At 58.7% G+C, this 56417-nt stretch carries 54 protein-coding genes (1 of these 54 running past the window's edge); 27 read left to right on the top strand and 27 right to left on the bottom strand.

Going from position 1 to position 56417, the window contains the following annotated elements:
* Positions 1-888 carry the 5' portion of a LysR family transcriptional regulator gene (locus ACFWW4_RS19110; protein WP_411892313.1) on the bottom strand. 18 nt of this gene lie to the left of the window's left edge, so 888 of the gene's 906 nt are visible here — the first part of the coding sequence; it begins with the start codon at positions 886-888; its stop codon lies beyond the left edge, outside the window.
* A 789-nt stretch (positions 889-1677) separates the two neighbouring features.
* Here ACFWW4_RS19110 and ACFWW4_RS19105 point away from each other — a divergent pair.
* From ACFWW4_RS19105 to ACFWW4_RS19080, 6 genes are all read left to right on the top strand, one after another.
* Positions 1678-3270, top strand: a complete 1593-nt coding sequence (locus tag ACFWW4_RS19105) for an ABC transporter substrate-binding protein (RefSeq protein ID WP_411892312.1) — start codon at positions 1678-1680, stop codon at positions 3268-3270.
* 86 nt (positions 3271-3356) lie between these two features.
* The gene (locus ACFWW4_RS19100) at positions 3357-4442 is read left to right on the top strand and encodes a M24 family metallopeptidase (protein WP_411892318.1); all 1086 of its coding nucleotides are present in this window, start codon (positions 3357-3359) and stop codon (positions 4440-4442) included.
* Positions 4436-5443, top strand: coding sequence for an ABC transporter permease subunit (locus tag ACFWW4_RS19095; RefSeq protein ID WP_411892311.1), 1008 nt, complete (start codon positions 4436-4438; stop codon positions 5441-5443). The genes ACFWW4_RS19100 and ACFWW4_RS19095 overlap by 7 nt, the downstream gene beginning before the upstream one ends.
* The gene (locus tag ACFWW4_RS19090; protein ID WP_411892310.1) at positions 5443-6339 is read left to right on the top strand and encodes an ABC transporter permease subunit; all 897 of its coding nucleotides are present in this window, start codon (positions 5443-5445) and stop codon (positions 6337-6339) included. The genes ACFWW4_RS19095 and ACFWW4_RS19090 overlap by 1 nt, the downstream gene beginning before the upstream one ends.
* Before the next feature lie 3 nt (positions 6340-6342).
* Positions 6343-7320, top strand: a complete 978-nt coding sequence (locus ACFWW4_RS19085) for an ABC transporter ATP-binding protein (protein ID WP_411892309.1) — start codon at positions 6343-6345, stop codon at positions 7318-7320.
* Positions 7317-8270 (top strand): ABC transporter ATP-binding protein, encoded by a 954-nt coding sequence (locus ACFWW4_RS19080; RefSeq protein WP_411892308.1) that lies wholly within the window; start codon positions 7317-7319, stop codon positions 8268-8270. Before ACFWW4_RS19085 ends, ACFWW4_RS19080 begins: the two co-directional genes overlap by 4 nt.
* Here the strand turns inward: ACFWW4_RS19080 and ACFWW4_RS19075 are convergent.
* Positions 8267-9559 (bottom strand): cytochrome-c peroxidase, encoded by a 1293-nt coding sequence (locus ACFWW4_RS19075; RefSeq protein ID WP_411892307.1) that lies wholly within the window; start codon positions 9557-9559, stop codon positions 8267-8269. The two genes, ACFWW4_RS19080 and ACFWW4_RS19075, sit on opposite strands and share 4 nt — an antisense overlap.
* A gap of 87 nt (positions 9560-9646) precedes the next feature.
* Between ACFWW4_RS19075 and ACFWW4_RS19070 the strand changes: the two genes are divergently transcribed.
* Positions 9647-10063, top strand: coding sequence for a tetratricopeptide repeat protein (locus tag ACFWW4_RS19070; RefSeq protein ID WP_411892317.1), 417 nt, complete (start codon positions 9647-9649; stop codon positions 10061-10063).
* Between the two features lie 672 nt (positions 10064-10735).
* Here the strand turns inward: ACFWW4_RS19070 and dctP are convergent.
* From dctP to ACFWW4_RS19055, 3 genes are read right to left on the bottom strand one after another with little or no spacing between them, the layout of a single operon-like run.
* Positions 10736-11800 carry a TRAP transporter substrate-binding protein DctP gene (dctP, locus tag ACFWW4_RS19065; protein ID WP_393927048.1) on the bottom strand — a complete coding sequence of 355 codons (1065 nt, stop codon included), beginning with the start codon at positions 11798-11800 and terminating at the stop codon, positions 10736-10738.
* Between the two features lie 23 nt (positions 11801-11823).
* Positions 11824-13362, bottom strand: a complete 1539-nt coding sequence (locus ACFWW4_RS19060; RefSeq protein ID WP_411892306.1) for a TRAP transporter large permease — start codon at positions 13360-13362, stop codon at positions 11824-11826.
* Positions 13362-13961: a TRAP transporter small permease gene (locus tag ACFWW4_RS19055; protein WP_411892305.1), complete on the bottom strand. Its 600-nt coding sequence runs from the start codon at positions 13959-13961 to the stop codon at positions 13362-13364. Before ACFWW4_RS19055 ends, ACFWW4_RS19060 begins: the two co-directional genes overlap by 1 nt.
* Before the next feature lie 479 nt (positions 13962-14440).
* On the opposite strand from ACFWW4_RS19055, the gene ACFWW4_RS19050 reads away from it, so the two are divergent.
* Genes ACFWW4_RS19050 through ACFWW4_RS19040 form a run of 3 tightly spaced genes read left to right on the top strand, consistent with a single transcriptional unit; the run spans position 14441 to position 16643 of the window.
* Complete coding sequence (locus tag ACFWW4_RS19050) at positions 14441-15145, top strand: ABC transporter permease (protein ID WP_393927043.1); 705 nt, start codon at positions 14441-14443, stop codon at positions 15143-15145.
* Complete coding sequence (locus ACFWW4_RS19045) at positions 15139-15846, top strand: ATP-binding cassette domain-containing protein (RefSeq protein ID WP_411892316.1); 708 nt, start codon at positions 15139-15141, stop codon at positions 15844-15846. Before ACFWW4_RS19050 ends, ACFWW4_RS19045 begins: the two co-directional genes overlap by 7 nt.
* The gene (locus tag ACFWW4_RS19040) at positions 15843-16643 is read left to right on the top strand and encodes a substrate-binding domain-containing protein (RefSeq protein WP_411892304.1); all 801 of its coding nucleotides are present in this window, start codon (positions 15843-15845) and stop codon (positions 16641-16643) included. Before ACFWW4_RS19045 ends, ACFWW4_RS19040 begins: the two co-directional genes overlap by 4 nt.
* Here the strand turns inward: ACFWW4_RS19040 and ACFWW4_RS19035 are convergent.
* From ACFWW4_RS19035 to ACFWW4_RS19015, 5 genes are read right to left on the bottom strand one after another with little or no spacing between them, the layout of a single operon-like run.
* Positions 16640-17131, bottom strand: coding sequence for a DUF6505 family protein (locus ACFWW4_RS19035; RefSeq protein WP_393927041.1), 492 nt, complete (start codon positions 17129-17131; stop codon positions 16640-16642). The genes ACFWW4_RS19040 and ACFWW4_RS19035 overlap by 4 nt on opposite strands.
* Positions 17128-17832 carry a DUF4444 domain-containing protein gene (locus ACFWW4_RS19030; protein WP_411892303.1) on the bottom strand — a complete coding sequence of 235 codons (705 nt, stop codon included), beginning with the start codon at positions 17830-17832 and terminating at the stop codon, positions 17128-17130. Before ACFWW4_RS19030 ends, ACFWW4_RS19035 begins: the two co-directional genes overlap by 4 nt.
* A complete protein-coding gene (locus ACFWW4_RS19025) occupies positions 17829-18890 on the bottom strand; it encodes an Mrp/NBP35 family ATP-binding protein (RefSeq protein WP_411892302.1) in 1062 nt (353 codons plus the stop codon). Before ACFWW4_RS19025 ends, ACFWW4_RS19030 begins: the two co-directional genes overlap by 4 nt.
* Positions 18891-19085 (bottom strand): DUF6494 family protein, encoded by a 195-nt coding sequence (locus tag ACFWW4_RS19020; protein ID WP_393927038.1) that lies wholly within the window; start codon positions 19083-19085, stop codon positions 18891-18893. It lies immediately after the preceding gene.
* Between the two features lie 40 nt (positions 19086-19125).
* Positions 19126-21069 carry a 4Fe-4S binding protein gene (locus ACFWW4_RS19015; protein ID WP_411892301.1) on the bottom strand — a complete coding sequence of 648 codons (1944 nt, stop codon included), beginning with the start codon at positions 21067-21069 and terminating at the stop codon, positions 19126-19128.
* A gap of 198 nt (positions 21070-21267) precedes the next feature.
* Here ACFWW4_RS19015 and ACFWW4_RS19010 point away from each other — a divergent pair, with 198 nt between their 5' ends.
* The 8 genes from ACFWW4_RS19010 (at position 21268) to ACFWW4_RS18975 (ending at position 28287) form a co-directional block, all read left to right on the top strand.
* Positions 21268-21873 (top strand): DUF3305 domain-containing protein, encoded by a 606-nt coding sequence (locus ACFWW4_RS19010; RefSeq protein ID WP_411892300.1) that lies wholly within the window; start codon positions 21268-21270, stop codon positions 21871-21873.
* On the top strand, positions 21870-22442 hold the full coding sequence (locus ACFWW4_RS19005) for a DUF3306 domain-containing protein (protein WP_411892299.1): 573 nt from the start codon (positions 21870-21872) through the stop codon (positions 22440-22442). The genes ACFWW4_RS19010 and ACFWW4_RS19005 overlap by 4 nt, the downstream gene beginning before the upstream one ends.
* Positions 22439-23047: a molecular chaperone gene (locus tag ACFWW4_RS19000; RefSeq protein ID WP_411892298.1), complete on the top strand. Its 609-nt coding sequence runs from the start codon at positions 22439-22441 to the stop codon at positions 23045-23047. Before ACFWW4_RS19005 ends, ACFWW4_RS19000 begins: the two co-directional genes overlap by 4 nt.
* A 55-nt stretch (positions 23048-23102) precedes the next feature.
* Positions 23103-23291, top strand: a complete 189-nt coding sequence (locus tag ACFWW4_RS18995) for a twin-arginine translocation signal domain-containing protein (RefSeq protein WP_393927033.1) — start codon at positions 23103-23105, stop codon at positions 23289-23291.
* 103 nt (positions 23292-23394) lie between these two features.
* Positions 23395-26280: a formate dehydrogenase subunit alpha gene (locus ACFWW4_RS18990; protein ID WP_411892297.1), complete on the top strand. Its 2886-nt coding sequence runs from the start codon at positions 23395-23397 to the stop codon at positions 26278-26280.
* A 15-nt stretch (positions 26281-26295) separates the two neighbouring features.
* A complete protein-coding gene (gene fdh3B, locus ACFWW4_RS18985) occupies positions 26296-26892 on the top strand; it encodes a formate dehydrogenase FDH3 subunit beta (RefSeq protein WP_393927031.1) in 597 nt (198 codons plus the stop codon).
* A gap of 83 nt (positions 26893-26975) precedes the next feature.
* Positions 26976-28157 (top strand): formate dehydrogenase subunit gamma, encoded by a 1182-nt coding sequence (locus tag ACFWW4_RS18980; protein WP_411892296.1) that lies wholly within the window; start codon positions 26976-26978, stop codon positions 28155-28157.
* 1 nt (position 28158) lies between these two features.
* Positions 28159-28287, top strand: a complete 129-nt coding sequence (locus ACFWW4_RS18975; RefSeq protein WP_411892295.1) for a hypothetical protein — start codon at positions 28159-28161, stop codon at positions 28285-28287.
* Between the two features lie 3 nt (positions 28288-28290).
* Here ACFWW4_RS18975 and ACFWW4_RS18970 read toward each other — a convergent pair whose 3' ends face one another.
* From ACFWW4_RS18970 to ACFWW4_RS18960, 3 genes are read right to left on the bottom strand one after another with little or no spacing between them, the layout of a single operon-like run.
* Positions 28291-29808 (bottom strand): tripartite tricarboxylate transporter permease, encoded by a 1518-nt coding sequence (locus ACFWW4_RS18970; protein WP_411892294.1) that lies wholly within the window; start codon positions 29806-29808, stop codon positions 28291-28293.
* A gap of 3 nt (positions 29809-29811) precedes the next feature.
* On the bottom strand, positions 29812-30300 hold the full coding sequence (locus ACFWW4_RS18965; protein WP_393927027.1) for a tripartite tricarboxylate transporter TctB family protein: 489 nt from the start codon (positions 30298-30300) through the stop codon (positions 29812-29814).
* A gap of 60 nt (positions 30301-30360) precedes the next feature.
* A complete protein-coding gene (locus tag ACFWW4_RS18960) occupies positions 30361-31347 on the bottom strand; it encodes a tripartite tricarboxylate transporter substrate binding protein (protein WP_411892293.1) in 987 nt (328 codons plus the stop codon).
* A gap of 293 nt (positions 31348-31640) precedes the next feature.
* On the opposite strand from ACFWW4_RS18960, the gene ACFWW4_RS18955 reads away from it, so the two are divergent.
* Both ACFWW4_RS18955 and ACFWW4_RS18950 read left to right on the top strand, forming a co-directional pair.
* Positions 31641-32192 (top strand): biliverdin-producing heme oxygenase, encoded by a 552-nt coding sequence (locus ACFWW4_RS18955; RefSeq protein ID WP_411892292.1) that lies wholly within the window; start codon positions 31641-31643, stop codon positions 32190-32192.
* Positions 32182-34746 (top strand): HWE histidine kinase domain-containing protein, encoded by a 2565-nt coding sequence (locus ACFWW4_RS18950; protein WP_411892291.1) that lies wholly within the window; start codon positions 32182-32184, stop codon positions 34744-34746. Before ACFWW4_RS18955 ends, ACFWW4_RS18950 begins: the two co-directional genes overlap by 11 nt.
* On the opposite strand, the gene ACFWW4_RS18945 is transcribed toward ACFWW4_RS18950, so the two are convergent.
* Entirely contained in the window at positions 34738-35715 is a 978-nt protein-coding gene (locus tag ACFWW4_RS18945; protein WP_411892290.1) for a membrane dipeptidase, read from the bottom strand. The two genes, ACFWW4_RS18950 and ACFWW4_RS18945, sit on opposite strands and share 9 nt — an antisense overlap.
* A 95-nt stretch (positions 35716-35810) precedes the next feature.
* Between ACFWW4_RS18945 and ACFWW4_RS18940 the strand changes: the two genes are divergently transcribed.
* Together ACFWW4_RS18940 and ACFWW4_RS18935 are read left to right on the top strand one after the other, a co-directional pair.
* Positions 35811-36863, top strand: coding sequence for a sugar phosphate isomerase/epimerase family protein (locus tag ACFWW4_RS18940; protein ID WP_411892289.1), 1053 nt, complete (start codon positions 35811-35813; stop codon positions 36861-36863).
* A 2-nt stretch (positions 36864-36865) separates the two neighbouring features.
* Positions 36866-38005 carry a Gfo/Idh/MocA family protein gene (locus ACFWW4_RS18935; protein ID WP_411892288.1) on the top strand — a complete coding sequence of 380 codons (1140 nt, stop codon included), beginning with the start codon at positions 36866-36868 and terminating at the stop codon, positions 38003-38005.
* On the opposite strand, the gene ACFWW4_RS18930 is transcribed toward ACFWW4_RS18935, so the two are convergent.
* From ACFWW4_RS18930 to ACFWW4_RS18915, 4 genes are read right to left on the bottom strand one after another with little or no spacing between them, the layout of a single operon-like run.
* Positions 37994-38551 (bottom strand): membrane integrity-associated transporter subunit PqiC, encoded by a 558-nt coding sequence (locus tag ACFWW4_RS18930; protein ID WP_411892287.1) that lies wholly within the window; start codon positions 38549-38551, stop codon positions 37994-37996. The genes ACFWW4_RS18935 and ACFWW4_RS18930 overlap by 12 nt on opposite strands.
* 3 nt (positions 38552-38554) lie before the next feature.
* Complete coding sequence (locus ACFWW4_RS18925) at positions 38555-40648, bottom strand: intermembrane transport protein PqiB (protein WP_411892286.1); 2094 nt, start codon at positions 40646-40648, stop codon at positions 38555-38557.
* Complete coding sequence (locus ACFWW4_RS18920; RefSeq protein WP_411892315.1) at positions 40645-41277, bottom strand: paraquat-inducible protein A; 633 nt, start codon at positions 41275-41277, stop codon at positions 40645-40647. The genes ACFWW4_RS18925 and ACFWW4_RS18920 overlap by 4 nt, the downstream gene beginning before the upstream one ends.
* Positions 41247-41876 (bottom strand): paraquat-inducible protein A, encoded by a 630-nt coding sequence (locus tag ACFWW4_RS18915; RefSeq protein ID WP_411892285.1) that lies wholly within the window; start codon positions 41874-41876, stop codon positions 41247-41249. Before ACFWW4_RS18915 ends, ACFWW4_RS18920 begins: the two co-directional genes overlap by 31 nt.
* Before the next feature lie 115 nt (positions 41877-41991).
* Here ACFWW4_RS18915 and ACFWW4_RS18910 point away from each other — a divergent pair, with 115 nt between their 5' ends.
* The 4 genes from ACFWW4_RS18910 (at position 41992) to ACFWW4_RS18895 (ending at position 45710) form a co-directional block, all read left to right on the top strand.
* Positions 41992-42678 (top strand): fumarylacetoacetate hydrolase family protein, encoded by a 687-nt coding sequence (locus ACFWW4_RS18910; protein ID WP_411892284.1) that lies wholly within the window; start codon positions 41992-41994, stop codon positions 42676-42678.
* Positions 42679-42776: 98 nt separating this feature from the next.
* On the top strand, positions 42777-43808 hold the full coding sequence (locus ACFWW4_RS18905) for a TRAP transporter substrate-binding protein (protein ID WP_411892283.1): 1032 nt from the start codon (positions 42777-42779) through the stop codon (positions 43806-43808).
* 55 nt (positions 43809-43863) lie between these two features.
* Complete coding sequence (locus ACFWW4_RS18900) at positions 43864-44403, top strand: TRAP transporter small permease (RefSeq protein ID WP_411892282.1); 540 nt, start codon at positions 43864-43866, stop codon at positions 44401-44403.
* Positions 44400-45710, top strand: coding sequence for a TRAP transporter large permease (locus ACFWW4_RS18895; protein WP_411892281.1), 1311 nt, complete (start codon positions 44400-44402; stop codon positions 45708-45710). The genes ACFWW4_RS18900 and ACFWW4_RS18895 overlap by 4 nt, the downstream gene beginning before the upstream one ends.
* A 59-nt stretch (positions 45711-45769) precedes the next feature.
* On the opposite strand, the gene ACFWW4_RS18890 is transcribed toward ACFWW4_RS18895, so the two are convergent.
* Both ACFWW4_RS18890 and ACFWW4_RS18885 read right to left on the bottom strand, forming a co-directional pair.
* On the bottom strand, positions 45770-47398 hold the full coding sequence (locus tag ACFWW4_RS18890) for an alpha-D-glucose phosphate-specific phosphoglucomutase (protein WP_411892280.1): 1629 nt from the start codon (positions 47396-47398) through the stop codon (positions 45770-45772).
* 15 nt (positions 47399-47413) lie between these two features.
* Positions 47414-48067, bottom strand: a complete 654-nt coding sequence (locus ACFWW4_RS18885) for a sugar transporter (protein ID WP_411892314.1) — start codon at positions 48065-48067, stop codon at positions 47414-47416.
* A 193-nt stretch (positions 48068-48260) separates the two neighbouring features.
* Between ACFWW4_RS18885 and ACFWW4_RS18880 the strand changes: the two genes are divergently transcribed.
* Positions 48261-49166 (top strand): YihY/virulence factor BrkB family protein, encoded by a 906-nt coding sequence (locus ACFWW4_RS18880; RefSeq protein ID WP_393927011.1) that lies wholly within the window; start codon positions 48261-48263, stop codon positions 49164-49166.
* On the opposite strand, the gene ACFWW4_RS18875 is transcribed toward ACFWW4_RS18880, so the two are convergent.
* The 7 genes from ACFWW4_RS18875 to ACFWW4_RS18845 all read right to left on the bottom strand — a co-directional run bounded on the left by ACFWW4_RS18875 (position 49140) and on the right by ACFWW4_RS18845 (position 56041).
* Entirely contained in the window at positions 49140-49493 is a 354-nt protein-coding gene (locus tag ACFWW4_RS18875) for a DUF1304 domain-containing protein (RefSeq protein WP_411892279.1), read from the bottom strand. The two genes, ACFWW4_RS18880 and ACFWW4_RS18875, sit on opposite strands and share 27 nt — an antisense overlap.
* Before the next feature lie 21 nt (positions 49494-49514).
* Entirely contained in the window at positions 49515-50273 is a 759-nt protein-coding gene (locus ACFWW4_RS18870; protein ID WP_411892278.1) for an SDR family NAD(P)-dependent oxidoreductase, read from the bottom strand.
* Between the two features lie 296 nt (positions 50274-50569).
* Positions 50570-51175, bottom strand: a complete 606-nt coding sequence (locus tag ACFWW4_RS18865; protein WP_411892277.1) for a histidine phosphatase family protein — start codon at positions 51173-51175, stop codon at positions 50570-50572.
* Positions 51175-52233, bottom strand: coding sequence for an ABC transporter ATP-binding protein (locus ACFWW4_RS18860; RefSeq protein WP_411892276.1), 1059 nt, complete (start codon positions 52231-52233; stop codon positions 51175-51177). The genes ACFWW4_RS18865 and ACFWW4_RS18860 overlap by 1 nt, the downstream gene beginning before the upstream one ends.
* A 6-nt stretch (positions 52234-52239) precedes the next feature.
* Complete coding sequence (locus ACFWW4_RS18855) at positions 52240-53985, bottom strand: ABC transporter permease (protein ID WP_411892275.1); 1746 nt, start codon at positions 53983-53985, stop codon at positions 52240-52242.
* Between the two features lie 71 nt (positions 53986-54056).
* Entirely contained in the window at positions 54057-55178 is a 1122-nt protein-coding gene (locus ACFWW4_RS18850) for an ABC transporter substrate-binding protein (protein WP_411892274.1), read from the bottom strand.
* Between the two features lie 26 nt (positions 55179-55204).
* Positions 55205-56041, bottom strand: a complete 837-nt coding sequence (locus ACFWW4_RS18845; RefSeq protein WP_411892273.1) for a MurR/RpiR family transcriptional regulator — start codon at positions 56039-56041, stop codon at positions 55205-55207.
* Between the last annotated feature and the right edge of the window lie 376 nt (positions 56042-56417).

Here is a 56417-nt window from a genome sequence, read left to right as displayed (position 1 = left end):
AACGATTTTCAGAGCAGAAAAAGCGTTCTTCATGCAATCGATAAAAGCCTCTGTCGCAGGTGATATCGCCGCGCCGAGCGGTGTGAGGATACCATAATCCAGCGTCAATCGGTCGACTAAGGGCCGCACCACGACAGGCCCGTTTGCGCACATCGCGGTAAACTCGTCAGTAATCGTGTATCCAAATCCCTGTGCCACCAGGTTGACCGCGATCAAAGATGACGAGGTGTGCATGCCAATGCGCGGTTTCACATTAGCGACCATAAAGGCTGCGGCGATCTGTTGTTGCAACAACGTATCAGGTGTCAAGGCCAACAAGTTTTCATCAATAAGATCGCTGATCAATACTTTCTCGCGTGCGCCAAGAAAGTGGTCCTTGGGCAGAACAACAACCGCCTGGGTGCTGCCAAGTGGGCGGATATCAAGTTTAACATTTTCAATGGGCAATGGACCAAACCCAACATCAAACTGGCGCCCCGTCAGCCAACGTTCCATTTCGCGACGGTGATGCGTTTCCAGGGTCAACGCGATGTCTGGATTGGCCTCGCGAAACCGAATTGCTGCGCGCGGCAGCACGCTATTTGCCAGCCGGGACATCGCAACAACCCGCACCTGCTGACCAGTGCCCTTCCGAATGTCGCTGGCGATATCGGACAGCTGCTCAATACCGGCAAGAATGCGTTCGGCTTCCTGAAAGAAGCGCCTCGCCTCGTCTGTGGGTCTTAAGGCTCGCCTGTCGCGATGAAAAAGAGTGAAGCCAAGTTCATGTTCAAGATTGGTGATCATGCGCGACACTGCAGGCTGGCTGAGGTTCATATCGGTCGCAGCCCCTACCAATGAACCGCGACGCATGATCAGACAGAATGCATGAAGTGCCTTTGGAACCATCTCGCCATTTAGCGCGAACCAACGTCGGATCGCAAAAACATTCTGCGTGGTACGGATCCACCTTGACCTATGTGTTGGGAAGTATCGTCATGTCCCATTACAAATCAGCGTGGACTAGCCCTTGGATCGTTAAGACGTCCGAGGCATATCATCTGCCAATCATGTTGGTACGATGTCAGCGTTGCTTTCAGCAGCTACCGCTGAATACGCGTGCAGTTTGCTTTAAACCGGCATTCCTTGCAAAGTTGAGGAATACACGAAGCAACCTTTTCGATTGAAGTGCGGAATGGCATTGATGTGATCCCAAGATATGCCGCCGATATTGGAGAGTACGTAGGCTTCGAGAGGCGAAGCCCATTAAGCAGCGTGCTTGGCGCTTTTCCAACAAAGACGCTTGCTTTCGATCAGTTCGAGCGCCGCGTCACCGAAGTTTTTGGCTTCTCACTATACTTCTGCGAGATAAGATCTTTCGCTGCGGCAATGAGCCGTTGCGGGTTGGAAGCGCGATCCGCGTGCCATTGCGAGTGCCACAGCAGGGTAGGCCTGCAAACCCAAATCGCGTCTGCGTCACTGAATCTCATTGCGAGCACAGCACCCGCGTTGACCCAGCGACAATGTGCTTGGCATCGCGGGGCAATCGTGATCGTATGCGATTATTCGCGCGGCGCACCGTTCGCGCGTCAACCAAAAACCGTGGGGGTTCCATTACATCGGGGTGTCACGCCGTACATGCGGCGCAAGACCACGATTCTTGTGCCATCCGCGATAAGCGACAGTTGGAGGAAACAAATGTCTCTTAAACAAAAACTGGCCACAGGGTTGCTGATGGCCGCACTTGGCGCGTCCGCGGCATCCGCGCAATCGCTGGTCTATTGCTCCGAAGGATCGCCGGAAGGATTTGACCCGGCGCTTTACACCGCAGGCACCACTTTTGATGCCTCGAGCCACCCGATCTACAACCGTCTGGCCGAGTTCAAGGTGGGCACGACCGAGGTGATCCCGGCCCTGGCCGAAAGCTGGGAGGTGTCAGAGGACGGCATGACCGTCACCTTCAGCCTGCGGCAGGGGGTTCAATTCCATTCCAACGATATGTTCACCCCGACGCGTGACTTTAACGCTGACGATGTGATCTTTTCGTTCAACCGACAGAAGAACGACGACCATCCCTATAACGGTGTGTCGGGCGGGACATGGGAATATTTTGACGGCATGTCGATGCCCGATCTGGTCGACAGTATCGAAAAGGTCGACGACTACACGGTCCAGTTCAACCTGACCCGTCCCGAAGCACCGTTCATTGCCAACATGGCAATGGATTTCGCATCAATCGTGTCGGCTGAATACGGGCAGGCCATGCTGGATGCGGGCACACCCGAGATGATGAACCAGGCCCCGATTGGCACCGGTCCCTTCAAGTTCCAGGCCTATCAGAAGGACGCCGTGATCCGGTATCTGCGCAATGATGACTACTGGGGTGATCCGGCCAAGGTCGAAGCGCTGATTTTCGCGATCACGCCCGATGCGTCGGTCCGCTATCAAAAGGTGCAGGCCGGTGAATGCCACGTGATGGCCTATCCCAACCCTGCCGATGTGCAGGCCATGAAGGACGCGTCGGACATCGTGGTGATGGAGCAGGAAGGCCTGAACGTTGGTTATCTGGCCTACAACTCAACTCAGGCCCCATTTGACAATGTTAATGTTCGGCGCGCGCTGAATATGGCGATCGACAAGCAGGCGATCATCGACGTGGTCTTCCAGGGCTCTGGCCAGATTGCCAAAAACCCGATCCCGCCGACCATGTGGTCCTACAACGATGCGATTGTCGATGATCCGTATGATCCAGAAACTGCCAAAGCGATGCTGGAGGCCGAAGGGGTTACTGATCTGTCGATGAAAATCTGGGCCATGCCTGTGCAGCGACCCTACAACCCGAACGCCCGACGCATGGCTGAGCTGATTCAGGAAGATTTCAGCAATGTGGGTGTCGAAGTCGAGATCGTGTCTTATGAATGGGGTGAATACCTGTCCCGTTCGCGCGAGTTGGACCGTGACGGTGCCGTACTGTTGGGTTGGACCGGGGACAATGGTGATCCCGACAACTTCCTTGCTGTGCTGTTGGGCTGTGATGGTCGCGAAAATTCGAACCGTGCCCAGTGGTGCCACCAGCCGTTCGAAGACCTAATCCAACAGGCCAAGGTTTTGCCAACGCAGGAAGAGCGTCAGCCGCTTTATGAGCAGGCGCAGGTGATCTTTAAGGAACAGGCGCCTTGGGCCACCATCGCCCATTCGGTCGTCTACATGACCATGCGCCCCGAAGTTGAAGGTTACGTTGTGCACCCGCTGGGTGGCCATATCTTCAACCAGGTTGGTCTGTCGCAATAAGCGATCAAGACATGTTGGGGGCGGCCCGGTTGCCGCCCCCATCCCATTGAAGGCCCTATCCCTTGTTACAGTCTCTTTCAGACCGTATGGCCGCCTATGCCGGCATTGCTGCCGATCTTGGTTTGGACGCCGTGGCGCTTGTGCCCGGCCCGAATTTTACGCGCGCCTTTGAGCATGTGTTCATGAGCCATGAGCGGCCTTTCTTGATGGTTATTCCAACTCAAGGCGCACCTGCCGCACTTGTGCCCAATCTCGAACTGCGAAGCTGGGATCTCGTCGGGTTCGATGGCGCCGTTTTCGACTGGCGCGATCAGGATGGCTATGACGCGGTCTTTGCCGCGCTGATGGATCATCTGTCGATCCGATCTGTTGCCGTCGAAGGGCAGGTGATGCGTGTGTTTGTCCATCACGCGATGCTGAAGGCGCAGCCGGACCTGCAGATCATCGATGCAGAGCGCGAGATTTCCGGGCTGCGAATGATTAAGACGCCGCAGGATATCGCGGCGCTGACAGATGCGATTGCTATTTCGGAACGTGCGTTGGCCAAGACGCTGGACAGCGTCCGGATTGGCCAGACTGAAAAGGAGATCGAACAGACCCTGATCCAGGCGCTTTTTGCCGAAGGGGCCGAGGATCAGTCGTTTCATCCCATTGTCGCCGCAGGTGATGGTTCTGCCCGTCCGCATGCGAAGGCGCGTGCGGATCATGCAGTGAAGGCGGGCGATGCGCTGCTGCTGGATTTCGGCGCGCGCAAACATGGGTTTTGTGCCGATATCACCCGGACCGTGTTTTTGGATCACGCCACTGATGAGGCGCAGGCAGTTTATGACACGGTGCTGCGCGCGAACCTGAAGGGGTTTGAAGTAACAAGGGCCGGCGTGACAGCCCATCAGATCGACGATGCGGTGATCGGCGTGCTTGAGGCGTCACCTTTTGCCGACCGCATCCGCACCAAGACCGGGCATGGGCTGGGCCGAGAGGTGCATGAGGCCCCCTATATCGTGCGCGGCAACCATATGGTTTTGCCTGCCGGGACGGTCTATACAAATGAACCGGGCCTTTATGAGATCGATAATTTCGGCGTGCGGATCGAGGATGATGTGCTGATCACCGATGATGGCTGCACCTCGCTGACGCAATTCCCGAAGGAGCTGACGGTGCTGAAATGCTGAACTATGTCCTGAGCCGTCTGCTAACCTTTGTGCCGACATTTATCGGGGTCACACTGATTTCCTTTGCCTTTATCCGCGTATTACCCGGTGACCCGATCATCGTCATGGCTGGTGAGCGCGGATTGACCGACGAACGTTATGCCGAATTGTCTGCCCAGTTCGGGTTCGACCGCCCGATGTATGTGCAGTTCTGGGAATATCTGACTGGGGTTCTGCAGGGGGATCTGGGCAATTCATTTGTGACCAAGAAACCGGTCTGGGACGAGTTCTTCGCGCTGTTCCCTGCCACGTTGGAATTGTCGATCTGTGCGATGATCTTTGCCGTGGTGCTGGGCTTGCCTGCGGGGGTCATTGCTGCGGTGAACCGTGGCAAATTCTTTGACCGGGCGCTGATGTCCACGGCGCTGATCGGGTATTCGATGCCGATTTTCTGGTGGGCACTGCTGTTGATCATCGTGTTTTCCGGCAATCTGCAATGGACGCCGGTGTCGGGCCGGATTGACCTAATCTACTACTTTCCAAATGCCACGGGGTTCATGCTGATCGACAGCATCGCATCGGGGCAGAGCGGGGCCTTCACGTCAGCTGTGCGTCACCTGATCCTGCCGACAATTGTTCTGGGAACCATCCCACTAGCGGTCATTGCACGCCAAACGCGGTCTGCCATGCTGGAGGTCCTTGGCGAGGACTATATTCGCACCGCCCGCGCCAAGGGGCTGTCGCCCGGTCGGATCAATGGCGTGCATGCGCTGCGCAACGCCCTGATCCCGGTGATCACCGTGATTGGTCTGTCGGTCGGCACGCTGCTGGCCGGGGCGATTTTGACCGAGACGATCTTCAGCTGGCCAGGCATCGGCAAGTGGATGGTCGATAGCATCTTTCGCCGCGATTATCCCGTTGTGCAGGGTGGGCTGCTGCTGATTGCCGTGATGGTGATGATCGTGAACCTGACCGTCGATATGCTGTACGGTGTCATCAACCCCAAGATCAGGAAACGCTGATGACTGTGACCCTGTCAGCCGATACCGCCGAACGGCCCGGACGCCTGCGGGAGTTCTGGTTCTATTTCCGCGAAAACCGGGGCGCTGTGATTGGGCTGTGGATCTTTGCGGCTTTTGCCTTTCTCGCCTTGTTTGGCCCCTGGATTGCACCGCACGATCCTACAGCACAGTTTCGCGATGCCACCTTGCAGCCGCCATTCTGGCAGGAGGGCGGTAGTTGGACCTATCCGCTGGGCACCGATCCGCTGGGGCGCGATATGCTCTCGCGGCTGATTGTCGGGGCGCGGTTTTCATTCTTCGTGGGCATCGTTGTTGTCAGCATCGCAGCCTCTGGCGGGATCATTGTTGGATTAATCGCGGGTTTTGCGCCGAAATGGCTGGACACGATCATCATGCGGATCATGGATGTGATCCTGGCCTTCCCGTCGCTGTTGCTGGCGCTTGTGCTGGTGGCGATCCTTGGGCCGTCACTGACCAATGCGATGATCGCTATCGCCATTGTGTTGCAGCCGCATTACGTGCGCCTGACCCGCGCGTCCGTTTTGGCCGAAAAGCAGAAGGATTACGTGACATCCGCGCGGGTTGCCGGGGCGGGGTTCTTCCGGCTGATGTTTGTCACCGTGCTGCCCAACTGTCTGGCCCCTATCATCGTGCAGGCAGCCCTATCGTTTTCGACCGCGATCCTGGATGCGGCCGCCCTTGGCTTTCTGGGGATGGGTGCGCAACCGCCGACGCCCGAATGGGGTACCATGCTGGCGGAGGCGCGTGAGTTCATCCTGCGCGCTTGGTGGGTTGTCACGTTCCCCGGTCTTGCCATTCTGGTGACGGTTCTGGCGATCAACTTGATGGGTGACGGGCTGCGCGATGCGCTTGACCCGAAACTGAAGCGGAGCTGAGCCATGCCACTTTTGCGGATCAGAAACCTATGTGTCGATTTCGCTACCGCATCCGGCCAGTTCCGGGCCGTTGATGCGGTAGATCAGGATGTGGATACGGGTGAAATCCTGGCCATTGTCGGTGAAAGCGGATCGGGAAAGTCCGTTTCCATGCTGGCGCTCATGGGTCTTCTGCCGTGGACCGCGACGGTGACAGCGGACGAGATTACCTTTGATGGCCGCGATTTGTTGCGCATGGACAAACGCGACCGCCGGCACATCATCGGCAATGATCTGGCGATGATCTTTCAGGAGCCGATGTCGTCATTGAACCCCTGTTTCACGGTCGGTTGGCAGATCAAGGAAGCGTTGCGCATCCATATGGGGTTGGGCCGTGCCGAACGCCAAAAATGCGCCGTCGAATTGATGGAGCAGGTGGGCATTCCCGATCCGGAAAAGCGCCTTTCCGCCTTTCCGCATCAGTTGTCCGGGGGCATGAACCAGCGGATCATGATTGCGATGGCGATTGCCTGCAAACCAAAGCTGCTGATCGCGGATGAACCCACCACGGCGCTGGATGTGACCATTCAAGCGCAGATTTTGGATCTGCTGGCGTCGCTGCGCGAAGAGACTGGTATGGGCCTTGTCCTGATCACCCATGATATGGGGGTCGTTGCAGAAACGGCAGAGCGTGTCAGCGTGCAATATGCGGGTCAGAAGATCGAGGAACAGCCGGTTGGCCCGCTGTTCCGCAATCCGCATCACCCCTACACGGCCGCCTTGCTGGACGCATTGCCAGAGCGCGCGACTGAACAGCTATTGCCGACGATCCCCGGTGTCGTGCCCGGGCAGTTTGACCGGCCTGCGGGCTGCCTGTTTTCGCCCCGCTGCCGTTTTGCTGACGAGACTTGCCGCACCATGCCGCCCAAGCCACGGGGCGAGGATGTGGGGCAGGCCCGATGCCACTATCCGCTGAACGCCGATGAAAGGATCGCGTCATGACAAGTGTGGTCGAGGCGAGCGGGCTGCAAAGACATTACGCCGTCAGCGGTGGATTGCTGAGGCCCAAGCGGACGCTTGAGGCGGTAGCAGGGCTGGATTTCACGCTGGCGCGTGGCAAGACGCTGGCGGTTGTCGGTGAAAGCGGCTGCGGCAAATCAACGCTGGCCCGCATGGTCGCAATGATCGAGGAACCGACCGCCGGATCGCTGATGCTGGATGGGAAACCGGTGCGGCGTGAAGACTGGGCCAGTCTGCGCCAGTCCGTGCAGATCGTGTTCCAGGACCCTTACGGATCGCTTAACCCGCGTCAGTGGATCGGGGCCATTCTGCAGGAGCCATTGGTCATCAACCGACCGAACATGCTTTGGGCCGAACGCGAAGCCAAAGCGCGGGAAATGCTGCAGTTGGTTGGCTTGCGTCCAGAACACTACGACCGCTATCCGCATATGTTTTCCGGTGGCCAGCGCCAACGCATCGCGGTGGCCCGGGCGCTGATGCTAGACCCGAAAGTGCTGGTGCTGGACGAACCTGTTTCGGCGCTTGATCTGTCGATCCAAAGCGCGATCCTGAACCTGCTGACTGAATTGCAGGACCGGCTGCAACTGGCCTATCTGTTCATCAGCCATGACCTTTCGGTGGTGCGCCATGTGGCCGATGATGTGATCGTTATGTATTTGGGCCGTGTGGTTGAGAAGGGGCCGAAGGAAGCGCTCTTTGCCGCGCCGCGCCATCCCTATACCAAGGCGCTTTTGTCCGCGACGCCCCGCGCCAATCCGGATGCCAACAAGGAGCGGATCAAGTTGACGGGAGAATTGCCGTCGCCGCTGGCTATACCCGATGGCTGCCCGTTCGCACCCCGCTGCTGGAAGGCGCAGGATCGATGCCGCACCGAACGACCAGAGCCGGAAAAGACGGCGCACAGCGTCGCCTGTTTTTTTCCAGAGGCCTAGTCGACCGGCAGGCCGCTTGGCACCGTTTCGGGTCGTCCAAGAGGGCGGGTCAGAGCGGTTTCGCCGGTCAGTGCGTTCAGGAACGCGACCAGATCATCGATTTCATCGTCCGTCAGGTTGAGGCCATGCAAATCCTGCGCCCCTGCCTGACGCTGCATCTCGGCTGCGTCCTGCATGATTGCGCCATCCACATGCGCAAGCCAGGGCGCGTCGGGCAACGCCGCATCTGCCAGTGTCCAGCGGGACCGTGACAGCGCAGGGTCCATATGGTGGCGGATCATCGCCTCTAGCGTCGGAAAGGCACCGTTATGCCCGTAGGGTGCAGTTAAAGCCACGTTGCGCAGAGATGGCGTGCGGAATTTATAGGCATCCACCAGCAGGTTTGTTTCGCCCATTCGCCCCACATCGCGCGGGATCGGATCAAAGGGTCGCGTACGCCCGGGGCCGAAGGCGGGCAGGCCGAGCGCATGAAACTCCTGATCAGTGAACAGCGGACCCGCGTGGCAGGATGCGCAGCGATTGTTAAAGAAGAGCTGACGGCCCCGCTCGGCAGCATCGAGCAGGGGCGCGCCGGTGAGCCATTTGTCGTAGGCGCTGTCGTGGCTTTGCCATTCGCTGGCGATGAATGCGCCCAGGGCATTGCCGATCTCTACGATGGTGATGTCGCCGGGTTCTTCAATATGATCAAAGGCTTGGATGAACATGCCCGCGTAGTCCGGGATGGTCCGCACCCGTTTGGCGATGATGGGCCAGCCCCGGTCGATCCGGTTGCGCACGGCACCGATTACATCGTTTTCGCCGGGGTTCCCTGCCATCTCGAACTGGGATGTCATCGGGAACAATGCCTGCGCGGCCAGGAGGTTGTCCAGGCCTTGGGGTAGCCATTCCTCGGCCGGGGAATCGAAGCCGTTGCCGTAGATATCAGATGCGGTCAGGCGACCATCGTGGAACAGAACCCGTACAGAATTATGGCCCAGATTCCAAAGGCTTGGCGCGTTGCGGGGGATCCGTTTGCGGATTGCGTCTAGGCCAGTTCCAGCGGTGCGCTCAGGACCAACGCCAACGCCGCCTTCGCCGATGCCGAGTGACAGACCATCGGTGCCCGCATGATCGTGGTGATGGCAGGTGCCGCAGGAGATATTTTTGTTGCCTGACAGTATCTTATCGTAGAACAGCAGCTGCCCGATGCGGGCTTGTGCGGGATCGACCGGGATGTAATCATCCGCCGAAATCGTCTGGGCGGTGGCGATGCCGGTCCCAGCAATCAGGAGGAAAACAGCGGTATGCAAAGCGTCGGCAAAACGTCGGACTTGCGTCGGACCCTCTGTCTGGCAATCGGGTTTTGGGCCTGTCTGGCGGTCCCGGCGCAAGCCGATATGGAAACGGCGCGCGATCTGATGGAGGCGGGGCAGTTTGAAGAGGCGCGCGCGCTTTTCGAGATTTACGCGCGGTCGGGCAATGCGGATGCCGAAGAACTGATCGGGGTCATGTACGCCATGGGTCTGGGCGTCGAACGCGACGATGAGCGGGCGTTTGACTGGTATCTGCGGGCGTCGATGAAAGGGCATCCGGGGGCGCAATCGGGCTTGGGTTGGTATTACGAAGTGGGCCGGGGATTGCCCGCGCCTGATCTGGTCAGAGCCTATCTGTGGTACGCCCTGTCGGCAATAGGCGGGGACCCTGACGCGCTGGATTCGCTAGAGGAGATTACGCCCCGGCTGACGACGGAAGAACGCGCGCGGGCGGAGGTGCTGGTGGATGACTACCGGGTGTGGATGTATCCGTTTCGGTGAATGACGGCCCGTTTGGACACGCGAGCCATTCATGGTGTCGTGGTCAATGACGACTTCCAGTTGTATCACGCGTCGGCTATAGACAACGTAACGGGGCTTTAGCGCTCGAAATTCAAGGAAAATAAGATGCAAAAGGTATTCGCTAGTGTTTGTTTGGCAATATGCGTCGCTGCGCCTAGCCTTGCTTGGAGTCAGGAAATACAGGGTAATTACTTGTGTCTAACCCAAAACGGCCAGTTTGACGCAAAGCTGGCGTTCAAAGACAATGGTTTGGTAATCTTAGATTTCGTAACGCAAGAGATGGTTGATAACTCGCCAGACTTGGCTGGGAAAATGAACATACCTGGGGAGTACGAAGTCAATGGAGACGTCTTAATCGTATCTTACTTCGACGGCGCCCAGAGGCATATTTTTAGCTTTGACGATGTCTCAATGTTCTCTGACAGCATGGGGCTAACCCAGTGCTTGAGGCAGTCATAGTCCAAGCCGTTCGTTGATCGTGCCGAGAGCTCTTAGGTGAACCATCTGGCAATTTGTACACAAGCAGGTGTTCGCGCAGACTGTGGCATCGGTCAGTAAGGGTTCAATACTGCCATTCCCCAAGGTTTCATATGCACCGGAGATAGAAAAGGGGCCGCCTAGATGGCAGCCCCTTCTAAGTATTCGCGCGACTTAGTTCAGATCGCTTGCATAAGCCCCGTTGATCTCTGCCTCTGCATCACCGACTGCTGCAATTAGCGCGTCGAGGATTTCGTCGCCCCGGTCCACGTTTTCGCGGAACCAGTCCTGTACGGGGGCGGCGGCTTCGGCGAAGGCGGCTTTCTCCTCGGGTGTTGGCACATAGAGGTCACCGCCACCTTCCACGAAGGCCTGGTAGGCTTCGATGGATTTGCGCTTGGGTGACGCGAATGTGGCCTGCTGGAGTTCGGCAAAGCCGTCAACCACGACGCGGCGCAGGTCCTCTGGCATCGCCATGAAGTTTTCGTTCGACATCCACCAGAGCGCACCCATATAGGCGTGCCCGTCCAGCGTCAGATATTGCAGACCCGCATCAGGGAATTTCATGCCCATGATGTCGGTGATCCCGTTTTTGGAGCCGTCAACAACGCCGGTCTGGAAGCTCGTGAAAAGCTCGGGCCATGGGATCGGGGTCGGCGAGCCGCCCAATGCGCGGACCAGTTCCTGCGGAAGGTCGGCAACCACGGTGCGGATTTTCAGACCTTCCATGTCGGATGGTGCCGCGATGCGCCGCTGCGTGTTGGCAAAGTTGCGCCAGCCGCCGGTGTTACCGATCGTCATCAGGCGGATCGTGTTGTCGCTGTCTTCCAGCGCCATGTCCCGCATTGTCCGCACGAAGTCGGATGTCAGCACATGCTCGGCGACCCGGTCATTGGCCATCAGGTAGGGCAGGTCGAGGACCTGCACGTAAGGGAAGATGCCAGCCGCACCGCCGGAGGTGGAGATGTAGACGTCAATCGAGCCTTCGGAGACCCCTTCAAGGCATTCCGCACCCGTCGCGCAAAGCTGGGTGCCGATGAAGAGTTCCACGCCGATCCGTCCGTTTGACGCGGCTTCAACGTAGTTCTTGAACACGACAAGACCGTCATAGTCCTCGTCGTTTTCGTTGGAGTTGGCCGTGGCGCGGATGGTGAATTCCTGGTGCCCGTCCGCCCATGCGGCGAATGGCGTCGCCAGAAGTGCGGCCGTGGCGGCCACTTTGGTTAGTGTTTTCAGCATTATACTCTCCCTGATTTATGCTGTTAGTTTGGTACCGGCGCGGGGCTGATACAAGCGGAGAAACCGACCTCCGGGCCGCAGCCCAGGAAACCGGTCAGGTATGGCACCGTCATCGAAATGGCGGGGACATAGGTGATGAGGAAGATCACGAGGACTTCCACGGCGAGGAATGGCATGATCGCCTTGGCAATCGTTTCGACCTTTTCCTTGGACACCGTACTGGCCACAAATAATACCAGCCCCATCGGCGGGGTGGCCAGCCCGACGGTCAGGTTGACCGACATGATGATCGCGAAATGGACCGGGTGAACCCCCAGATCCACGAAGATCGGTCCCAGGATTGGCCCCAGGATGATGATGGCAGGCCCGGCATCAAGGAACATGCCGACCACGAACAAAAGCAGGTTAATCAGAAAGAGCAGGATCAGCGGATTTTCCGAGAGTGACAGGATGTAATCGGACAGGATTTGCGGGGCGTAGGACAGGCTGACCACCGTCTTGAACGACACCGCAGCCCCCACCAGCAGCAGCACGGCTGAGGTCGATAGGGCGGATTTGGCCAGCACTTCGAGCAGGTCACCGGTTTTCATCGACCGCAGGACGAAAAAGCTGACCACAAGCGCGTAGGCCACGGCAACGGCCGAGGCCTCCGTCGGGGTAAAGACCCCGACAAGGATACCGCCCAGAATGATGATGGGGGTCTGCAGGGGCGCGATGGCTTTTTTGCAGACGATGCGGAAATCATGGCTGACCCGCGCCTTGATGGTCTGCGTAATCACATGAGCGATGGGTAGTGCGATGAGGAAGATCAGCCAGCCATTCACCTCTTGCGGTATGAAGCGGGTGACGATGCCTGAAACGGCGTAAAGCAGGGCGGCGATATTGATCCGGATCAGGAAAAAGCTGACCCAGCTTTCCAATGGCGTGATCGTCTGGTCCTTGCGCACGATCCGTTCAGCCTTGGGCAGGTCGTACCGGTCGGCCATCAGGCGGACCACCAGCATCAGCCCGATCCCGACCATCACGCCGGGCACGATCCCTGCCAGGAATAGCGCCGCGACGCTTTCGCCCATGACATAGGCGTAGATGATCATGATCCCCGATGGCGGGATGATTGGCCCGATGACAGAGCTTGCGGCGGTGACGGCGGCGGCAAATTTGCGGCTGTAGCCGTTCTTTTCCATCGCCGGGATCAGTGTGGAACCGAGGGCCGATGTGTCGGCCACCGCCGACCCTGAGAGGCCTGCAAACAGGATCGACGACAGGATATTCACGTGGGCCAACCCCCCCCGCAAATGTCCCATGAAGGCCTGGCTGAATTCCACGAGGCGGAGCGTGATGCCGCCCCGGTTCATGATTTCGCCGGCCAGCATGAAGAAGGGCAGGGCCATCAGGGGGAAACTGTCCATCCCGGTGTAAAGGTTGCGATAAAGCCCGGCGACCACATTGCGCGTGTCACCTTCGATCATGATGAGCGCTATGGGCGAGGCGAGCAGGGCAAAGACGACCGGCAGGCCGATCATGATCAGGAGCAGGAAAAGCGGCAGGAACCAGAGCAGCATCAGGAAGACCCCGCGATTTCTTCTTCTGGGGTCAGCGAGGTCAGCTTGTTGCCTTGGCCCGCCAGCATGATGATTTGCCGGATGATCAGTTCCAGATTGACGAGGATCAGCAGATTCACCCCAACCCAGAGCGATGCATATTGAAAGCGGTTCTGGAACTTGTCGCCGCATTTGCCGATCTCGATCCCGAATGGCCAGCGCAGGGTGGAGGAACAGCCGCGGCCGGAAATCGTATCAAGATGGTTGTTCAGCCCGCGATCCCACGCCACGAAAAGCACCCACATGGTGATGCACATCAGGATCAGGCCAAGAACGCCGGCAGCGACGCGAGGGAGCGCCCGCCCCAGCATGTCGATTCCAACGAAACCGCCCATCCGGTAAGCCAGCGGCGCCATCAGACCGGTCATCCAGAGCATACCGAACCGCGCGGCTTCCTCGGTCCAGTTCGGGGCGTCGTTCAGGATGTAGCGGAAAAACACCTGTCCTAGGATCAGGCAGACCATGACGGCCAATGCTGCAATGGCGATAAACTTGCCAATGGCAAGCACGACATTGTTGATGCGCTCTAGCGGCCAAAGCAGGCCGAACAGGACCGACATTGCAGAACCTCCCTATGTTGTCGCAGGCGACCCTCCTCCGGTGCCTGTCTTTCTTATGTCGTAAGGCAGTTTAACTGGTTTGATCGTCCCTCCGGGATGTCAATGATGTCAACAGATTGGATTCTTTTGTACAAAGAAATTCGGCGCGGCGCCCCGCCTTGCCTGAATGACGGCGATATGCCCCGACGCCAGCGGTCATCCCCGTGGTACGGGCAATCCGGTGATCGCTGTGGCAAAGGGCGGTGTGATCCATGCGCGGCCCGTCAAAACAAATACAGTGGTTTTGCGTAGCATGTGATTTTTAATGACACAATAGTGTATCAATTTTCCGGAATTCCAAGCCTGCACCCCGATCGTATAGAAAGCGGTGGGTCTGATGTTGCTGTTATTCGCACCTTGTCCTTGGGCCGAATAAGCCTGATGATAGCTTGTGGAAAGCGGCCCGCGTGGCGCAGAGCAGGCAAGGGCGTCGGTGCCGGATGATTGATATTTGGGAGGGGTTGCAGGCGGCGTTCTGGCTGGTCGTCACCTTTGACGCCGAGCTGTGGGCGATCAGTCTGCGGTCACTACAGGTCAGCCTGTCGGCTGTGGTTGTCGCCTCGCTCATTGCCATACCGTTTGGCACGTTTCTGGCGGTGCAGCGGTTTCGCTATCGCCGTTTGGCTATATCAATCATGAATGCGCTGATGGGCTTGCCGCCTGTGGTTGTGGGTTTGATGCTGTATATCCTGCTGTCGCGTTCCGGTCCCTTCGGCGTGCTGGGCCTGTTGTTCACGCCGACGGCCATGATCATCGCGCAGGTGATCATCATCACGCCGCTGATTGCATCCATCGCGCATCAGGCCATGCGCGAGCTGTGGGCCGAATACCATGATCTGCTGATTTCACTGCACACAACCAAATGGCAGCGCATCAGAACGCTGATCTGGGATGGGCGGCGCAATCTGCTGACCGCATCGCTGGCCGGGTTTGGCCGGGCGATTGGCGAGGTGGGGGCGATCATGATCGTGGGCGGCAATATCGACAATGCCACCCGCGTTCTGACCACGGCGATTGCGCTGGAGACAGGGAAGGGTGATTTCGCCTTGGCGCTGGGGTTGGGTTTTGTGCTGATCGGATTGGCGCTGGCGGTCAATATCGCGATCCACTGGTTGTCACGCACCGAACGGGAGGGGCGCTGGTGAGCAATCTCTTTCCGCTGACCATGACCGATTGCGTTGTCAGGCGGCAGGGCAAGACCGTGCTTGGCCCCGTCAGCCTGACTGTTGATCAGGGTGGTCCAACGATCATTATTGGTCCCAACGGGTCAGGCAAGACCACATTGCTGCGCGTCATGCACGGGATCGAACGATTGAGCGCGGGGGCAGCGGACTGGGCGCAGAATGATCAGGGCCGCCAGGCTTATGTGTTTCAGTCGCCCATCGTGCTGCGCCGCAGCGTTGCCGATAACCTGCGCTATCCGCTGCAACTGATCGGTGTTGCGAAGGCTGAAATTGAGGTTGCTGCGACCGCCTGGCTGGATCGGATTGGTCTGAGCGATATTCGCAATACCCGGGCCAGCCGGTTGTCGGGGGGTGAGCGTCAGAAACTGGCGATTGCCCGGGCGCTGATCCGTGACCCGGATGTGCTGTTTCTGGATGAGCCTTGCGCCAATCTGGATGGCCACGCCACCCGCGAGATTGAGGCCCTGCTGCAGGAAACCGCTGCGGCGGGCACGCGCATCATCATGTCGACCCATGATATGGGGCAGGCGCGCCGTCTGGCGCAGGATGTGATCTTTATGATCGCTGGCAAGGTTCATGAAAAAGGCGCTGCGTCGGAAGTTCTTGCCACGCCCGGAACACCGGAACTTCAAGCCTTTCTGAATGGAGACATCGTGACATGAGGCAACTCATTTCCCTTATCCTGACCGGGTTTCTGGCGATGCCGTTGGCGGCGGAAGAGATCAGGTTGGCGGTTACTACATCATTCGAAAACTCGGGCCTTGCGGACGTTCTGTTGCCTGCCATCAAGGAGGACACCGGCATTGAGGTGCAGTTGCTGGTGGTCGGCACAGGTCAGGCGCTGCGTTTGGGTGAGGCGGGTGATGTGGATGCGATTCTGGTGCATTCCAAAACGGCGGAAGAGGCATTTGTTTCGGATGGATACGGCACTCACCGTCGCGAGATCATGTATAATGATTTCGTCCTGATAGGTCCTGCCGCCGATCCGTCCGAGATTGCCGACGCGGATAGCGCGGTTGACGCGATGCGACGGATTGCCGAGCAGGGTGGCACTTTTGTCAGCCGGGGCGATGACAGCGGCACCCATAAGGCGGAGTTGCAGCTTTGGGCTGCGGCCGGGTTGCCGGTTGATGGCTTCGGTCCGTCCTATCTGTCCGTGGGGGCGGGTATGGGTGCTGCCCTGAACACGGCGTCGGGGATCAATGCTTACATTCTGGCCGACAGGGCAAGCTGGTTGAATTTCGGCAACAAGGGCGATCTGGCGCTGGTATATGCGGGCGATCCGGCGCTTTTCAATCAGTATGCCTATCTGCCGGTGAACCCTGAAAAGCACCCCAGCGTGCGCAATGATCTGGCCCTGCAACTGGAAGACTGGCTAACAGGCGAAACCGCCGCAGAGTTTATCAATGGCTATGAGATCAATGGCGAGACGCTGTTTGTGTTCAATGCCCAACCCTAGTGCTGGTGCGGTTCGTCCAATGAACCGTGGATCGCGAATTGCTCAAGGCCTGCGTCCTGCGCTTCGATCACGCGGTAGCTTTCCCTGACCCCGGCTTCGGTCAATTCCCGTGCGACGGTCAGCAGGGTATTGGGTGCGTGGTCTTCGCAAAGCTCCATCATCTGCGACAATTCTTCGAGTGCGACGCCGCGCGCGGCCTCAACCGATGGCGCGCCATAGATGTCCACGAAATGCTGGGCCAGCCCATCGGCCAGTCCGTCCCGTTCGACCGGTTCAATCTGAGTAACGGCGACAAAGCTGACCCGCCCAAAGGTTTCGCAGCCCATCCAGCCGTTGGAAAACGCCTGACGGGCCTTGCCGGTCAGGTCACCTTCGGTCCAGTTGGAAAACTCGAACCCGCCAGAAATGCACCATTCCCCCGTGCGGGCCGGGTTGTGAAACACGCGTGTGTCGCTGTCGTCGAAATGAATGGCGCGGGCGAGTTTCATGCGGGCCTCTCTAACAGGTCGGTGAGCGGGATCAGAACGGTTTCATTGTCGGTTTTCAAGAGCAGGCCAAGGTTTTCGTCAACGCCGAGGAAGGTGCCGGTCTGGTTTCCTACCGTGATCGCCTTGCCTTTGCCATGCGCCAGCCCGTTCCATTCACGCAGCAGGGTTTGGGTGCCATCATCGGACCATGTGTTGATGCCGACCAGTGTGTGACGCACCCATGCTTCCAGCAGTGTCACGGCGTCAACCTCTGAACAGCCTTCGGCGTAAAGCGCGGTTTCGTCCGGGGTCAGGCCCATGTCTTCGGATTTGGGCCAGAGTTGCAGGGTCAGGCCGATGACCAGCCAGTCGGGTTCTGCTGTCGGGGCAGCGTGGGATGCGGCCATTTGCAAGCCGCCGCAACGGCCCCCGTTCACATAGATCGCACCGTCCCAGCCTAAATGCACGCTCACCTCTGGCGGGCCGATGGCCCCCAGCGCATTCTGGAATCCGACGCCGCAGACGGGCAACATGATTGCGGCTGCGGCTAGGGGGACTTCAGGTGCCAGCACGATGGCCGCGCGCAACTCATCGGACCTCAGATCATAGACAACCAGACCGGCATCGCAGCCAGCGGTCGCGGCGGCGCAGGCTTGTGCGAACGGATCCTGCCCGGCTGAGTCCTGTCCGGAAAACAAGGGTGGAAAGACGGGTGCGGTCATGCTTTGCCAGCGGATACCAGTGCTTTCGCGACCTCCCGGAAACCTGTGGCCTGCGGGCTGTCCGGTTTCGAGACAACGATGGGCGCTCCGCCATCAGCGGCCAGCCGGATATCCAGATGCAGCGGGATTTCGGCGAGCAGCGGTACACCAAGTTTGGCCGCCTCTGCCGCGACACCGCCATGGCCGAACACATGCTCCTCATGCCCGCAATTTGAACAGATATGCGTCGACATGTTTTCGATCATCCCAAGGATCGGGGTGCCCAACTGGTTGAACATATCAATGCCCTTCCGAGCATCGATCAGGGCGACGTCTTGCGGGGTGGAGACGATGATCGCCCCGTCCACATGCGCTTTTTGCGCGAGGGTCATCTGCACGTCGCCAGTACCTGGCGGCAGATCAACGATCAGCACATCCAGCGCGCCCCATTGCACCTGCGTCAGCATCTGCTGCAAGGCGCCCATCAGCATTGGGCCACGCCAGACAACCGCCTGATCATCATTGGTCATCAGACCGATGGACATCATGGTGACGCCGAAATTGCGCATGGGCAGAATGGTCTTGCCGTCGGGCGAGGCCGGGCGCCCCGAGACGCCCAGCATCCGCGGTTGGGATGGGCCGTAAACATCCGCATCCAGTAGCCCGACACGCCGACCCTCTGCAGCAAGCGCGCAGGCGATGTTTGCCGCAACGGTTGATTTGCCGACGCCGCCCTTGCCGGACGCGACGGCGATGATCCGATCCACGCCGGGGATCTTTTCAGGGCCGGATTGGGCAGGTCTGCCGGATTTCAGATCCGGCGGTGCCTTGGGCGAGCTATGGGCCGTCATGACGATCGAGACCTGATCGGCGCCAAGCGATTTGATCTGCGCCTCGGCCGCGTCTTTCAGTTTGGCGTAGGCGTCTGCATGGCTGCCGCTGACATCCATGACAAAGCGCACAGCACCGTCTTCGACGGTCAGGGCCTTCACCAACCCCGCTTCAGAAAGAGAACTGCCACTGATCGGGTCAATCAGTGACTTCAGGACGCCAAGGACGTCGTCGCGTGAAATGGCCACTTAAGATTGTCCCTCGATCGTGCCGGTCACGGTATGTTCTAGATCCAGACCATCGACGGTCAGCACAACCTTGGCCTCGAACTTGCGACCACTGGTGTCACCGGCGTTGCGCATCGCCTCTTCAATGGCCTGCTGCGATGTCACGCCGACCTGCTTGAGGAATTTGCGCATCGACATGTTGAAATCGTCGCTCATTGTCGTCTCCCTGTTTGTAGTTTGTTTTGGACCTTGCCGCTTAATGGTCCTTGCGTTTTGACAAATAGTCATCAGTTGTCCGGGGGCGGGGCCGTTCGCCTGCGGCAAAGGGATTGTTTTCGGCATGAAACTGCGCGTTGATTCGGCAATTTTCGCACATCTGGATCATCTTTGTCGCGGTATCGTTGCCGAACATACTGTGGTTACCGGCCAGTTTTTCCATGATCTTTTCAACTGTGGATTTGACCCCGAACAGGCTGCCGCATTCGATGCAGGCAAACGGTTCTTCTTCGTTCAGCACGGTCTGCGACAGGGCGCTGTCGGTCAGGTTCAACTGTGGTTGCAGGGTGATTGCCTTTTCGGGGCAGATATTCGTGCATAGCCCGCATTGCAGGCAGGCGTCTTCCTGAAACCGCAGTTGCGGGAGGTCTTCGTTGTCCATCAGCGCGCCCGACGGGCAGAGTGAGACACAGGCAAGGCATAGTGTGCAGGCGTCAGTGTCCACCAGCACGGCACCATATGGCGCGTTGTCTGGTAGCGTGATCACTTCGGTGTCGGGTTGCAGTGTCTTGGCGGCCAGACGGGTGATTTGCCGCCTTGTGCCCATGGGCAGGATAGGGTCGGCAGTGATGGTTTCGCGCGGTGCGTCAAACAGATGGTCCGACAAAGCGTCAGGATCAGCGATGTCGAGCAGAGCCACCTTGTCATGGATCGCATTTGCGAGGGCGGTTTGAGCCGTCAGCCCGTCGCGTTCGGTTTTGGGACCCAGCAGGATATCAACCCGGCCAAAACCGCTGGCAAGCCCGGCGAGCATTTCGGCATGGCCAAAGGCGTTGAGCGCATCCACCTGCAACGGGATGACATGGGCGGGCAGGCCGCGCCCATGCCGGGCGGCAAGGCCGATCATTTCCGCCCCGTGATCGTCATAAACCAGCAGATGCGGTTCGGTACCGCCTACCTTGCGATAGGCGCTGGCGAGGGTGTTGATCTGCCGGAAGATGTGATCGACCGGTGGCGCATCATAGCTGATCGCACCCGAAGGGCAGGCGGCAGCGCAGGATCCGCAGCCCGCGCAGATCATTGGGTCGATGCTCACATGTTCGCCTGCCGAACTGATGGCGCTGGTCGGGCATAGGTTGAGGCAGTTGGAACAGGCGGGTTTTTCGGCGCGTGAATGGGCGCACAGGCTGGCTTCGAGCCGGACGTAGAGAGGTTTTTCGAACGTGCCGACCATCTGGCTGGCTTGCAGGATTGCGTCAGCAACGGCGGGTTGGCTTTTGGGATCGGCCCGCAGATAGCCATCGCGCTTTTCGGGGGCAGGAAACAACGGGATCGCGCCCGTCAGATCAAGGATGACATCGCAGTTCGACGCCGCCCCGTCCCGCGGATCAGTCAGCGTTTGGGGACCACGACCGCCCGGTATGGGCTGCTGAAAGGCGTCGATCGACAGATCGAACCGGCCAAGGCTACCACGCGCCTGTTTCAATTGGCCAACCACGATGTCGAAGCGGTCAGTGACGGGCATGTCATCACTAGTTTCAAGCAGAACCGTGACAGAGAGCATGTCGGAGAGTTTTTCTGCCGCTGCGAAAGCGGTCTCAGATGGTCCCAGAATAAGGCAGGTGCCTTCGGATATGACATCGATTGTTTTGGGGGTCGCATCGGGTAGGGCGGCTTCGGCCACCAGCGCGGCCATTTTGGGGCCGGTCGCAGCGTTGTCATCGGTCCAGCCGGCGCGGTCGCGGATGTCCACGAAATCGGGTATCGGTGCGTCCATATCTTCCGCCAAATCTGCGAAGACCCGCGCCTGTTGCTGGCAGGCGATCATGACCTCGCCCTTGCCTATCGCCTCTGCGGCGAGGCCGATCTGGTCCTGACATAAAGATGTATGCAGCCGCGAGCAGGTGACCCCGGTTGTGTTTATGGCTTCGGGATCAATGGTTTGCGATCCAAGGCAGTCGCAAATGAGTAGTGTTTTGGTCATCGGGTCCCCCGCTGGATCAGCGGTTAGCTAGTCAGGAAATTAGGCTGGCGTAAACCGCTTTTGATGCATGCGCGCAGGGCAGGTCTACTATTACTAAAGTCGTATGTCCTTTTTGACAGTGAAAACAACGCGTTACCGAGGGGGTTATCATTTGTGATCAACATGATGAAAAAATCGCTTTAGAAACGCGGGCTCTTCATGCAGCATGACGGCAGGGAACTTCTCAAGGGATCAGCATTGTCGTTCGTCTTTCCTGATGCACAGACCATTCCGGTTGGTGTTGTCGTCCGAAAATCGCCCGGCGTGTCGCGTTGGGTAAAATGGACATGGCAGGCGACGGGCATATTGCCGGGCGCTGGCCCTGCCGACTGGAAGCTGTTGCGCCAGGACGGCGATGTTACCGAATATCACGCTGCCACCGTTTCGCTGGATTTGTATGTATCGGATACCGAGGCTTACGTTCATGAACTGCAGGCCCGCACGCCATCCGTCTACGTCGTTTTGCGACCAGCGGAAAACGGGGGCGAGATGCCTTGGCGGGTCGCTCTGGTGACATGTTCGCCCTATGACGCACAGGATTATTGCGATTCATCCGAAGAACTGGTGGAGCGGATACCGATGCCCGAAGGTATGATCGCCTGGGTCGGCAGCTTTATCGCGCAGCATCACGTGGAAGAGCCTTTCGTCAAACGCAAGCGCAAGAATGCCCGGGTGGATCATGTCGACGATGGCATAGGTGACCCGCGCATTTCACAAACCTCTGACGTTTATCGCGCACCGCGCCGCAAGGAGGTGCTGAATTGACCCAGGCCGGTTCCCTTTGGTCGCGTCGCCGCGCGGCAGTGGCTGCCGAGGCTGAGGCCGATCGTGCCTTGCAAGAGGACCTCGCCCACAGGGAAGCGCAGGCTGACAAGACGGATGCCGAAATTCTGGCCGAGCTTGATTTGCCGGATCCAGAGAACCTGAAGATGGGCGATGATTTCGCGGCGTTCATGTCCAAGGCCGTGCCGGAGCATTTGCGCAAGAAAGCCTTACGGCAATTGTGGCGAAGCAACCCCGTCCTCGCCTGCGTGGACGGGTTGAATGACTATGATGAGGATTATCTGACCGGCAGCTTCGGGAACGACCCGATCAAGACGACCTATCAGGTGGGCAAGGGGCTGATGGCGCATGTCCTTGAGATGGAGCGTCAGGAGAATGGCGTCGTTGAGGCGGATGACGCCGCACCAGAAGACGAAGAAGAGATTGTGGTCGCAACAGTCGAAAGCGAACCGGTCATTGATGAACCGTTATTTGACGAGGCGGACGAGAGTGAGGCCGAACCCTACAAGCCCCGCCGCATGGCATTCCAGTTCGAGGGTGAGCAGGCATGAATGTGGCAGCCTCCACCGTCGAAGTCGCTGAAGAGGATCGCCTGCGGGCCGATCTTTACAATTATCTCGGGCTGATCCTGTCGGCCCCGCCCGACCAGATGCTGCTGGATCAGACGGCCGGCCTGAGCGGGGACGACACACCGCTTGGTCAGGCCATCACGGGTCTGGCGCGGGTTGCAAAAGTGACCAAACCCAAGGCGGTTGTATCTGAATTCAACGCCCTTTTCATCGGACTGGGTCGGGGTGAGTTGCTGCCTTATGCCAGCTATTACATGACCGGTTTTCTAAACGAAAAGCCGCTGGCAAAGCTGCGCGGGGATATGGCCGCAATGGGGATGACCCGCGCGAGCAACGTGTTTGAACCCGAGGACAACATCGCATCGCTAATGGAAATGATGGCGGGCATGATCGTCGGGCGCTTTGGCGAACCGGCGACGCTGCAGCGGCAACGCGATTTCTTCAACACGCATATCGGCACCTGGGCAGGTCACTTTTTCAATGACCTGCAGGCGGCGAAAACATCGGTCCTTTATGCCTCGGTCGGGGCGGTAGGGGCTGCATTTATGGATATCGAACGCGAGGCTTATCGCATGACCGCAGGCTGACGGGTCTGCCAAACTGGCGCGGATGCGCGTCACAAAAGGAAGGGGAGACATCCCAATGAGTGAAAAAGACGAAGGCACAAGCCGCCGGGGATTTCTGAAACTGGCCGGCACTGCAGCACCTGCTGCGGCCGCCATTGCCGCGGGGGGCGCTACGCAAGCCGCCGCTGATCCTGTCGATCTGTCATCCGATACGATGCAGGATACCGCACATACGCGCGCCTATCTGCAAAGCGCCCGTTTCTAGAATAGCCCATCCACCCGGACGTCTTGAGACGCTTACCGGGCGGAGCCAGCCATAGCCAGCAATGCCAGCGACCCGTGGTCGTTACGGCAAAGGGAGGAAGAAGATGCTCAGGAAGAAGACGAACGGCTATACGCGCCGCTCTGGCAGAGCAAAAATTACCACAAATACATCCGGAACAGGCGTCGACCGCCGCGGATTTCTGCGCGGGTCGGGTCTGGCCATTGGTGGTCTGACAGCCATTGCCGCAACCGGCGGCACCGTGACCCAAGCAACCGCCCAGTCCGCCGCAGCGGGTGCTATTGAGACGATCAAATCGGTCTGCACGCATTGTTCGGTGGGTTGTACGGTCCTCGCCGAGGTCGATAATGGTGTCTGGACCGGGCAGGAGCCGGGTTGGGACAGTCCGTTCAACCTTGGTGCCCATTGCGCCAAAGGTGCTGCCGTCCGCGAACACGCCCATGGCGAGCGCCGCCTGAAATACCCGATGAAGAAAGAGGGTGGCGAATGGGTTCGCATCTCGTGGGAGCAGGCGATCGACGAGATCGGCGACGGCATGCTGAAAATCCGCGAAGAAAGCGGCCCTGACAGCGTCTACTGGCTGGGTTCTGCCAAGCATAACAACGAACAGGCCTATCTGTTCCGCAAGTTTGCTGCCTATTGGGGCACCAATAACGTGGATCACCAGGCGCGGATTTGCCACTCCACCACCGTGGCAGGGGTCGCGAACACATGGGGCTACGGCGCCATGACCAACAGCTACAACGACATCCATAATTCCAAAGCGATCTTTCTGATCGGCGGCAACCCGGCTGAGGCACACCCGGTGTCCCTGCTGCACATGCTGAAGGCGAAGGAACAGAACAATGCGCCGCTGATCGTGTGCGACCCGCGGTTCACCCGGACCGCCGCCCATGCTGATGAGTATGTGCGGTTCCGCCCCGGGACCGATGTAGCGCTGGTCTGGGGGATCCTGTGGCACATCTTTGAAAACGGATGGGAAGATCAGGAATTTATCCGCACCCGCGTCTGGGGCATGGATCAGATCAAGGACGAAGTGGCCCGCTGGACACCAGATGAGGTGGAGCGTGTCACAGGCACACCCGGTTCCCAGTTGGAGCGTGTGGCCCGGACGTTGGCCAATAACCGCCCCGGCACCGTGATCTGGTGCATGGGTGGCACACAGCACACCAACGGTAACAACAACACCCGTGCTTACTGCGTATTGCAGCTTGCGCTGGGCAATATGGGCACCGCTGGTGGCGGCACCAACATCTTCCGCGGCCATGACAATGTGCAGGGCGCCACGGACCTTGGCGTTCTGGCCGACACGCTGCCCGGCTATTATGGCCTGTCCGAAGGATCATGGGCCCATTGGGCGCGGGTCTGGGAAGAAGATCTGGATTACCTCAAGGGTCGGTTCTCGGACGCGACATATGGCGATACGCCGATCATGAACCTCAAGGGGATACCGGTCAGTCGCTGGATTGATGGGGTATTGGAAGACCCTGAAAACCTCGAACAGCCCGATAATACGCGGGCGATGGTGCTTTGGGGCCATGCCCCGAACTCTCAGACCCGTATGAAAGAGATGAAGACGGCGATGGAGAAGCTCGACATGCTTGTCGTGGTGGACCCATTCCCGACCGTCTCTGCGGTGCTGCATGACCGGACCGATGGTGTCTATCTGCTACCGGCCACCACGCAGTTCGAAACACGCGGATCGGTGACGGCCTCAAACCGGTCGCTGCAATGGCGCGACAAGATCATGGAGCCGCTGTTTGAATCGCTGCCGGATCACACGATCATGGCGCGATTTGCCGAAAAATTCGGGTTCCATGACCAGATCTTCCGCAACATCGCGATTGATGAAGGGGGTGAGCCGAATATCGAGGATATCACCCGCGAGTTTAACCGCGGCATGTGGACCATCGGATATACCGGCCAAAGCCCGGAGCGTCTGAAAACCCACATGGCCTATCAGCACACGTTCGACAAAACGTCACTGCGTGCGATTGGTGGTCCTGCCGATGGTGATTATTATGGGTTGCCATGGCCAAGCTGGGGCACCCCGGAAATGAACCATCCCGGTACAGCGAACCTTTACGATATGTCGCTGCCGGTGGCCGAAGGCGGCCTGACATTCCGCGCCCGGTTTGGCGTGGAACGCGACGGTGACAATCTGCTGGCCGAAGGTGTGTCGAACCCCGGTGCCGAGATTCAGGATGGGTATCCGGAATTCACCATGCAGATGCTGATGGATCTGGGTTGGGACGGTGACCTGACTGCCGAGGAACGCGCCGCGATTGATGCGGTGGCCGGACCGAACACGAACTGGAAGACCGACCTGTCAGGCGGCATCCAGCGGGTCGCAATCAAGCATGGCTGTGCGCCCTTCGGGAATGCCAAGGCTCGCGCTGTGGTGTGGACCTTCCCCGACCCTGTGCCGGTCCATCGCGAGCCGCTATACTCCAACCGTCGCGATCTGGTGGCCGACTACCCCACTTACGAGGACAAGACGTTCTGGCGGGTGCCGACCATGTATGCCTCCATCCAGAAGAACGATTTCAGCCAGGAGTATCCGATCATTCTGACATCGGGTCGTCTGGTGGAATATGAAGGGGGCGGTGACGAGACCCGTTCGAACCCCTGGCTGGCCGAATTGCAGCAGGACATGTTCATCGAGATCAATACCCGTGACGCCAACAACCTGAATGTCCGCGACGGCGCCCAGGTCTGGGTCGAAGGCCCCGAAGGCGGCAAGGTCAAGGTGATGGCGATGGTGACCGAGAGGGTGGGTGAAGGTGTGGCTTTCATGCCGTTCCACTTTGGTGGACAGTTCGAAGGTGTCGATCAGCGGGATAAATACCCCGAAGGCGCGGACCCTTATGTATTGGGGGAATCCACCAACACCGCACAGACCTATGGCTATGACAGCGTAACCCAGATGCAAGAGACCAAAGCGACTCTTTGCAAAATCTGGGCAGCATAAGGGAGGACATGAAAAATGGCCGCTAGAGCAAAATTCCTCGTTGACGCTGAACGCTGCATCGAATGCAACGCCTGCGTCACCGCGTGTAAGAACGAACATGAAGTGCCTTGGGGCATCAACCGCCGCAAGGTTGTCACCATCAATGATGGTAAACCGGGTGAGCGGTCGATCTCGGTCGCTTGTATGCATTGTTCGGACGCGCCTTGTATGGCCGTCTGCCCGGTAGATTGTTTCTACCAGACGGCTGATGGTGTCGTGCTGCACTCCAAGGATCTGTGTATCGGCTGTGGTTACTGCTTTTATGCGTGCCCGTTCGGCGCGCCGCAGTTCCCGCAGGCTGGCAATTTCGGATCACGGGGCAAGATGGATAAATGTACCTTCTGCGCCGGTGGTCCGGAGGAAAACCATTCGACTGCCGAATTCGCCAAATACGGGCGTAACCGGATTGCCGAAGGCAAACTGCCGATCTGTGCCGAAATGTGCGCGACCAAGGCGCTGCTGGCCGGCGATGGCGATACCGTTTCCAATATCTACCGCGAACGTGTGGTGGCGCGCGGGTTCGGGTCCGGTGCATGGGGCTGGGGCACAGCCTATGATCAAAAGGGCGGCTGACCGCCCGCTTTGTACCATAGTTGCGGGGGCTGCCTGACGCGGGCGGCCCCCCTTGAACCTTATCGACAGCAAGGACTGCGCCAATGCTACGTCTGATTGCCATATTCGCCCTGCTATGCAGCCTGATGACCGCTGCCGCAGCGCAAGAGGCAACCCCTGATCCGCGCGCTGAAACCGGCGGTGCGCAAACGCTTGAGGATATTCTGCGCAGGCAGGAAGGCCTTGCGATTGATGATGAATTCCGCAGTTCGGTGACCGGTGATCCTGATGCCGCCGCCCCGACGAGCGAACAGCTTGGCACGCGCGGCGGTGCATCCGATGCTGATCTGTGGCGGGCTTATCGCTATAACAGTGCCGACATCACGACACAGGCGCGGGGGCCTGCGGTAACCACATTGATCCAGGATCGCGGTGTCTGGTGGTGGCAGTTCCGCGAAGGGCCATTGCTGCAATATGGCGCGTGGCTGCTGGGCGGCACCCTGATTTCGCTCGCCCTGTTTTACCTGCTTCGGGGCAGGGTGCGTATTGATGGTGAAAGGACAGGTCGGACGATCACGCGGTTCAAGGCGTTCGAACGGTTCGGCCACTGGTTGCTGGCCACATCATTTATCATTCTGGGGATCACCGGCCTGATTTCACTCTTTGGGCGCAAGGTGCTGATCCCGGCCTTTGGCCATGACGCGTTTTCAACAATCGCCGAGTTTAGCAAATGGGTTCACAACAACATTTCTTGGGCTTTCATGCTCGCTCTGGTGATCATTTTCGTGATGTGGGTGGTTCATAACCTGCCGGATCGGACAGATATCAAATGGCTGCTCAAGGGCGGTGGTCTCTTTGGCGGGGGGCATCCGCCGGCCAAGAAATTCAACGCCGGGCAGAAACTGATTTTCTGGTCGGTCATCTTGCTGGGCGGATCCATCTCGGCGTCCGGGCTGGCGCTGCTGTTCCCGTTCGAATTGAACATGTTTGCCGCCACATTTTCAAAGATCAATGCGATTGGTCTGCCGGGATTACTGGGGATAGAGACGCTTCCCACCGACCTCGCTCCACATGAAGAAATGCAATATGCCCAGCTATGGCATGCCGTCGTCAGCTTTGTGCTGATGGCCATCATCTTTGCACATATCTATATCGGCTCTGTGGGGATGGAAGGCGCGTTCGACGCCATGGGATCAGGCGAGGTCGAGGAACAATGGGCGCGCGAGCATCACAGCCTTTGGGTGGACGAGGTTGTGGCCGCCGAACGCAAAGAGGGGAGCGCCTGACATGCGTGCATTCCTGATATCGCTCGTCGCCCTCGTGGTGATCACGATTGGGTCCAATCAGATTCTGAACTGGCTCGACTTCTCAGCCGAACAGGCTGCCGTGTCGGAACAGAATGTTCGGCTGGATTAAGCCTCAATCGCCGTCAGCCACGCCTTCTGCCCGCAACCGTGCGCGTCGTGCCCGGTAGCTGGGCAGCAGGATCAGGATAGCCGCAAAGATCAAGAGCCCCATGGTCATCGGCCGTTCGTATATAAAACTGACCCCGTCATAAAGCTGCATCGACCGTGAGAAGTTGTTTTCCAGCATCGGTCCAAGGATGAAGCCGATCAGCAGCGGCGCCAGCGGATAATCGGCGAAGCGCAGGATCGTCGCACAGACCCCGAGACCGACTAGGATCAGCAACTCGGTCGCGTTGTTCTGCCCGATATAGGCGCCCATCAGCGTGAAAAACAGAATGAAGGGGATCAGGAAGGTGCGCGGCACGGCGAGGATTTTGGCGATGTAAGGGATCAGCGGCAGGTTCAGCACCAACAGGATCAGGTTACCCAGATACATGGAGATGATGACAGCCCAGAAAATCTGCGGCTCATCAATCATCAGGCGCGGACCGGGCGAGACATTGAGAGCGATGAGCGCACCAAGCAGGATGGCCGTGGTGCCCGAACCGGGAATGCCAAGTGTGAGTAGCGGTACAAAGGAACCGGTGCATGCGGCGTTATTGGCGCTTTCGGGGGCGGCAAGGCCTTTCAGGCTGCCCTTGCCGAATTGTTCCTGATCTTCCTTCGAGGCGATGTTGCGTTCGACGGCGTAGCCCAGGAACGATGCAATCGTTGCCCCGGCGCCGGGCAGGACCCCGATCAGGAAACCCTGGATAGATTGCCGCCCGATGACAGGTGCGATGCTGCGTGCCTCTGCCTTTGTGATCCGCAGGTCCTTGATTTCGTTATTGCCGCTTTCGGTGTTGGACCGGCTTGGGTCCAGCACCAGATAAATCGCCTCGGGCAGGGCGAACATCGCCATGGCGAGCGTGATGAAACCAAGGCCGGATTGCAGGTCCATCAGTCCCATCGTGAAGCGTGGCATGTTGAACAGTGCCCCTTCGCCGACCGTGGCCAGCATCAGGCCAAGGACCGTCATCAGGATTGCCTTGCCAATCTGGCCGCTGCCGGCAAAGGCGGCGATGGCTGACAGGCCGACGACCATCAGGGCGAAGTATTCGGCGGAATGGAAAAGCAAGGCGACAGAGGCAAGCGCTGGCGCAAAGATCATCAGCAAAATGGCCCCGACTGTGCCGCCAATGAACGACGATATTGCCGCAACGGTTAGTGCCTTGCCCGCCTTGCCCTGCCGGGCCAAGGGGTAGCCATCGAAACTGGTCGCAACGGTCGAGGCCACGCCGGGCGCATTGATCAGGATCGACGATGTCGATCCGCCAAAGATCGCTCCGTAGTAGACACCGGCCAGCAGGATCAGCGCTGCGGAAGCGTCACCAATGGAAATCGCAACGGGGATCATGATGGCGATGATCGACATTGGCCCCAAACCGGGCAACATGCCGATGAATGTCCCGATCAGGCAGCCACCGACAACCATCAGAATGTTCTTAACAGAAAAAGCCGTTTCCAGCCCGATCATCAAGCCTTCGAGCATGTCCTAGACCCCCATGAAGAACGGCAGGGGGCGCAGGAAGATGCCAAGCACCTCTTGCACCAGATACCAGATGCTGCCCGCCGCAATCAGAGCGACAGGGATCAGGATATGCAGGCGCCGTTCGCCAAGGATCATCGAGCCAGCGATGATAAAGCCGAAGGTTGATCCCAAAAATCCGAAGGGTCGCAGAAGCAGGGCATAGGCGACCATCAGACCCAACAGGATCACGGCTTGCCCCAGCTTGTAGTCCGTCAGGCGTCGATAATCGATGTCGCCGTCCTTTGGGCCGCTCAGGCTTTCCTCAAAACCCAGCAGAATGATCACGCAGGCGATCATTGCCATGACTGACAGCACCTTGGGAAAGGTTGATGGCCAGATCGGTGTGTTCCGCATGAATGGGGCGAGCGATGCGTCCATGGTGAAGAACGCGGTGTAGGCATAGGCCATACAGATCAGTAACAGGATCAATGCGATCCAGCGGTCGAGTGCCATCTTGTCCCCCCGGTATTCGGATTGTCTGGCGAGCGATCCCGCCAGACAGGTGTTTTGGCTTTAGAGGAAGCCCAGTTCGCGCATCAGATCACCCATGACCTGTTCTTGATTTTCAAGAAAGCTCAGGAAGTCGTCGCCGTTATTGTGGATGTTGACCCAACCGTTCCGGGCGCGGACCTCTTCCCATTCGGCGGTGTCATACATCTTGGCCAGCGCGTCCTGATACATCGCCAGCTTGTCCTCTGGCAGGCCGGGGGCCGCAAAGAAGCCACGCCAGTTGACAAACTCGGTATCGATGCCCTGCTCTTTCATGGTCTGGGCATCGGGAAAGGTTGCCACCCTCTCAGGCGCTGTGACGCCGATGATTTTCACTTCTCCAGCATTTGCCAGGTCGATGGCTTCGGAAAAGCCGGTGCTGAGTGCCGTGATTTCCCCGGACAGCAGCGCCGCCATAGCATCGCCACCGGCATCATAGGGAATATATTTCACCACTGTCGGATCTTCGCCCGCGGCCTTCATCACCATGGCGGCGACAAGGTGATCCATGCCGCCGGGGACGGAGCCACCCCCGATAGCAGTGCCGCTGGAATCCGCTTTATAGGCCGCGATGAAGTCATCCATCGAGTTGATCGGGCTGTCCTTGCCCACAACGATGGTTGCATAGTCGCCAATGGTCCCGGCGACCAGTGTCAGGTCACGGAAATTCTGCGGAAATACACCCGTCAGCGACCGGATCACGATCGGGGTCGAGTTGACCATGAGCGTGCCGTGATTGCTTTCGGCGTTTTCGATCAGATAGCCGATGGCCTTACCGCCACCCCCGCCAGACATGTTTTCATAGCTGGTCTGTCCGACCAGTCCGGAATTTGTCAGCGCCTCGCCTGTGCCGCGTGCGGTGCCGTCCCAGCCGCCACCTGCGCCACCGGGGATCAGAAAGTGGATGCTGTCGACAACCTGATGCCCGTCAGCCTGTGCCATCGATCCAAACGAAAGCGTTGCCGCCGCCGCGGCAAGGATGGCCCGGCGTGTCATTGATATTGGTCTCATAAAAATCCTCCCAGAGTACAAAGCGAACTTTGCCGCTTTGGCAGAGTGTTCCCTATTCGGCCCATTGACGCAATGCCATTTCCCCTTGTTTTGCGGGATCGCGCTATGGTTGTATTTGGTGTACTCTGAGTATTCGTAAACAAATTGTTAACCACTTCGCCCGATCCTTCTTGCGTGGGTGAGTGACTGTGAATCCGTGTCTCGATCGCGCTTGAACAAAGTGCTGACGCTGGCGCGGTGCGCGCAACGTGTTTCTGACCACCAAATGCCCGTGACGGCGACAGGAAGTACAGATGCGAACAAAACTCAAACAGCACACGGCCGCGGCGCACCAGCGTGTTGATCAGGCCGTCAGTACCTTGTCGTTGGCCCATCGCGCATCATACATCACCTTTCTGCGCACCCATCAGTTGGCCTATCGTGCGCTTTTGCCCGCCCTGCCGGCGGATAATTGGGTTAGTTCCATCTTGCGCCGCGTTTTGACAACGCTGAACCAGGATCTGGATGTCATGGATGTGCCTGGGTTGCCCCGGCCAATGATCGGACTGCGTGACCCCATTCACCCGCTTGGCGTAGCGTACGTGGTTTGCGGTTCGCATTTCGGCAAACGAATACTGCGACGGCGCTGGTCCTTGTCGCGGGATCCGCAGGTCCGGGCTGCTGGGGCCTATCTGTCCTGCGATGAACTGAAAGCGGGTTGGTTGCGGTTCCTCCACGATATCGAGGCGCTGACCGATCCGGCGAATGATCTGAAGCTGCTTGCAGCGGATGCAGACCGCACCTTTGGACTGTTTTACGACAGTCTGGTGGCCGCAAAGAACGGGGGACGTGCCAATGCCGCCTGACAATCATCCGGCGGTCGATGAGGCGACGCTTGGCATCAACAATTGTGACCGTGAACCGGTCCATATCCCCGGCAGGATCCAGTCCTTTGGCGCGTTGATGTCCGTGACAGAGGATTGGATGATCAATCATGCATCCGGCAATTTGTGCCGCATGCTTGGGCTGTCGGCAAAGAATGTGATCGGTTGCCCGATCCGGGATGTCCTGACCGAACAGACCATTGACGCCATTCAGTCGCGACTGCGGCTGGTGGCATCTGACGATATGGTTGATCGGTTGTTTGCGATCCAGACGGCCCGGGATGGTCCGGTTTGCGACATTGCGATGCACCGGTCCGGGCGTAATCTGGTGCTGGAGTTCGAGCATAGTGCGAATGGTGAGGAGGCCGATCTGGGCGGCTATGTACGCCCGATGATTGCCCGGATGTCGCAATGCACGACGATGGCGCAACTGTGCCAGATGGCTGCCCGGCAGGTGAAGATGCTGACCGGAATGGACCGGGTCATGGTTTATCAGTTTTCGGCAAATGGCAGCGGCAAGGTTATCGCCGAGGTAAAAGAACCGGGCATGGAGGCCTATCTGGGTTTGGCCTATCCCGCATCGGACATTCCCCAACAGGTCAGAAAGCTTTTCATTCGCAATCCCTTGCGCGTCATTGCCGATGTTGGTGACACAGGGGTTGAGATCGCCCCGACGCTCAACCCCGAGGGCGCACCGCTGGATCTGAGCCTGAGTAGCACGCGTGCGGTTTCACCCATTCACCTGGAATATCTGCGCAATATGGGGGTTGGCGCGTCTATGTCGATCTCCATCGTGGTACGCGGTGAATTATGGGGGCTGATTGCCTGCCATCATCGGACGCCAAAAGTGCATTCCTACGCTGTGCGATCTGCGGCCGAGCTTTTTGGTCTGCTGTTTTCCTACACGCTGGATCAGTTGCAATCCGATATCGAGCGGCAGGATATGATCCGGTCGCAAATGCTGCATGACCAGATCATGGTGCAATTGGCCGGCGATACCTCTGTCGCGAATAACTTCGCCACCATCGTTAGCACCATTCAGGACGTAATCCCGCATGACGGGGCTGTCGGCTGGATTGATGGCACCTATCAAAGCACCGGCGAAACGCCAGGCAAGGAGGCCTTTCTTGAACTGATGCCGTTCTTGAACACAACGGCTGCAGGCAAGGTGTATGCAACCCAGTGCCTGAGCGATCATTTCTCGGACGCGCTGGCCTATGTCAACAAGGCGGCTGGTATGCTCGTTCTGCCGGTGTCCCGTGCGCCGCGTGATTTTATCGTGCTGTTTCGCCGTGAAATCGCGAAATCCGTCGTGTGGGCGGGCAAACCCGTCAAGAATCTGGTGCAGGGCAAGTTTGGCCCCCGGCTGACGCCGCGCAAAAGCTTTGAGGCCTGGCAGGAAACCGTGCGCAACCATTGTGCCGAATGGACACCGGCGCAAATCAGATCGGCAGAAGCGCTGCGCGTCACGCTGATGGAGGTCGTGTTGCGCATGGCTGATGCTAATCTGCAGGAACGCGCAAAGGCGCAGGAAAAGCAGGAACTGCTGATTGCAGAACTGAACCACCGGGTGCGCAATATCCTGAACCTCATCAAGGGCGTCGTCAGCCAGAGCGGGGCAGGCCATAACGATGTCAGTTCTTTCACAAAAGTGATCGGTGGGCGCATCCATGCGCTAGCTATGGCGCACGATCAGATCACCCGCGAAAAATGGCAACCCGCGTCACTGCGCGCGTTGATCGAGACGGAGGCGGCGGCCTATCTGAATGACCGCATGGATCGGCTGACAATCACCGGTCCGGATGTAATGCTGGTGCCGAACGCGCATACAACCATGGCCCTTGTCGTGCACGAGATGATGACCAATTCGGTCAAATACGGGGCGTTGACTGCAGACCACGGCAAGGTCGCGATCAATCTTGCGCAGACATCCGATGACGGGCTGGGTCTGACATGGGTTGAAACCGGCGGACCAGCCGTCAGTGCGCCAGAGCGGCGCGGGTTTGGAACGACGATTATCGAACGGTCGATCCCGTTCGAATTGAAAGGCGAAGCCGATCTGCGCTTTACACTGACGGGGGTCGAGGCCAGCTTTGTATTGCCAGCCAACACGGTCGACAGCTTTGTGACGGACGAGGACGATGTTGTTGCACCCGCATCGCCAGAGCAAACCCCATTATCAGCACCACCCGACCGCGTCCTGATTGTCGAAGACAACATCATCATCGGTTTGGATGCGGAAACCCTGCTACAACGGATTGGTGTAGAAGAGACGATCATCGTTCCTGGCGTTGCAGAGGCGTTGGAGGCGTTGACACAGGCCGATTTTGATTTCGCGGTACTCGATATCAACCTGGGTGCAGAAACGTCGTTTCCCGTTGCTGACAAGCTGCTGGAGGAAGAGGTGCAGTTTGTCTTTGCGAGCGGCTACGGCAAGGTCCCTGATATGGCGGAAAAATATGCAGATATTCCGATCCTCACCAAACCTTATGATGAGGCAGAGTTGCGCAAGGCGATTGCCAAAGATTCAAACTGACGCTGGCCCAAAACTGTCGCGATAGAACCGATACCAGTTGCCGCCCATGATACCGGCCACCTCGGCTTCATCCATGCCCGTGGCGCGCAAACCAGCCGCGATATTGCCGAAATCCCGATTGTCCTTGAACCAGTCGGGCATGGGTGGAAAGCCGGGATTGTTTGCAGATCCTTCGCCATAGTCGATCTGCTTGGTCCACCGCCCGACACGCATCCATTCAACCACGCTGTCCGGCTGATCCTGACACAGATCGGTGCCCAGCCCGAGATGCGCGGTGCCGAATTTTTCGGCTGCTCGGGCGATCATCTCGCAGAACTCCTGCAGCGTGCAGTCGGGACCGCCACGTAAATGGTGCGGGTAAATCGAAAAGCCGAACATGCCACCGTTTTCGGTCACCGCCCGGATCACCTCATCATGCTTGTTGCGCAAGGCTGGTTGCCAGACATGCGGGTTGGCGTGGGTAATTGCGATGGGCCGCGTCGAAATCTCGGCGGCTTCTATCGTGGACCGGTCCGCGCTGTGGCTCATATCCACGACCATTCCCACCCGGTTCATTTCCGCGATGACCTGACGGCCCATGCGGGTGATGCCGGGGTCGTCGGCCTCATAACAGCCGGTCGCAAGCAGTGACTGGTTGTTATAGCTAAGCTGCATAAAACGCAGACCAAGCGTGTGCAGGATCTCCACCAGCCCGATGTCATCTTCAATCGGGCTGGGGTTTTGTGCCCCGAATATGATGGCCGTCCGCCCCGTGGCCTTGGCCGTGTCAACATCCGCCGCACTGCGTGCCTGCATGATCAGATCAGGGAACCGTTCGAAATCCCGGTTCCACTTTTCAATATTCAGCACGGTTTCGCGAAAATTCTCGTGATAGGCGATCGTGGCGTGAACGGCATCGACACCGCCTGCGCGCATCTGGCGAAAGATGGTTTCGGACCAATTGGCATATTGCAGGTTGTCGATCAGCATGGGCCACGATGCGCAGATTTTGCGGGGGTCGTCAAACGGGCTGGCGCTAAGCCCTAAATCGTTATAGAAAATCCATCACAACGGGAGGACACAGCATGAAAACCATTAAAGGGCCGGCGCTGTTTCTGGCGCAGTTTGCTGGCGATGAGGCACCTTTCAACTCTTGGGATGCGATCACGAAATGGGCCGCCGACTGCGGTTACAAAGGGGTGCAGGTGCCCAGTTGGGATGGCCGGTTGTTTGATCTGCAAAAGGCGGCATCGTCGCAAGATTATTGCGATGAATTCAAAGGTCAGGCGGCAGAAAACGGCATTACTGTCACAGAGTTATCAACGCATCTGCAAGGACAATTGGTTGCCGTAAACCCGGCCTATGATACCGCTTTCGATGGCTTTGCGGCACCTGAGGTTCAAGGGGACCCCGCAGCCCGACAGGCATGGGCGGTGGATCAGGTCAAGCTGGCATTGAGCGCATCAAAGAATATGGGCCTGACTGAAATGGCGACCTTTTCAGGCGCCCTGGCATGGCCATTCATCTATCCGTGGCCTCAGCGCCCTGCCGGTCTGGTTGAAGCCGCGTTTGATGAACTTGCGTCCCGTTGGCGTCCCATTCTGGACCATGCAGAGGATTGCGGGGTTGACGTCTGCTATGAAATTCACCCCGGTGAGGACCTGCATGACGGCGTCACGTTCGAGATGTTTCTGGAACGTCTGAATGGGCACGCCCGCTGCAACATGCTATACGATCCGTCCCACTACGTCCTGCAATGCCTTGATTATCTGGACAATATCGACATCTACAAAGACCGGATCAAGATGTTCCACGTCAAGGATGCGGAGTTCAATCCGACCGGGCGACAGGGTGTCTATGGCGGCTACCAACCTTGGGTCGATCGTGCGGGCCGGTTCCGGTCGCTGGGCGACGGGCAGGTTGATTTCGCGGCGATCTTTTCCAAGATGGCGGCCAATGATTTCAGTGGCTGGGCCGTGGTCGAATGGGAATGCTGCCTGAAGCACCCTGAGGACGGCGCGCGAGAAGGCGCGCAATTCGTCAAGGATCACATCATTCGGGTGACTGAACGCGCGTTTGATGACTTCGCAGGCGGCGATGTCGATAACGCGACCAACCGCAAGATGTTGGGGATTTGAAGATGACGCGACCTATTCGACTTGGCATGGTGGGCGGCGGCAATGATGCGTTTATCGGTGCAGTGCACCGAATTGCATCGCGGATTGATGGGCGGTTTGAACTGGTGGCCGGTGCGTTGTCATCGACCCCGGAAAAGGCGCAAGCCTCGGGGCAGGCGCTGGGGCTCGACCCTGCTCGCACCTATGATGATTTCAAATCGATGGCGATCCGCGAGGCGCGGCTGAAAGACGGGATCGAGGCGGTGGCGATTGTGACCCCGAACCATGTCCATTACGCCGCTGCCCGCGAATTTCTGAAACGCGGCATTCATGTGATCTGCGACAAGCCCCTGACATCGACCATGGCGGACGCCAAAAAGATGGCGAAGGCAGTGGCGGACAGCGATGCGCTGTTTGTGCTGACCCATAATTACACCGGCTATCCGATGATGCGGCAGGCGCGCCAGATGGTCGCCAATGGCGATCTGGGCACCATCCGGGTTGTGCAGGTGGAATATGCACAGGATTGGCTGACCGAGCCGGAGGATTTCAAGCAGGCCGCCTGGCGCGTGGACCCGGCCCGGTCAGGTGCCGGTGGATCGACGGGGGATATCGGCACCCATGCGTTCAATCTTGCGGGGTTTGTCACCGGATTAGAGGTCGAAAGCCTGTGTGCTGATCTGCAGTCTTTTGTCTCGGGTCGTCAGTTGGATGACAACGCCCATGTGATGCTGCGCTACAAGGGCGGCGCGCGGGGGATGCTGTGGTGTTCGCAGGTCGCCCCCGGCAATGAAAACGGTCTGGGCTTGCGGGTCTATGGCGACAAGGGCGGGATCGAATGGCGGCAGGAAAACCCCAATCAGCTGTGGTTCACGCCATATGGTGAGCCAAAGCGCCTGCTGACACGTGGCGGTAAGGGCGCACTGGATGCGGCCGAACGCGTGACCCGCATACCGGCGGGCCATCCTGAAGGGTATCTGGAAGGGTTCGCGACAATCTATCGCGAGGCGGCAGATGCGATTGAGGCGCACCGCGACGGCAATGATGTGCCTGCCGATGTCACCTATCCCGGGATCGCGGACGGTATGGCGGGGATGCAGTTTGTCGATGCCTGTGTGCGGTCGTCCAAGCGCGACGGGGCTTGGGTGAAACTAGCGCCCTAGCGTCCGGGCGATCTGTTCCGACAAATCCAGCAATGCTGCGGCCTGGGCCGTGGCGATGCTGCCAAGGCTTTGATCAGCCATCGGTTTCGCAATGGCGAAGGCCTGACTGCTGTTGCGGAAATCAATGCCGTCGCCACCGACATAGAACTGTCCGGTCAGTTGAAAATTCCCGTCCGCCCCGGCGAGTATCCGTTCAACCTGCACGTCCACGGCGACATCAGGCAGTCCGACAAAAGGCCATGGTTCAGGAACTACATTGGTGTTCAGGATATCCGCCAGGTTGCGGGTGACTGTCAGCGTGACGGCGCGCTGCTGGTCATCGGCCCACAGGATATCGGCATTGCTGGCGATCAGGCCGTTCGGTGTTTCAAAAGCGATTTCTTCCAGCGCTGCATAGGTGGGCAAGGTCACAGGGCGCACCATGACACTGCTGACCAGCGGGCGCAGTTCCAGATCAGACGTCAGTGGCGCCATCGCCAGCCGTTCCGGCGGTGGTGCGCAGGCAGCAAGGCCAAGGGCGGCAACGATCATCAAGCGTTTCAACATGGGCTACCGTCCTGTGAGCAATGAATTGGGGTTGCGCTGGATCGCGCGGGCAAGCGCCGATACCGCGTCCGCCGCCGTCTGGATGTCGCGCAATGTCGCCAGCGTCTCGGCGCTGAACCGCGACCGTTCGCTGTAGCTGTTTACCACAGCGCGGGTTTCGGTCACCAGCTGGTTGGCGCGCTCGGACAGGGCGGGCAGGCCGCTGACCGATTGTTCAATCGCCTGTGCGGCCTCATTTGCCGATGCCAGTGCTGCGTTGACGTTTTCAATGGCCCCGCCTTCGCGTACCTCTTCCAGAAAGCCGCGCATTTCGTCCAGCGCACCGTTCAGCGATGCGGGCAGGGCGGCTGCATCCTCGCTACCGACCAGACGGTCGATGGAGGCCAGCGTATCGGTCGCTGTTTCCACCAGATCTTCGATGGCCAGCGCGTTGGCCTTGGCGGTCAGTGCCTCGATCTGTGTGATCAGCTCTGGCAGGTTTTCGGTGGCCAGTTCGATATTGGCTGCGGCTGCCGCCGTGGTCTGAATGGCCGCATCTAGGTCTGCAACGATGTCAGCCTCTGCGGTGCTGGTGACGATGGCGTCGATATCGTTGATCACCTTGCGCAGATCGCCGGGCACGGCCTGCACATCATCGGAGGCAACGAGCGCGCGCGCTTCATCGAGTAGCGCAACCAGCGATGCCGGTGCGGCGCGCGTGCTTTCGTCATTGGCGACACGCTCAATACTGTCCATCATGTCGATGGCACCTTGCATCAACTCTTCAACCGGCAGGTCGTTGATGCGTTGCAGCACGCCTTCGGCCGTTGCCGCCACGTCAGAAATTTGAGAGTCAGTCGTGGGAATGACCGGGTACTGGCCAGAGGCCTGGGTGACGATCGCTGGCAGTGCATCCTCGATCTGGACCAGTTCGACGACCAGCGTGCCGGACAGGATATTGCCTGTCACCATTCGGGCGCGCAAACCGCGGGCCACAAAATCGGACAGGAGCGCCAGCGCATCCTCCGGGGTCGACTCCGGGCTCATCCCAAGGCGCGATGGCTGGATGTCGAGCACTGCCTGAAGCCGCACCTGCGCGCTTGCACCTTCGCCCACAACGATGGCGTTCAACTGGTCAACCTCGCCGATCTGGATCCCCTGAAACCGTACTTCTGATCCTTTGGTCAGCCCTGTCACTGATTGTTCAAACAGGACCGCAACCTGAAGTGATGCGGCGTTGGGGTCAGTAAACAGGCTGTCGCGGGCCGATTGTTCGTCAGGGTATATGTCAAATGTCTGACCGTCGCGGATCGCCTGACCGCCGGAGACAACTGTGTCAAAAGCGATGCCACCTTCGATTAGCGAGGCGATGGAGCTGACGTCGAGCGATACGCCACCGGCCCCAAAGGACACGCTGAACCCGGATGTATCCCAGAACCGCGTGCTGGAAGTAATGCGCCTGTCATATGGGCTTTCGATAAAGGCCGAGACGACGACCTGATTGCCGTCAAAGGACAATTCTGGCTGTTCCAGATAACCCACCTGCAAGCCCTTGTGCAGAACCGGTGCACCCGCCGTGATCGACCCGCCATCGCCGGTGCGCAATACCACCGATGTGCCACGCTGGCCGGCCCGGGTCAGGATTGCCTCTTCATTGCCGACGAATTCGTATTGGGCCACATCGGGATCAGTGTCCCAATTGCCTTCGATATAGACGCCGGACAGCACAGTCTCTAACCCCGTGATCCCGCGCACCGACACATCCGGGCGGACCACCCAAAAGACCGCGTCGTCATCCAGATAGGGGGCGACGGTTTTGTCGATGCGCGCATGAACCAGCACGTCCGTCAGGCCATCGGCGAATTCGACATCTTCCACTTCGCCCACGGTCACGTCGCGATACTTGATCACCGTTTCACCGGCTGTAATCCCGGATGCGTTTTCAAAGCTGATGGTGATCAGCGTGCCGCGATCCTGATAATTCTGCCAAGCGGCCCAAAGCGATATGGACAAGGCCGCTATCGGCACCAGCCAGACCAGCGACAGCCGTTTCCACATCGGCTGTTTGACAGGCCGCACGTCAAGCGGGGCAGGCCGTGGGGCTGGGGTATCAGTCATTCTGCGGTCCTGTTTACATCCCAGATCATGCGGGAATCAAAGCTTTGTGCCGACAGCATGGTGAAAATGACCGAAAGAGCAAAGCTGACGGCGGCAATGCCCGGATTGATTGTGGCAATCGTGTTGAGTTGCACCAATGCCGACAGGATTGCAACGACAAACACGTCAATCATTGACCAGCGCCCAATGAATTCAACCACTTCATAAGCCTTGTGGCGTTGATGCTGATTGTCCTGCGATCCGCGTTGGACGCTGATCGCCAGATAGCCGATCGCCAGGAATTTCCCGATTGGAATGACAACCGATGCGACAAAAACGATGATAGCTATGCCGATTGAGCCATACTCGATCAACTCGACGACACCGCCGATGATCGTGCTTTCGCTGCGTTCAACCAGGGTAGAGGTCAGCAGCATCGGATAGATATTGGCCGGGATATACGCAATCATCCCGGCAAACAGCCACGCCCAGACCCTTTGCAGGCTTTCGGTGTCCCGGCTTTGCAACCGCCCATCGCAGCGTTTGCAATAAAGCGAATCTTGGGCATGGACCTGCCCGCAGCGCTGGCAGGCGACCAGACCGGCGTCGCGGGCGGTGATCAGCCCGCCTTCTGTTCCAGCGCTTCCCAAATCGAATACCTGCAAATCAGTTGATCTTTGAGAACGGTGATAACCACCACGCCCGCAAATGCCCAGAAGGCCGGGCCGATTGTCACGGCGGCCATGCCAGCCACCTTGATCAGCGCCACTGTCACACCGACGATGAAAATCTCGGCCATGCTCCAGGGGCGTAATGTTTCGGCCAGTCCGAAGGCCTTGCGCGCGCCAACCCTTATGGGCTGTTCGCGCACCAGCGGCCCAAGCGCATAAATCAACGCGCCGAGCCGGATCAGTGGGATTCCCACGATGAAAAACGCCACCGCAATCGCGAGCGGGATCGCCAGCCCTTCGTCAAAGGCCAGAACCGCGTCGATCACCGATGTCGCATTGTGCAGCCCGCCCGCATCCAGCGTCAGAAATGGGAAACTGATCGCGGCGATCATCATGATGAAGGCGGTTAACGCGAGGCTCAGGATACGCGCAATGGCAGCCGGTTGCGACGTCATCAGAACAATCCCGCAGCGCTGGCAATAGGCCCGTGCATTATCAGGCAGATCGGTTGCCTGATGCAGCGTGTCGCATTGCGGGCAAGCGACCAGATCGTCCAGTGGCGGTAACGCGTCGGGCACGTGAATATCCTTGCAATCCAAAAGGGTTTGCCTGTTATTTGCCCGCAGTATACCCGGGTTGACCATAGATATGCCATCGCCCGCCATCCGACAACTCAACAATGAGAGAGCGCGCATGACCAACACCATTTTCCCGCCGCGCCCGACGCCTGTCATCCCTGTCAAAGGGCGTGATGGATTTCCCGTTGCGCGTATTTTTTGTGTGGGCCGCAACTATGCCGCCCATGCCGCCGAAATGGGGCACGAGGTGGATCGCGAGGCCCCGTTCTATTTCACGAAATCGGCCCATGCGGTGCTGCTGTCAGGACAGCAGATGCCCTATCCGTCGCGCACGTCCGACCTGCATCATGAGATGGAACTGGTGGTCGCCATCGGGGCTGTGGCGCGTGAGGTGCCACCGGATGACGCCATGGAGGCGGTGCTGGGCTATGCCTGCGGCCTGGATATGACCCGCCGTGACCTGCAGGCGCAGGCCAAGGAAAAGCGCAGGCCATGGGACACGGGCAAGGATTTCGAAAATGCGGCCATCATTGCGCCGATCACGCCGAAATCAGATGTGGGCCCGTTGGGTGGTCTGCGTATTCAGTTGACGGTCAACGATCTGGTCACGCAAGAGGCGCATCTGTCCGATATGGTCTGGTCCGTTCCCGAAATCATCGCCGATCTTTCCACGCTTTACACACTGGGTCCCGGCGATTTGATCATGACGGGCACACCTGCGGGTGTCGGACCTGTTGTGCGGGGTGACCGACTTTATGGCACAATCGGCGATCTGGACCCTGTCGAGACGACTATTGTCTAGGCGGCGTCTGCATTTACCACGCGCCGCCGAAAGTGACTTGCACCTGCTGTGCGCTTCGTCCCACTATCGCGGCAGTTTATGATCGAGGGAGGATCACCATGAAAACGACACGCCGCGCCATGCTCGGCCTTATGACGGCTGCCTTGCTGGGCACTAGCGCCGCCGCGCAAGAGGTCACACTGCGCCTGCATCAATTCCTGCCGGCACAGGCAAATGTTCCTGCGCATATTCTGGATGTCTGGGCCGATAAGGTTGAGGCCGACAGCGATGGCCGCATAAAGATCGACCGCTTTCCGGCCATGCAGCTGGGCGGCACGCCGCCACAACTGATCGATCAGGCGATTGACGGGGTGGCCGACATCATCTGGACCGTGGCAGGTTACACGCCCGGCCGTTTCCCGCAGGTCGAAGTGTTCGAACTGCCCTTCATCTCACCTGATGCCGAGGCGACAAGCCGGGCCTATTGGGAACTGGCCGAAGAGCGGATGATGGACACCGAATTTGCCGCCTTCAAGCCGCTGGGTCTGTGGGTGCATGGTCCCGGTGTGATGCATACCAGCCGCCCGATCACCGATGTGGCCGACCTGAACGGTCTGAAGCTGCGTGCGCCGACACGCACCACCACGACGCTGTTTACCGGGCTGGGGGCCACATCCGTGGGCATGCCCGTGCCTGCCGTACCTGAATCGCTGTCCAAAGGCGTGATCGACGGCGCCGTCATCCCGTGGGAGGTTGTCCCGGCCCTGAAAGTGCAGGAGCTGGTCGGCAATCATACTGAGTTTCCGGGTGAGGCGCTTTATACAACGGCGTTTATCTTTGCGATGAACAATGCCGCCTATGACGGGCTGCCCGATGATCTGAAGGCCGTGATCGACGCTAATTCCGGGCTAGAATTTTCGGCCTTTGCAGGCCGGACAATGCAGGAATATGACGCGCCGGGCCGCAAGCTGGCCGAGGAGGCGGGCAACAACATCATCACGTTGAGTGATGAACAGGTTGCCGCATGGAAAGAGGCGGCCCAGCCCACCATCGACAACTGGATCGCGGAGGCTGATGCCGCCGGTATTGATGGTACCGGCCTTTACGAGGCCGCGACCGCGCTGATTGCCAAACATAGCGCCAGCAACTAAACCAATCGCGGCCCCCGGGTACATACCGGGGGCCGTATTGTGTCCGGAGACCCGCGTGCTGCATTTATGGATCGAACGGCTGGCCCGTCTGATGGCGCTTTTGGGCGGCATCGTGCTGTGCCTGCTGGTGTTGGTGGTCTGTGCCAGTGTGTTGGGGCGCGAGGCGAATGCGCTTTCGCATACCGGGTTTCTGGGGAGCGTGGGTAGATGGCTTCTGGATGTGGGTGTCGGGCCGGTCACAGGTGATTTTGAACTGGTCGAGGCGGGCATCGCCTTTGCCATTTTCGCGTTTCTGCCGCTGACCCAGCTGACCGGTTCTCATGCTACGGTGGACATCTTTACCAACGGGATGGGGCCCCGAGCCAACAATACGCTTGCCACGTTCTGGAGCGTAGTGATGGCCGCCGCAATTATCCTGATCACCTGGCGGCTGTTTGTCGGCATGCAGGACAAAATCCGTTATGGTGAAACAACTTACCTGATCCAGTTTCCGATCTGGTGGGCTTATGCCGCCAGTTTCGCCGCCGCAATCACCGCCAGTATCGTCAGCATCTATTGCGCGGTCCTGCGCCTGACGGGGGCGCGCAAGGGATGAGCGATCTTGCCCTTGGCTATCTGTCGTTTCCGGTTCTGCTGGGTCTGATCTTTCTGCGCGCGCCCATTGGGTTGGCCATGCTGATCTGCGGGATTGGTGGTATCTGGCTGGCGACCGACACGACCGTCGTTTTCATGGCCAAGCTGAAGTCAGAGGTCTATTCGACCTTTTCCAGCTACAGCCTGTCGATCATTCCGATGTTTTTGCTGATGGGCCAGTTCGCCACCCTGTCGGGCATGTCGCGGGCGCTGTTCAAGGCGGCAGAGGCGTGGCTGGGCCATCGCAAGGGCGGTATGGCGATGGCGGCTGTCGGTGCCTGTGCCGGGTTCGGGGCGATCTGCGGATCGTCTTTGGCCACCGCCGCCACGATGAGCCGGGTCGCCTTGCCGGAGTTGAAGAAATACGGCTATTCCGGCGGGTTTTCGACGGCGACACTGGCCGCCGGTGGTACGCTGGGCATTCTGATCCCGCCATCGGTGATCCTTGTGATCTATGCGATCCTGACGGAGCAGAATATTGCCAAGCTTTTTGCTGCCGCGTTCATCCCCGGCATTCTGGCCGCACTTGGTTACATGCTGACCATCGCGATCTATGTGCGCCTCTTTCCCGATCAGGCAGGCACGCACCCCCGGCTGCCCTATGGCCGGCGGTTCAAGGCTCTGCTGGCGGTCTGGCCGGTGTTGATCGTTTTTGGTCTGGTCGTGGGCGGTATCTATAACGGTTGGTTCACCCCGACCGAAGGGGCGGCTGTTGGCGCGATGGGGACCGGGTTGATCGCGCTGTTTTCACGGTCGCTGAACTGGGCTGTATTCCGCGACAGTATCCTGCAGACGGCGACCGGCACCGGCATGATCTTTTTCATCGTGCTTGGGGCGGGGTTTTATAATGGGTTTCTGGCGCTGACACAGGTCCCGCAGGAATTATCAGGCTGGGTGACGTCGCAAGGGTTCAGCCCGTGGACCGTGATGGTCATGATCCTGATCTTCTATCTGATCCTTGGCTGTCTGATGGACAGCCTGTCGATGATCCTGCTGACGATCCCGATTTTCTGGCCGGTGATCCAGACGTTGGATTTCGGGATGACGACCGAAGAGGTTGCGATCTGGTTCGGCATTCTGGTGTTGATCGTGGTGGAGGTTGGGTTGATCACCCCGCCGGTGGGGATGAACCTGTTCATTATCAACAACATGGATAAGGAAACGCCGATGGTGGCGACCTATAAATCAGTGCTTTTCTTTGTGGGCTCAGATATCGTGCGGGTCGTGATCCTGATGCTGTTCCCGGTGATCACGCTGATCCTGATCTGAGTACCGGCAATTTTGTTATCGAAGAAAATTGACCAGAATTTTTTCAAAATTCTGGCGGCTCAAGTTTTGACGTCGGGGCTTGTCCGCCCGGTGCGCGTGCTGATTTCGGTGATCAGGTCAGCGGCTTTGATCACATCGGCAAGCGCGTCCTCGGCCTCTTGCTGCAACAGGTCGGGGTTGGTTTCCAGCCGCTCCAGATAGACCCGGATCGTGGCCCCTTGGGTTCCGGTGCCAGAGAGCCTTAGCACAACCCGTGCGCCGCCCTCGAACATGACCCTGATCCCCTGACCGGCGGTATGGCTGCCATCGAGCGGATCGTCATATGCGAATTCGTCAGCCTGGACGACGGTCAGTCCGGCAAAGGTTTGCCCGGCCAATTCAGGCAGTTTCGCGCGTAAATCCGCGACCAGTGTGTTGGCGATATCGCTGTCGACCGCCTCGTAATCGTGACGCGAGTAATAGTTGCGGCCGTAGGTTTGCCAGTGATTGGCCATCAGGTCCGACACCGACTTCCCGGTGGCTGCGATGATGTTGAGCCACATCAGCACGGCCCAGAGTCCATCCTTTTCGCGCACATGGTCCGATCCGGTGCCAGCGCTTTCTTCGCCGCACAGGCTGACCTTGCCGGCGTCCAGAAGGCTGCCGAAGAATTTCCATCCCGTCGGCGTTTCGAAACAGGCGATGCCCTTGGCAGCCGCCACCCTGTCGACAGCGGCAGAGGTCGGCATGGAGCGCGCCACACCAGCCAGACCTTCCGCATAGCCGGGGGCGAGGTGCGCGTGTGCCGCGATGAGCGCAAGGCTGTCAGAGGGTGTCACGTAGGCGCCGCGCCCGACGATCATGTTCCGATCACCATCGCCATCACTGGCGGCGCCGAAATCGGGGGCGTCGGTGCCGGTCATGATGCCCATCAATTCATGCGCCCAGATCGGGTTGGGGTCCGGGTGACCGCCGTTGAAATCGGGCAGGGGGGTGCCGTTGATGACGGTGCCCTCGGGCGCGCCTAGCAGGTTCTGCAGCACATGTTTCGCGTAAGGCCCGGTCACGGCGTGCATCGCGTCGAATACCATGCGGAAGCCACCAGCGAACAAGCCGCGGATCGCATCGAAATCAAACAGCGTCTGCATCAGCGCCGCATAATCGGTGACAGGATCGACAACAGTCACTTTCATATCGCCTAATTGCGTCTCATCAAGTGTGGCGAGGTCTACATCCTGCGCATCCAGCATCTGATAGGATTGCAGGCTTTGGGTCTGGGCAAAGATCGCATCCGTCACCGCCTCGGTTGCCGGGCCGCCATTGGCCATGTTGAATTTCAGGCCAAAGTCAGCATCGATCCCGCCGGGGTTATGGCTGGCCGACAGAATGAAGCCGCCATCGGTTCCGTTCAGCCGGATCAGGTGAGAGGCAGCGGGGGTGGACAGCAACCCGTTCTGTCCGACGATTACCGCCTTGGTCCCATTCGCGGCGGCCATGCGCAGGATCACCTGAATGGCCTCGGCGTTGAAGTAGCGCCCGTCGCCGCCGATCACAAAAGTTTTGCCGGCAGCACCGCCGATCCCGTTCAGGATGGACTGGACATAGTTTTCCAGAAAATGAGGCCCCATGAAATCGCGGGTTTGACGCCGCAGCCCGGATGTGCCTGCCTTCTGGCCCGCAATCGGGGCGGTCTGAACGGTATGGATCATCAAATGCCTCGCAAATTATGCGGGCAGGTTTGGCGCAGGATGGGGTTGGCCGTCAAATGTAAAGTCGCAAGGCAGGGCGTGATCGACAACGCGCTGGGCGTTGGGGATGTCATTGCCTTCGGCCCGGCGGGTGGCCACGGCGCGCGAATGGTTCAGGCTAAGCCAGCGGTGGATTAACCGCGCGCGCAGTTCCGGCATCGGCACGTCAAGACGTGCGGTAACGTCCCAAAGCGGGGCCAGTTCCGACCACGGGGTTTCATCAAACATCAGGTAGTTGCCTTCGACGATCACGAATTCGGCCTCTGGCGGCACGGCGATAGCGCCACCGATGGCGATGTCGCGGGTGCGGTCGAAGATGGGGGCGAAAACCTCTTCCCCGGATTTCAACGCCCGGACCAGCCGGATGAAACCGGGTGCGTCAAAGGTTTCGGGCGCGCCCTTGCGGGGGCGCAGGTCGCGGTCCTCGAGCACGGCATTGTCCAGATGAAACCCGTCCATAGGCACCACGACCGTCTGGCGTTTGCTGACATTCAGGCGGCGCGCCAGTTCAGTCGCCAATGTGGATTTGCCCGAGCCCGGGGCCCCGGTTACGGCGACCAGCGTGCGTGGCGCATGACGCTCAAACAGATCCTCCGCCAACGTGTTGACGTGTTCAGTTAACGTATTCAAAATCTTGCCTGCCAGTTTCGGGCTTTGCCCCGTTTTGCCCGAGGTTAACGCGAAGTCAGCCATTGGGCGACCTATTTTTCACGCGCGGTGACGATTCCTGCCGACACTGTGACCTCAAATGCCCTGAAAAGTGGCAACTGGTGCAACACTGCTCTATCTAACCGCTTGAGCCATGAAAACCTGAGGGGACGGCGTGATACAATTCAGCCTAAAGATATGGCGCATTCTAGTTGCTGTCTGGAATACGGCCAGCGACAAGCATATCGGCCTGATCGCGGCAGGTGTGGCGTTTTTCGGGATGTTTGGCATTTTTCCGGGGATTGCCGCCCTGATCGCGATTTTCGGACTTGTGGCAGATCCAGTCGCGATTTCCGAACAATTGTTGTTGATGGAGGGGATCATCCCGCCTGACGCCTTCAGCCTGCTGGCGGCACAGGTAAACGGTCTGATTACCGCCAGACCTGAAACGTTGGGATGGGCCACGTTGGTGTCAATTACGCTGGCACTTTGGTCCTGTCGGGCGGGCGTCGGTGCATTGATTGGCGGGCTGAACGCCATCGCGGGGCAGCGAATGCGCAATGGTATCTGGCAGATGGCTGTTGCTTTCATGCTGACGGTCGCACTGGTCGCCCTTGGGCTGGTCGCGATGGTCGTGGTGATCGTCCTGCCGATCGTCTTGGCGTTCCTGCCGCTGGCGGCGTCAACCGCATGGTTGTTGGAGGCCGCGCGCTGGCTCATTGCGCTGGGCGTGCTGTTACTGGCGCTCAGCTTGCTGTATCGCTTTGGTCCGGCCCGCATTGGCAGCCGCGGGCGCTGGTTCACGGTGGGGGCGTTTGTGGTCGTAGTGCTGTGGGTCGCGGCGTCTGTCGGGCTGTCCTACTACCTGACCAACTTTGCCAGTTATAATGAGGTTTACGGATCAATCGGGGCGGTGATCGGTCTGCTTTTGTGGCTTTATGTCAGTGCCTATCTGATCCTGCTGGGGGCGGCGCTGAACGTGCAGGTGCATGGCTATGACGTGCCCCCGGAAAAGGGGGACACGTCGTTTCTGGATGAAGGCAAGGATACCGTGTCAGAGCCCGAGCCAGAAAGCGCCTAACGCCAATGCAGCGGGGATGGTCTGGGCCACAAAAGCAGCCTTTGTCGCCGTTATCGCGCCGTAGATGCCCGCGATAACCACACAGACCAGCACAAAGCTGATCAGCGGCGCGCCCGCTTGACCCAGCCAGAGACCATAGATCAACCCTGCCGACAAAAAGCCGTTATAGAGCCCCTGATTGGCGGCCAACACCCGGCTTTCGGCGGCAAATTCCGGCGTTGTCCCGAAAACCTTGCGGGTGCGCGGGGCCTCCCATCGGAACATCTCGAGCACCAGAAAATAGGCATGGATCAACGCAACGAGTAGAATGAGGATCGTGGCAATCATGGTGCATCTCCTTTTGTGGTGTCAGACCTGACCGCCGGAAATCTCGACTGTTTGTCCGTTGAAGCTCCGCGCCCCGTCAGAACAAAGCCACATCAGCGCTGATGTGGTTTCATCAACCGCGAGCAGATTGCGGCTGCGGTTGCCCTTGGCAATCGCATCGATCGCGCCCTGTTCATCGACGCCGAACCGTTTCATCAGGCCGGGGAGCTGGTTGCGCACGATATCGGTGTCCACATAGCCCGGGCAGAGCGCGTTGAAGGTGATGGGGCGCTTCATGTATTCCTCGGAGAGCCCATGGATCAGCCCGATAACGGCGTGTTTGCTGGCGGTGTAGGGGATGGCGTTTTTCAGCCCCCGGACCCCGGCAATGGAGCTGATCACGATCATGCGGCCCGTATCGTTGGGGCCGAGCGTCGCCAGTGCGGCCTGCAGCGTCAGAAACACACCGTCGAGATTGGTGGACATCATGCGGCGCCAATCGGCGAGGGTGGTATCGCCAAAGGGTTTGCCTTCGGCGATGCCTGCATTGGCGATGCAGATCTGCACAGGGCCTCGACTTGCTGCGGCCTGAGCAACGCCATCGCGCACCGATGCCTCTTCCGCCACATCCATCACGAGGGCGTGCAGGCGCGGGTTGAGCGCTGCGACCTCTTCCAGCTTATCAGCCCGGCGACCGGTGATCGTGACCTCGGCCCCGGCCTCGGCCAGCGCGATGGCGATGCCCTTGCCGATCCCGGTGCCGCCACCGGTGACGAGCGCGTGTTTTCCTGCATGTTCCATGAAAGCCTCCTCCGTTTATGGTGATGCTACAGGGGCAGGCGGGATCGGCAAGGGGCGTGGCGTTCTGACCTGACGTCGGGATAATTGTTATGTGGAATGTCGCGTATCTTTGATATTGCCCGGAATGTCTTCTGAAATTAGACAGATGGTCCCGTCACGCCATGCTGCGCCAGGTTTCGCGCGTTTCTGTCTTAGGGGTAAACACAGCGGACCTTCCAGTCATACATCTATCGCCCGATGACTGGTTCGAGTAGTTCCAACGACATCTGTTATTAGATACTCTGCTTTCTGGCCAATCAGTCCGGTGCCCCGAAATCGAGGCTTGTCGGCCGGTAGTTGAAGAGCTCAAGCCGGTGTGGCTTGCCATTCCCGTTCTCCAGCCGCAATGCAGTCAAACTTGCCGGGGCGACGGGGATGATGCTGGCCGGTTGCAGGTCAAGGAAGCGCTGTAGGATCGCGCGGATGACCCCGCCATGACAGGCGACCAGCAGGTTAGTGCACGGGGTCTCTGCTTCACTGCGTATCACGGCGGTGACTCGGTCGGCAAACGCCTCCCATGGCTCTCCTCCCGGCGGTGTGCCGGTGCCTGCGCGCCAGGCCAGATAGGCAGCCTCATCTTCTGCGATGATGTCGGCAGTTGTGCGGCCCGTCCAGTCGCCCACGTCAATCTCGCGAAGGTCACGGATCGGGGTCGCGTCAGGCGCACCGATCCGCGCTGCCGTTTCACGCACCCGTTCAAGGTCAGAGGTGATGGCGCGACAGGGTTTGAGCCCGTCAATCGTGGTGCGCAAGGCGTCCGCTTGGCTACGCCCTGTTTCTGAAAGCGCGATATCTGCCTGACCTTGCAGGCGGTGGGTGGCATTCCATTGTGATTGCCCATGTCTTACCAGAAGAATACGCATCAGCCGATCCTTTCGCCGTCAAGAGCGAACCAGCATTGCGGTTCAGCAGGAAGTTCAAATTGCACGGTATCACCAATCCGCGCACTATCTGCACGATCCACGATGGCGGTCAATCGCAGATCCTTTGACAGCCCTGTGACCATTGTGCGCCCTGCGATGGCGCTGACCTCGACCAATTCCATGGGCAGCGTTCGTTCGTTTGGTTGGTCAGTGATGTGCATCGCCTCTGCACGGTACATGGCCAGACATTCATCGGCAGGCGGACTCAGCGCCATATTGCGGCCACCAACCTTGTAGCCACTGCCGTTCTTGGCCACGGGAATGATATTGTTGGGCGGTGTGCCAACGAATGTCGCGACAAAGGCCGTTTGGGGCTGATCGATCAGGTCCGCAGGGCTACCGAATTGCTGAACCCGTCCCTCGTTCATGACGGCCACATGGCTGGCCATTGTCATCGCCTCAATCTGGTCGTGCGTGACATAGACTGTGGTTGCTCCGGTGGCGCGGTGAAGACGCATGAGTTCGGTCCGCATCTCGACCCGCAATTTGGCATCCAGATTTGACAAAGGTTCATCGAAGAGCAGAACACTTGGCTTGGGTGCGATGGTGCGGGCGATGGCCACGCGCTGCTGTTGGCCGCCTGATATCTCGTTAGGGTAGCGGTCAGCCAATGCATGGATGTCGAGAAGTTTGAGCACCTCATCAACACGGGCTTGTCGATCGGATGCGGGCATCTTTGCGACCTTAAGCGGCCATTCCACATTGCCCCGTACTGACATATGTGGCCACAACGCATAGGATTGAAACACAAGGCCGGAGTTTCGTTTTGCCGGATCAACAGACCAACTTTGATCGCCATCCGACACAACCTGTTCGTCAAATATGATCTGCCCGGCGCTTGGCAGTTCAAGCCCGGCCAGCATCCGCAGCAATGTTGTCTTGCCGCAACCCGATGGCCCCAAAAGCACAAGAAACGCGCCGTCAGGCACCGAAATCGAAACATCTTTGACGGCGGTGAAATCGCCAAAGCGTTTGGTGAGGTTTTTGATGTCAAGCATAGGTCTTCAATCCTTCAGCCAGGGCTGCGATTTCGCCTGCAGGCGGTTTGCGATCAGTGTCGCCACGATTGAGATGGTCAAGATCACAACAGTGATCGCATTGGCGAATTGTCCAAATCCTTCTGATGCGTAGCGATAGGCCAACACGGACAGCACCGGCATGGTCGGTGTGAACAGCAACACCACAAGCGACAGATCACGGATAATTTTGACAAAGATCAGAATACCGCCAGCAGCCAACCCCCGGATGGCAAGTGGCACTGTGATCGCGCCAAGTCTGCGCAGAAAACCAGCGCCGGTCAGGCGCGCGCTTTCCTCAAGCTCTCCACCGACCTGCTGGATCACAGCACGTCCCGTCTGCACCGAAAACGGCAGCAGATAAGCCGTACCCGCGATGACCAGCAATGCAAAGGTGCCATAAAGCGCCGGAAACGGCCCGATCGGTGCGCCGAGATAGGCGATATAGGCCGCGCCGAACGCGATGCCGGGCACGAGCAGTGGCAGGAAGCTGATCTGGGTGATTGCGGCAGAGGCCCAGCCTTCGCGATAACGCGCGGTCGTATAAGACGCCAGCAGACCCACAATCATGCCGGTGAAAGCCACGGCCAGACCCAACGACAATGTCACCATAAGCGCGCGCACAATATCAGCGTTATAGACGATACCCGGAACGCCCTGTGCAAAGGAGGGGTTGCTGGCGCCGATCCAGTAATGCGCTGTCCAGCCTGAAAACAGGTTGGCCGATGATGGGGCAAAGCTGGATGCCAGCAGCACGATCACCGGCACCACAGTCGATGCCAGCAAGAACACCATCGCGACAGCAAAGAGCGGCCAGCGCGCACCGCGCAGATCAAACCGCTTGGCCCGCCCGCCCTTGCCGGTGATGGTGGCGTATGACCGGCGGCCCGACACAACGCGGTTGCCCGCCCAGAGAAAAATGCCTGAAATGATGACCAAAAGAATGCCAATGACGTAACCACGTCCGACCTGTCCCACTTCGATCATTCCAAAAAGGCGGGTCGACAATGTTTGCATCCGCACAGGCAGGCCCAAAAGTGCTGGGGTGGCGAAATTCGATACAGCACCGGCAAAACAAAGCGATCCTGCCGCCACCAATGCGGGGGTTGTGACCGGCAGGATGATCCCCATCAGAATGCGCCGCCCCTTGGCGCCTACAATCTGTGCTGCTTCGACAAGATCGGAATTCACCGTGGCCAGCGCGGCAGCGATAATCGTGAAGGCCAGGCTGAAGTAATGCAGCGTCAACACGATCAGTGTCGGCACCATGCCCCAGGCCAACCAGTCGGGCACGTCAAAGCCCAAGCCCTGAAACCAGCCGATCTGCCCGCCCACACGATCATTGCGAAACAGGGTGCCCCAAGCCAGGGCGGCTGCAAAGGACGGGATCATGAAAGGCAATGTCGCCATCACCCCAATGGTCCGTCGATAGGGGACGTTGGTCATGACCACCAACCATGCAAGAAACCCGCCAAGCAGCACGCAGCCGGTGCTGACAATCAACCCGATCAGCAGCGTGTTCTTGAGCGGTTTGTAGAACAGGTTCGTGGACAGCCTGCCCGACAGCACATCACCCCAGGCCCCGATCACATCAGGGCGAAGCGTAAACAAAACCGTGCGGATCAGCGGCAGCACGATCAGCGCGATCAGCAACAGCAACACGACGATCTTGAGAACCGTACCCTGCTTGAAAAAGACCCGTTGTCCCTGACGGCTCATGGCGATATCAGCCATTCGGTGACCCTTGCGATGTATGATGAGGCAGATGCAGAGGGGGGCAAATGAATGCCCCCTTCAGAGTTGCATTACTGTAGCGTCAGGACAAGATCGCCGATTTCGGCGCGGATCTTGGCTGTTTCAGCCGGGGCGACGCGCCAAGCGGTGAAGTCATCCAGTGGCACCGCATCTGGATGCGGTGGAATATCCGTCCGGGTGACGTAGTCTCCCGCGACATAAAACGGGGCGAGGCCCGGTCCGCCAGTCTCTGTCTCGTCACCCATCAAAAAGTCGATCACCAGACGGGCCGCGGCCGGGTTGTTCGGCTCTGCAGTCAGGGCCAGTACCGCCGGAAAGATGATACCCGGTGCGGGTGCCACATCATTGGCAACCTGCAATGCCCAACTCTCTTCTTCGTTGTCGCGGCGATCAGAGTAGCTGGTAAATCCAACCGGTGGATTATCCTGCCCCAATCCGCCTACTGCGGCATTCACATCATCGGTCGAGCCCACAAGGATCACATCATTTGCGAAAAGATCCATAATGAACTTTTCACCTGCATTCGCAGCGCCATCCAAGTCGATGACTTCACCAAACTCGGCCTCATATGCTGCAGCCATCTCATCGGAGCGCAACACAATCTCGGTCATCAGATCAAGGTAGTCGCCGCGCTGTAGCGGATCGACCATAACCACACGGCCCGCCCATTCATCGCGTGTCAGATCCCAGAGCGAGTCGACCGGCGCACCATCAGGGTTGGCTTCTTCGTTATACATCAGCACTTTTGTGGACAGTCGCTGTGCCAGCAAAGGTGATTGAAATTCAGCTGGTACGCGATCCGTCACGCGGGGCGGCACATAAGGTGCGATGATCCCGGGTGCCAGCAGGGCTTCCAACACGACTGGCGCGTCGGATACATAGACGACATCCGCATTGGTGACGCCAGCCTGCGCTTCCGCGCTCAGGCGGGCGATCTGTTCGGTTGATGAGATATCAAAACCCTGCAGATCAATGCCCGGATAGGCGGCCTCGAACGCCGCCTCGACCTTGCCGATCCGGCTGGTGAAAGAATAAACGGTGACCGTCCCTTCCGCCTGCGCGAGCGGCAGCAGTTCTTCTGCCGTCATCGCGTCAAGATCTTGCGCCGCTACAATTGTCGTAGACAGCAAAAGACCGATCGCGCCGAGGCACGTTGTTTTGGTGATACTCATGGTTTCCTCCCGTTATGGCGGTCCGATCAGTCGAACCGTTCAATCAATTGCCCAAGCCGTTCCAGCTCTTGCAGTGATTTATCTTTGTTTTGTGAACCTGCGGCGACAACAATGGCGTTACAGACAGTCATTGGCACCACCAGCGTCTGGAATGAATCCGCGTCTCCACCGCGTGGGGCGCGAAGCAGGTGGTCGGGCTGCGGCGACAAGATTGCACCCCTATTTCCCGAAATCACGATTGTCTCTGTGCCGGCCTCGCGGGCCGTCTGCATCAAGGCTTCATAGCTGCGTGGCGGACGCCGGAAAGCGAAGGTCAGCAAAACATCATTTTCGCGCATACCCAGGGCGCCTTCGGCAAGATGGCGCGGATCACCATCCAGTTGGTGCACATCCTTGCCAAAGCGGCGGAACCGCTTGCTCATCATCAGCGACAGCACCTCAGAGTTACCATAGCCGTAGATGAAAATGCGATCGGCACGGATCAGCCTTTCAGCGACGGTATTGATCTGTTCGGCCGAAATCGCGTTCTCGACCTGTCCCAACGCCTGCGCCTCTTGCAAGGCCAGATTGCCCAGGATGGAATCGGGGGCTGTCCCGTCAAATGTCTTTTCAAATCGCGTTGCAGTCTCGCGTGTGGCGATAAACTCCTCACGTAATGCGTCGCGAAATGCGGCATAGCTGGCATAGCCAAGCTTACGCGCGAGACGGGATGCAGTCGCCTCGTGCACACCGACAGAACCAGCCAGATCGTTTGCCGTCCCCAATGCAACAGCAGTTGGGCTTTCGATTACTGCTTGCACCATGAGCCTCTCGTTTGGCGTCAAGTTTGAGGAGCTTTCCGCGATCTTTTCAAGGACTGACATATGTTGGTCTTTCGTCATGAGTCACATTATGCATGCAATCTTGCACAAGTTTTAACGCTATGCAAGTAATCTTGCGTAAACTTGGTGGTGCATGTAGATTTGCGCTTACCTTGCAATCTTGCAAGTTGTCTTGCATTTGCCGCCAATTCGCCCCAGTTCAAACATTTTGTGGGACCAAAGATACCGCCGGAAACAACCTAGCATGTGTTTCGCCAAGTGAAACCACGCTCTTTTTAACGATGAATTGTAAGGATACAGACAATGACTGTCCCCCTGAAGAAGCGCCTATACGCGTCCACATTTTTGGTCTTAGCAGCGACGACGTTGCCGGCCTTCGCACAGACTGTGACGTTGACGGCGTTGAATGCTGAGATGT

The organism is Yoonia sp. SDW83-1 (assembly GCF_046762885.1).
Taxonomy (GTDB): Bacteria; Pseudomonadota; Alphaproteobacteria; order Rhodobacterales; family Rhodobacteraceae; genus Yoonia.
Note: the sequence above shows the minus strand (reverse complement) of the source record. Positions and strands in the feature narration are given on the sequence as shown.

What these genes read in the sequence shown, in the direction of transcription:
- ACFWW4_RS19105 (WP_411892312.1), top strand. Translation starts at nt 1,678, where the DNA reads ATGTCTCTTAAACAAAAACTGGCCACAGGGTTGCTGATGGCCGCACTT.
- ACFWW4_RS19100 (WP_411892318.1), top strand. Translation starts at nt 3,357, where the DNA reads ATGGCCGCCTATGCCGGCATTGCTGCCGATCTTGGTTTGGACGCCGTG.
- ACFWW4_RS19095 (WP_411892311.1), top strand. Translation starts at nt 4,436, where the DNA reads ATGCTGAACTATGTCCTGAGCCGTCTGCTAACCTTTGTGCCGACATTT.
- ACFWW4_RS19090 (WP_411892310.1), top strand. Translation starts at nt 5,443, where the DNA reads ATGACTGTGACCCTGTCAGCCGATACCGCCGAACGGCCCGGACGCCTG.
- ACFWW4_RS19085 (WP_411892309.1), top strand. Translation starts at nt 6,343, where the DNA reads ATGCCACTTTTGCGGATCAGAAACCTATGTGTCGATTTCGCTACCGCA.
- ACFWW4_RS19080 (WP_411892308.1), top strand. Translation starts at nt 7,317, where the DNA reads ATGACAAGTGTGGTCGAGGCGAGCGGGCTGCAAAGACATTACGCCGTC.
- ACFWW4_RS19070 (WP_411892317.1), top strand. Translation starts at nt 9,647, where the DNA reads ATGGAAACGGCGCGCGATCTGATGGAGGCGGGGCAGTTTGAAGAGGCG.
- dctP (WP_393927048.1), bottom strand. Translation starts at nt 11,800, where the DNA reads ATGCTGAAAACACTAACCAAAGTGGCCGCCACGGCCGCACTTCTGGCG.
- ACFWW4_RS19060 (WP_411892306.1), bottom strand. Translation starts at nt 13,362, where the DNA reads ATGCTGCTCTGGTTCCTGCCGCTTTTCCTGCTCCTGATCATGATCGGC.
- ACFWW4_RS19055 (WP_411892305.1), bottom strand. Translation starts at nt 13,961, where the DNA reads ATGTCGGTCCTGTTCGGCCTGCTTTGGCCGCTAGAGCGCATCAACAAT.
- ACFWW4_RS19050 (WP_393927043.1), top strand. Translation starts at nt 14,441, where the DNA reads ATGATTGATATTTGGGAGGGGTTGCAGGCGGCGTTCTGGCTGGTCGTC.
- ACFWW4_RS19040 (WP_411892304.1), top strand. Translation starts at nt 15,843, where the DNA reads ATGAGGCAACTCATTTCCCTTATCCTGACCGGGTTTCTGGCGATGCCG.
- ACFWW4_RS19035 (WP_393927041.1), bottom strand. Translation starts at nt 17,131, where the DNA reads ATGAAACTCGCCCGCGCCATTCATTTCGACGACAGCGACACACGCGTG.
- ACFWW4_RS19030 (WP_411892303.1), bottom strand. Translation starts at nt 17,832, where the DNA reads ATGACCGCACCCGTCTTTCCACCCTTGTTTTCCGGACAGGACTCAGCC.
- ACFWW4_RS19020 (WP_393927038.1), bottom strand. Translation starts at nt 19,085, where the DNA reads ATGAGCGACGATTTCAACATGTCGATGCGCAAATTCCTCAAGCAGGTC.
- ACFWW4_RS19015 (WP_411892301.1), bottom strand. Translation starts at nt 21,069, where the DNA reads ATGACCAAAACACTACTCATTTGCGACTGCCTTGGATCGCAAACCATT.
- ACFWW4_RS19010 (WP_411892300.1), top strand. Translation starts at nt 21,268, where the DNA reads ATGCAGCATGACGGCAGGGAACTTCTCAAGGGATCAGCATTGTCGTTC.
- ACFWW4_RS19000 (WP_411892298.1), top strand. Translation starts at nt 22,439, where the DNA reads ATGAATGTGGCAGCCTCCACCGTCGAAGTCGCTGAAGAGGATCGCCTG.
- ACFWW4_RS18995 (WP_393927033.1), top strand. Translation starts at nt 23,103, where the DNA reads ATGAGTGAAAAAGACGAAGGCACAAGCCGCCGGGGATTTCTGAAACTG.
- ACFWW4_RS18990 (WP_411892297.1), top strand. Translation starts at nt 23,395, where the DNA reads ATGCTCAGGAAGAAGACGAACGGCTATACGCGCCGCTCTGGCAGAGCA.
- fdh3B (WP_393927031.1), top strand. Translation starts at nt 26,296, where the DNA reads ATGGCCGCTAGAGCAAAATTCCTCGTTGACGCTGAACGCTGCATCGAA.
- ACFWW4_RS18980 (WP_411892296.1), top strand. Translation starts at nt 26,976, where the DNA reads ATGCTACGTCTGATTGCCATATTCGCCCTGCTATGCAGCCTGATGACC.
- ACFWW4_RS18975 (WP_411892295.1), top strand. Translation starts at nt 28,159, where the DNA reads ATGCGTGCATTCCTGATATCGCTCGTCGCCCTCGTGGTGATCACGATT.
- ACFWW4_RS18970 (WP_411892294.1), bottom strand. Translation starts at nt 29,808, where the DNA reads ATGCTCGAAGGCTTGATGATCGGGCTGGAAACGGCTTTTTCTGTTAAG.
- ACFWW4_RS18965 (WP_393927027.1), bottom strand. Translation starts at nt 30,300, where the DNA reads ATGGCACTCGACCGCTGGATCGCATTGATCCTGTTACTGATCTGTATG.
- ACFWW4_RS18960 (WP_411892293.1), bottom strand. Translation starts at nt 31,347, where the DNA reads ATGAGACCAATATCAATGACACGCCGGGCCATCCTTGCCGCGGCGGCG.
- ACFWW4_RS18955 (WP_411892292.1), top strand. Translation starts at nt 31,641, where the DNA reads ATGCGAACAAAACTCAAACAGCACACGGCCGCGGCGCACCAGCGTGTT.
- ACFWW4_RS18950 (WP_411892291.1), top strand. Translation starts at nt 32,182, where the DNA reads ATGCCGCCTGACAATCATCCGGCGGTCGATGAGGCGACGCTTGGCATC.
- ACFWW4_RS18945 (WP_411892290.1), bottom strand. Translation starts at nt 35,715, where the DNA reads ATGCTGATCGACAACCTGCAATATGCCAATTGGTCCGAAACCATCTTT.
- ACFWW4_RS18940 (WP_411892289.1), top strand. Translation starts at nt 35,811, where the DNA reads ATGAAAACCATTAAAGGGCCGGCGCTGTTTCTGGCGCAGTTTGCTGGC.
- ACFWW4_RS18935 (WP_411892288.1), top strand. Translation starts at nt 36,866, where the DNA reads ATGACGCGACCTATTCGACTTGGCATGGTGGGCGGCGGCAATGATGCG.
- ACFWW4_RS18930 (WP_411892287.1), bottom strand. Translation starts at nt 38,551, where the DNA reads ATGTTGAAACGCTTGATGATCGTTGCCGCCCTTGGCCTTGCTGCCTGC.
- ACFWW4_RS18925 (WP_411892286.1), bottom strand. Translation starts at nt 40,648, where the DNA reads ATGACTGATACCCCAGCCCCACGGCCTGCCCCGCTTGACGTGCGGCCT.
- ACFWW4_RS18910 (WP_411892284.1), top strand. Translation starts at nt 41,992, where the DNA reads ATGACCAACACCATTTTCCCGCCGCGCCCGACGCCTGTCATCCCTGTC.
- ACFWW4_RS18905 (WP_411892283.1), top strand. Translation starts at nt 42,777, where the DNA reads ATGAAAACGACACGCCGCGCCATGCTCGGCCTTATGACGGCTGCCTTG.
- ACFWW4_RS18895 (WP_411892281.1), top strand. Translation starts at nt 44,400, where the DNA reads ATGAGCGATCTTGCCCTTGGCTATCTGTCGTTTCCGGTTCTGCTGGGT.
- ACFWW4_RS18890 (WP_411892280.1), bottom strand. Translation starts at nt 47,398, where the DNA reads ATGATCCATACCGTTCAGACCGCCCCGATTGCGGGCCAGAAGGCAGGC.
- ACFWW4_RS18875 (WP_411892279.1), bottom strand. Translation starts at nt 49,493, where the DNA reads ATGATTGCCACGATCCTCATTCTACTCGTTGCGTTGATCCATGCCTAT.
- ACFWW4_RS18870 (WP_411892278.1), bottom strand. Translation starts at nt 50,273, where the DNA reads ATGGAACATGCAGGAAAACACGCGCTCGTCACCGGTGGCGGCACCGGG.
- ACFWW4_RS18865 (WP_411892277.1), bottom strand. Translation starts at nt 51,175, where the DNA reads ATGCGTATTCTTCTGGTAAGACATGGGCAATCACAATGGAATGCCACC.
- ACFWW4_RS18860 (WP_411892276.1), bottom strand. Translation starts at nt 52,233, where the DNA reads ATGCTTGACATCAAAAACCTCACCAAACGCTTTGGCGATTTCACCGCC.
- ACFWW4_RS18855 (WP_411892275.1), bottom strand. Translation starts at nt 53,985, where the DNA reads ATGGCTGATATCGCCATGAGCCGTCAGGGACAACGGGTCTTTTTCAAG.
- ACFWW4_RS18850 (WP_411892274.1), bottom strand. Translation starts at nt 55,178, where the DNA reads ATGAGTATCACCAAAACAACGTGCCTCGGCGCGATCGGTCTTTTGCTG.
- ACFWW4_RS18845 (WP_411892273.1), bottom strand. Translation starts at nt 56,041, where the DNA reads ATGTCAGTCCTTGAAAAGATCGCGGAAAGCTCCTCAAACTTGACGCCA.